We start from the raw sequence: 56691 nt of genomic DNA on the forward strand, positions 1-56691 counted from the left end.
CCGGCGCAGAATCCTGTCCCACCAGCCGGCGCTCGAGATTTTCCATGTCCGCAGCCAGTCGGTCGGCTTCACGGTAGGCCGTTTCCCCCACCGGGGTCAGATGCAGACCCTCCCGGTCACGTTCAAAAAACTGAACCCCCAGTTGCTCTTCCATCTGGTCCAGGCGGCGGAGAACCGTGGTCTGGTGAACGCCCAGAATTTCACCGGCTTTGGCAAGTGTTCCCCCGATGGCCAGGGCATGGATATATCGAAGATAGTCCCAATCCATAAATAACTGCATATTTGCAAGGTTTGTACGGATTTTAACGTATTCACGCTGCGAAAATGAATCCCTACACTGCGTCCCATAGTCAGCTAACCAAATTGACGCATAATCAATTCACTTAACAGAAAGGAGGAGGCGCTATGACCCAAATCCATAACGTATCTCATCAACCGCTGCCGTCCAGCATCCTCCACAATGGAAATGATGTCAGGCGCCAGTACACCCGTGCAGCGGCACAGCAGGCCATTCAGGCAATCAGCCGGAAAATCGGTTCATGGAAGAAGCGTGCCACCAGCGTTACCCCGGATTATCAACCGGGCATGCAAAGCTAAGGTTGGCACCACCGGTCTGAAAAAAGAAGACGCCGGCGCCCCGATAATCCGGGCCCGGCGTTTTTTTGTGGCCGGCCTCCCGAGCGGCAAGCAGTAGGTCAACGAATTAAACAGACGGGACACTAGGCCGCTTAAGCGAATCCGTAACCCCGTCGATGAACTCATTCATCAGCGACTCAGAGGCAGGCAGCAGGCTGTCATTCCGCTCGCTCTGCCACTGGCGGATGTCCTGGAGTAGCGAGTTCATCAGACCTTTGAAGGCCGGTGCGGATACGCCGCCTTCAGATGCGGACCGGGCAACACTCTGGAGGTCACGGGCCAGGCCACCCAGAGGCCTGAGCTGAGCATTATCCGACGGTTGCCGGGCAACGGATTCATAGGCGGACGCCGATACAATCCGGGTCGCGGTCAGGCTCAGACTGAAACTGGCAAGCGCCTGTCCGTCGAGATTCAGATCTCCGGCTTTGCGGAATGCGCCCTGAATGTCGCCGTCAAAGAAGCGGTCGGAGACTTTCTCTACCCGCTCGAAGAGCCCGGCCAGAGCCCGCTGCTCCTGACCGTTCAGGTCGCCCTCGACATTGAAAGAGTAGCGCCCTGAAAAACCGCTGACAGCGCCAAACTGCAAATCCTGGCTATTGCCGCCACCCCTGTTCTCTACAACGGTTTCTGCATATGCACCGCTGTAGCGTTGCTCAGCCATCCGGACCGTCACCCTGTCGCCTTCGGCGGTGGTCACCTGAAACGCAAACAGCGACTCGGACGCGCGCTCCACCCGATAGCCTGCCTGCATTTCCTGCCCGGCCGCAAGAGTACCGGACGGACGCTCGACAAACCGGTCCTGCAGGCCATCAAGACCACTGGTGATCCGGCTGAAGCTGTCTTCAATTGCCCGGCCAAGTCGGTCATCCATCAGACCCATCGTCTCGATCTGGTCACGGGCCTCGGCGAAGCCCTGCGCTATCCCTGCCCGGGCATCTGTGAGCAATCCCGCCAGGCGTTCTGTTTCCGCGCCGGCGCGGGCCTCGGCCTGCAAACGCTGCTGCACAAAGCCCAGTACACGCTGGGCCACCAGCTCCGCAGAAGGTGCCTCAAATACAGCGGGAGAAAACCGTTCAGCCCCGTTTGCAATACCCTTGCCCAGTTGCTGTTCAAGGCGCTGCGACAGCCTCGCCTTCAACACGTTCATGGCATCGTCAGCGCTGCGGATTTTTGCGGACTCGTTGCTCCCGACCTTGTGATCGCTGGCGACACCCGGGCCAGTGCCTTCATTGCCGCCTCGCCGCGACGGAATGCCAGAAAACAGGTCCGGATCTGACCTGGACAGACCGGGTAAATTGATAGGGGATACCATGAGATGCTCATCCTCGGTTCATGAATTATCCGGTTATCGACCGGCATCATCAGCCCTTTAAGAACATTCAGGTATTAGGGAGCCTCTGAACAACTCCTTACTAACGACGAAAACGCGTTTCCAGAACGACCGCAGAGTTGGTGCGCTCAACGCCCTCAAGATTGCCTATCCCGTCCAGAATCATGCTCAGCTGTTCCAGCGACCGGGCCTGGACGATGGCGATCAGATCGTATTCACCACTGACGGAATAAAGCTGGGAAACCTGGGGGATGGCTTCGAGTGCCCGATTGGTCTGGGCGGTCAGCTTCTGAACTACCTTGATCGAGACATGGGCCTCAACCTGACTGGCGGCATAGGCCGCCCCCAGCTCTACCGAGTAACCACGGATCACCCCGGTAGCTTCCAGCCGTGCCAGACGATTCTGCACCGTCGAGCGCGACACGCTCATCTTCCGGGCCAGGTCCGAGACACTGATGCGGGCATTCTGCCGCAGGTTCAGCAACAGCTTTTCATCCAGTGAACTGATCATATTGTCTGAAGCCTTGGTTGATTTGGCATAATTGTCAGTCAATATATCATTTTTGCAACTGCAATGTGACATCAGGCGCGGTGATAATGGGTTAAACTAAAAGAGGACAAAGCCATGATCATTCGTCCCGTTGTCATGAGCGACCTTTCTGCGCTCAGAGCTATTGCCGTCGAATCCGGCCCCGGCTTTACCTCCCTGGTGGACAATCACGATTTTCTGGTTGAGAAAATTGCACGCTCCGAAGCAAGCTTTGCCAGTGCCGGCAGGGGGAGCGGTTGGCAACCCGGCGATCAGAGCTATCTGTTCGTTCTGGTGGCTCCGGACAGCGGTGACATCATGGGTATCACCGGTATTGAGGCGTCGGTGGGTCAACGTCGGCCGATCTACCACTTCCGCGTGGAAAAAACTGTTCGTCAGTCTGCGCGCCTGGGCCTGAACCGTCACCAGCAGACCCTGACCCTGGGTAACCACTGCACCGGCTGCAGTGAGATCTGCACACTCTTTCTGCGCCCGCGATATCGCCGGGCCTGGGCAGGCAAGCTGCTGTCCCGGATACGATTCCTGTTCATGGCCCAGCATCCTCACCGCTTTGCCAGCACCGTAATTGCGCAAATGCGCGGGGTGTCGGACAACACCGGCAACTCTCCCTTCTGGCACTGGTTTCAGGCCAACTTTGTGGACCTGGATTTTGCCACCGTCAACCAGTTGATGGGGACCGGCGATAATGGCTTTGTTGCGGAACTGATGCCGGAACACCCCATTTATACCCATCTGCTGGACCAGTCGGCACGCGCCGTCATTGGCAAAGTGCATTCCGATACCCGGCCTGCGCTGCACCTGCTTGAATCCGAGGGCTTCCGGTACACCGGCCTTATCGACCCGATTGACGGCGGACCGACCCTGGAGGCGCAGACTGACAGGCTGAGGTCTGTGCAACAGACCCGCTGCTGTCGGGTCCACATAAGCGCGGAGCCGTCGCCCGCAGTGGCAGCATGGACACACGGCGGTCAGGGCAAGACCCTGATGGTGGCAAATACCAGCACCTCAGACTTCCGGGCGACAGTAACCAGCGCAGCGCGCCACCGTCCGGCCAACCAGATACTGGAAATACCCCGGTCGCTGGCACACACTCTGGGTCTGGACAGCGGTGCTGATGCCTGGTTTGCCGATCTTGATATTGCTCGCAACCAGAGCCAGCACCCGGCCCTGTCCGCCAACAGTGAGTCCACCCCGGTCAAGGAGGCGTCAAGTGCATACTGAGATCGATACCCTGTTTCACAACCTCTGGGAAAATTACTGCGCGGTGACGCCATCAGCCCGGCAAATCCACCGCCTTCTGGATAACAGCCAGGGCAGTACCATCGTCAATGATCACATTGCGCTGCGCACCTTCAACCTGGAAAAACTCAACCTTGAGAAACTCGCGGCGCATTTCAGGGCACTGGGCTATCATCAGGGCGGTGAATACCACTTTGAAGCCAAAAAGCTCTACGCCCGGCATTTCGAGCACCCCGACGCAACAGTGCCCAAGGTGTTCATCTCCGAGTTACTGGTAGAAAAATGCTCGGACGCGCTGCAGGAAACGGTTCAGAAACTGGTCGCTGACGTGCCCCCCTCGGTAGTGGCTGACCGGAGCTTTCTCTATTCCGGTCGCCACTGGGACATCGATTACGCCACTTACCAGGCTTTGCTGGAAGAAAGTGAGTACGCCGCCTGGCTGGCTGCCTGGGGCTACCGGGCCAACCACTTTACCGTCAGCGTGAATCACCTGAGTCAGTTCACGACCCTTGCCGAAGTGAACCGGCGACTCAAGCAGGAAGGTTATCGGTTGAACAGTTCGGGGGGCGAAATCAAGGGCTCATCGGAGGAACTGCTCGAGCAGTCCTCCACCATGGCCGATCGGGCCGAGGTGGATTTTTCCGACCAGACGGTCAGCATTCCAAGCTGCTTTTATGAGTTTGCGCTGCGCTATCCCGATGCAGACGGGCAACTTTACCGGGGTTTCGTCGCCGCATCGGCTGACAGGATCTTTGAAAGTACCAACAGTAAAACTACGGACAGCAACGACTGACGCAGAGACAATCCGGACATCCCCACGTAGACCGGGTCTACCATAATTCACCTGGGACGGATAAGGGGTTCGGATGTTCGGTGATTTGAGCGTTGTCTGGATGGGCTCTATCGCCAGCCTGCTGGCCGGGCTGGGAACCGGCGTCGGCGCGCTGGGTGTGTTTGCAGTCCGTCGCCTGACGCCGGCCCTGCAGGATGGCATGCTCAGTACGGCAGCGGGCGTGATGCTTGCCGCCGCATTTTTCTCACTGCTACTGCCGGGCATCGAATACGGTGAAGAGCTCACCGGCGCGACCTGGACCGCATCACTTATCGTCATTGGCGGCCTGCTGATGGGCGCCATCGTGCTGTACCTGATTCATCAGCGCCTGCCCCACGAGCATTTCCTGCTTGGCCGCGAGGGACCGGACAGTGCACGCATACGCAGGATCTGGCTGTTCATCATTGCCATTGCGCTGCACAACTTTCCCGAGGGCATGGCGGTCGGCGTCGGCTTTGGCGGCGGCAATATCGGCAACGGTACGGCCCTGGCTATTGGCATCGGTCTGCAGAACATCCCCGAAGGCCTGGCCGTGGCCATATCCCTGCTGGCCATCGAACATTCGCAACTCAAGGCCTTTACCATCGCGCTGCTTACCGGTCTGTTAGAGCCCGTTGGCGGATTATTCGGCAGCACCATGGTATGGCTGGCCGAACCCCTGATGCCCTGGACCCTGGGCTTTGCGGCAGGTGCCATGATTTTCATCATCAGCGATGAAATTATTCCGGAAACCCACCGCGGCGAGTACAAGACTCTGGCCACCTTCTCGTTGCTGGGCGGATTTGTGGTGATGATGTTTCTCGACGCTTCTCTGGGATAAAAAGGCCGGGATCCCGTCTGGTTAACTCCCCCGCCTGCAGCTTGCCACACGGGATATTAGGAAAATATGACCTGCAACATTCCGATACTGCTGACAATCAGCAGAACCGAGCCCAGAACCCGGAAGAAAACCGGGGTTTCGGCCCGCAATATGCGGTCGTGGGCGCGGAGCCCCAGAACGTGACCAATGGCGGCGCAGGGCAACAGCCAGAGGTGGTGAATGAGCTGCAGATCAATATCCAGCCACAGGAAAGCTGCCATCTTGATCATCACCAGGATAAACCAGAGTGCGAAAAGCGTGTCCCGCAGTTTTTCCCGGGGCAGATGCTGGGCCACCACGGCAATGATCAGGGGTGCACCGATCAGCGAGGTCCCGCTGATATAACCGCCAAGCATCAGAAATACCACGTCGATGGCCCGACTGTTACTGCGGAAAGGCCGGTTCATGATATAGGACACCGAATAAACGGCAACAATCACGAAAATGATCAGGCTCATGATGTCCGACGGCAGCGTTATCAGGCCGAACACCCCGATCAGTTTCGGCACGATCATAATCGCCAGAATGCGCCACAGGTAGTTCCACTCAACTGTGCCCGCAAGCGCCCTGCCCTGATCATCAGTTCTTGACGAGCTGCGATTGTTCATCCAGATGGTGAGTGACGAGAACACCAGCAAATGCACGGCGATAACAGGCAGGAAAACCAGTGGCTCATCCAGCACAAGCAGCAGGAAAGGAAGCGATAACACAGCCCCGCCAAATCCGAGCCCGGAACGAACGAAGCCGCTCCACACAAAAATGAGGCCAATAAGGCAATACTGATACAGTGCCAGGTCAGACATGGTGAGGCTCGGGTTGGGGCAGCATACGAAGGTGTCAGAGGATACCCGCCACCCCCGATTACTTCCAGTAACAAAGGGGCTACTTTTTTACAACGGTGGAGATCATGGATACAGGCTAGGTTGCAGACAGGACGCTTTCACAAGACCAGACCTGTAACACCAACAAAAACCAGTAACACCGACGATTCGAAGAAGACGCCTTCTCCGGTCCATGGTATGGGGGAAATGACCATGTCAGCAGCGGTTGAACACCTGACGGAGCGACTTCTGGACAAGAGCGAGTCGCTCGAGGCGATAATGCCTTCGGCAATAACCCTGGCCATGATGCTTCGCCAGCGGACAATGGCGTCACGGTTGCGCAAAGAATTTGACGGCTACAGTGACCCGACTGACCTGCCCACCTTCCGCCGTGGCCTGGCCGGACATATTGTCGCCCGTTCACCCCAGTACGGCTGGATACCGGCGCCCATCAACGACAAACAGAAGAAGGAATTCGGTCACAGAGATATGCTCGACGGCGTTAAGTCCCTTGAGAAAACCTGCCAGGGATGCAAAAAAGGCACCGGCAGCCGTATCGGGTTTGACCCGGAAGAAATGGCTGTTTTGCAGTCAAAAATCAACCTGACAGCGGAACTGGCCATCACCATCAGCAGAGACAGTTACAACACTCTCCTGCGGGTCATCCGCAGTGCCTTGTACCTCTGGTGCCAGGAGTTGCTGGCAGCGGGCATTGGCGGTGACCACAATTCGTTCAGCGAGCAGGAACGCAAAAGCGTGGCTCACCTGGATGACCCCGAGCTTTTCTGGCGCCAGGCCGTGGAAAGCAATGGCGATCTTCCCATTCCGGATGTGCGTGAGGTCGGCTTTCTCGACCGTTTTTTCGGGCGGGCCAGTTGAGGCCGGTCCGTTACCGGTCGGTCAGCTTCACCTCGATACGCCGATTCCGCTGCAAGGCCTGCGGCGTATTGCCGGTCGCTACCGGGAAAAATTCTCCGAATCCGGCAGCGGCCATACGCCGCTCAGGTACGCCGCGGGAAGCGAGGTAACGTACCACCGACACCGCCCTGGCGGTGGACAGCTCCCAGTTGGAGGGAAACTCCGGGGTGTTGATGGGAATCCGGTCAGTGTGGCCATCTATTCGCAAAATCCAGTCAATATCATCCGGAATCTTTGTCACTACGTCCAGCAACACCCTGGCCAGTTTGTCCAGCTCCCGCCTGCCACTCTCCCCAAGACTGGCAGAGCCGGAAGCAAACAGAAGCTCCGACGGCAGCAGAAAACGGTCACCCACTATGCGGATATTTTCATTACCCTCCAGGATTTGCCGTAACCGCCCAAAAAACTCCGACTGATAGCGTTCAAGTTCGTTTACCCGCTCCGCCAGCAGGGTATTAAGGCGCCTGCCCACTTCCTTGAGCTCGGCGTCTTTTTCCGCCGTGATTTCCTGCTGCAGGCGCAACGCAGCAGTAATGCGACTGAGTTGATTCTGCAGCGCACTTATCTGGTTGGATAGTTGCAGAATGATAGCTCTCTGGGAATCCGTCAGCAGTTGTTCCTGCTCCAGCTCGGTCTCGGTCTGCGCAACCGACTCCTGTAGCGTTTCTACCCGCATCTCCTGGGCTTCCGCGTTGTACTGGAATTCCAGTCGGGTCTCACGCTCGTCGGCAAGTGTCTCGGACAACTGCCTGTTCTGTGCCAGGGTTTCACCATAATCCTGCTGGAGGGTCGACATGGCCTGCTCAAGCGCCTGAGTCTGATCCTGTTCAAGCCCCAGCATCCGGGAGATTTCCTGCAGCCGGCTGTTCAACCGCTGAAGCTCGGAATCCCGGTCGGACAGGGTTTGTGAAAGGTACAACTGGCTGACCACATAGATCAGCAGCATAAAGATAATAAGCATCAACAATGCTGACAGGGCGTCTACGTAGCCTGGCCACACATTGATCGTGCTCCGGCTGCGGCGTTTTGATCCGATCATGACGGGTCCGTGAGTTCGTTCTCGTCATAGACTTCACCGGCGCGGCCCACCAGGTTGGTTACCCCGGTCAGCCACTCTTCCAACCCGTCGTAGAAGCGGTTCTGGGCATGGCCGGCCTGAATATCGAGAAAACCGAGAATCAGGGATCCGCCAAGACCGAGCAAAGACGAACTGAAGGCCGTACCCATGCCCTGAAGTGGCTCCAGCAGACCGGCCTGAAGGCGTCCGAAAACCTTGCCGAAATCCTCCTGCCCCATATCCAGGTCAACAATCACGGCGCCGACGGCATTGATGGTACCCAGCAGACCCCAGAAGGTACCCAGCAGACCCAGAAAGATCAGCAGGCTGATAAAATAACGGGTGATTTCCCGCTGCTCGTCCATGCGGCTGTGAATGCCATCAAGCACGGTGCGCAGGGAAAGGGTGGAGAGCGAAAAGCGGTCGCGCTTGGCATCGTCGTTCAACTGACGGGCAAGAGGCTTCAATAGCCGGGGCTCCTGCAATACCGAGAGCCCCGCGTTGCCGGTCCGGAACTGGGCAATCCAGCGCAATTCCGGGAACAGCACGATTACCTGGCGATAGGTAATGACAATGCCAACCAGTAACACGCACAGGATAACAAGATTGAACACCCAGTTTGCAAGAAACGCCGACTGTAACGGCTTGAATAACAGGGCACAGACCACCGTCACAACCGCCAGGAAAGTGGTCATCCAGAACAGGGTATGCTTTGGGTTGCTCATCTAAAGGCACCGCTCGAAATGAAAATTTGCCTGCAACGCTAGCATACACCCGGTGCCAATGCTGAAAAAAACCTTTGCATCCCGATAATAGCCGCCTGGTTATTAACGATATTCCGCCAGGATAGCGGCAAGCTCCCCCGCCTCACGCGCCTGGTCAACCGCCCGCTGGAGGTCGTCTACCACGGACTGGTCGGTTTCATTGCTTACCGCCAGGTACATGGGCGTCTCGCGGAACACAAGAACCGGCTGCAAATCGTCAATACCGTGCACTTCCTCAGCGACCAGTGGCCCAACCACACCGTCCGTCACCCACAGATCCGCCTGCCCGAGACTCAGGCGCAGCGGGTTCTGCTCACCGCTGACATTGGTAATTACCTCAAAGCCCTGATCAATCAGGTAATCCGACATAACATCGCCCTTGTAACCGGCAATCGTATACTGGCGGGCCTGCTCCAGCGAATCGAGCTCGATATCCGAATCCGGAGCGGCAAACAGCGTCCAGGTAATCGAGGCCAACGGCCCTACCCAGTGGAACTCGTCCTCCCGCTCCTCCGTGCGTGCGGTACAGAACAGACCGTGATTCTCCCGGCCCTGGACCCAGTTGTAAGCCCAGCTCCAGTCCCGCATTTTCATGACAAAATCATAGTCCAGCCTCGACATCATGGCTTTGACCATCTTGGTACAGATGCCGGTGATGCCCTCAGCGTTGTGAGCAAATCCCTGGCCACTGACTGCGGCGTTGTAGGGTGGGTAACTCTCGGTAAATATATAGAAACGTTCGCCTTCCGCAGCCCCCACCGGAATTGCGGGCAAGACCATCAATGCCACGCCAACTGACAGGCCGCGGCCAGATCCGGCCAAGCGCTTCTGTAAATCTCTTATCATTTCAATATCTCCGTGAATGGTCGCCCGAGATGATGCCGGTTTAACGGATGCAACATCATTTGTACCATTTTTACGATTATCGTGGCGGGGCCGGTCCAAAATCCAGTGAAAATTCGTATCCTGACCAACTGAACTTAGACATTGGTTTAGTGAGCCTTGTGACAATGACATTTTAAGGCCACTATTCACCGCTGCGACGCTGCCATAATCAAAGGACATCATGTTTCTCGAACGCTACCACTCGATCCAGGATAATAAGGTTCTGATCAGCGCCCGTCAGGGCAGCCTTTTTGCAAAGGAAGTCGCCGGCGACTTTAACCCGATTCACAATCCGGATGAACGGCGATTCTGTGTGCCAGGTGACCTTCTTTTCGCGCTGCTGGTAGCTCATTTCGGGTTGTCGCGAAAGATGACGTTCCATTTCCGCAGCCTTCTCGGCGATTCGGTGCCACTGACCTTCCGCGAAGACGATGACGGCATGATCCGGGTATATGACGACCGGGATAAAGTCTACATCGAGGTGGAACGTGAGGGCGAATCAACCCGTGACCAGAGCATCATTGAACACCTGATCCGCAGCTACGTGGCGGAGTCCGGCAAGAATTTCCCGCACACGCTCAAACCATTGATGGAAAGTCAGGGAGTGATGTTCAATCCGGACCGGCCAATGATCATGTACCAGAGCATGAACCTGTCCCTGACCACCCTCGATGCTCCTGAACCGGAGCTTGAACTCGGGCAGGCAACACTGGTGCCTGATGGCAAAAGAGGCAATGTGACCCTGGATTACCGGCTGATGTCCCGGGGCAAGGAGGCCGGCCTGGTATCAAAGAAGCTGGTGGTCAGTGGCCTGCGTGACTACGACCCAAATACCATGGATGCGGTCGTGGAGCAGTTCTATCGCCTGAAGGAAAAAGCCTGGGACTGATCCCGGCCTTTTCAGGCCAGCTCAAACTTCCTGCGGATATTTTCCACCCGTTTGCGATTCAGGCCCAGGTCAGAATACCCGAGCCGGGAAGCAGACCGGACATGGATGACCTGATCATCCGTATCGCAGAGAAATTCAAGGTCGTCGACGAACCCCAGCAGTTTTGACGCGCACTCGAAGTGCAGGTAATGGTCATTTTCGTCAGCCAGCGCCGTCCCCGACATATTGTTAATGACCCGCTTCAGCCGGTTCATGGCTGCCCGCGGCTCACCCCACAGTTGCAGCGGCCTCACCCGCTGCCAGGCCGCGCTGGCCTGGCTGGAGACGCAGTTGGGCCTGGCCGGACAGGCAGCGAGCCTGCCGTGCTTCTCACCCAGATTCTCGGGTCGTTTTCCTGCAAACATTGAGATTCCTTTTTGAACAAGAATTGAATCAGGCTTTGCCGTCACTGGCTCCCAGCATCTCGGCACGATGCCGGGGCAGATGTTGCGGATACCTGGTCTGGACAAAACCGATCATGCCCTCGCGAATATTACACCGCAGATCCCACAGCTTGCTGGAATCTCCGGCACTCATCAGAAACCGTATCTGAATAGCCTTGTCACCCGCATCAACCACCTGCACCGTTTGTGTTACCCCGTCCCACTCCGACGACTCCCTTAGAAGCCGGGTGAACTCTTCCCGCAGGGGCTCTATGGGAATGCCGTAATCCGCCCAGATAAAGGCACTGCCCGTGAGATCCGCACTATGGCGTGTCCAGTTCTGAAACGGATTCTCGATAAACCATTGCAGCGGTATCACCAGACGCCGAAGGTCCCAGACCCGCAGCACCACGTAAGTGGCCGTTACTTCCTCAACCCAGCACCATTCATCCTGGACGCGAAGCACGTCGTCAATGCGGAAAGGCTGGGTAAGAGCAATCTGCATTCCCGCCAGCAGATTACTCAAAACCGGACGGGCCGCGAAACCAAGGATCAGGCCACCGACACCGGCCGATGCCAGCAGGCTGGCGCCCAATTGACGTACCGGTTCAAAAGTCATCAGCGCGACGCCTGTGCCCAGCAGGACAATCACAATATTCAGCGCCCGGACCAGAAAACGGGTCTGGGTTTCTACCTTTCGCGCCCGCTTCCATTGCCCTTCAAGGACCGGGTTGAGTTTTACGATTACCTCACCAAGTGACGCTGTACACCTTACCGCGGCCCAGGTAAGAGTGATTATCAGAAACATCGTGGCCATCTGCTGCAGCTGCGCCAGCCAGGGCAGGGTCGCGGGCGCAGCCTCCAGAACGCCATTGAGTACCAGCAGACAAAGTGACATGACGAGCGCCCTGGCGGAGGCATCGAAAAACACCCGGGCAACGGAGGTGTCCTCCGAGAAACGATTCACCAGGAAAACAACCAGTTTGCTGATTGCGTAGGCTGAGAGAACAGCAACGAGAGCAAGCCCGGCAGTATCCAGCCAGGCTCTCAAGCCTTCTTCTATTGTTAACTGCATCAACCTTTTCCGCCCTGGTCTGCTGTTTCCGGCTTCTAAACTACCAGAGTATCGGCGAGCGGGAAAACGCCCCCTGCGGCGCATCCTGAAAGGGGCAGCGACAGTTCTCTTGTTGGCCGCTGTCCGCGAGGCTATGATTTCGACGGAAGCAGTCTGTTATCGGTCTGTTTCCAACAGCAAAACCGGCGCTGAGGCAACAATGAGAGACGCAGCAACACAGAATACACCCTGGGATTATCTGATCCGTGGCGCCAAGGTTTTCGATGGCAGCGGCGAACTGCCAGTGCGGGAGGACATCGCGGTAGCCGATGGCAAAATTGCTGCCCGGGCGCCGGAGCTGCCATCCGCCATGGCGCGCAAGGTGATCGACGGTTGCAGGCGTTGGGCCATGCCCGGTCTGTTTGATATCCACACCCATTATGATCTGGAGCTGGAAGTGGCTCCCGGGCTCCCGGAGTCGGTACGCCATGGCACCACCACCGTAGTCATTGCCAACTGCAGCCTGGGGCTCGCCTTTGGTGCCCAACGCAAAGATGGTGCCGATCCGGTTGTGGACTGTTTCGCCCGGGTCGAAAATATCCCCAAAAGTGTTCTCCGTGCGACGGCCGACAAGGTTGACTGGCATAATCCGAAAGAATATCTCCAGCACCTGAACAGGCTGAACCTGGGCCCGAACCTGGTCACCATGGTGCCGCACTCGATGCTGCGGATTGAAGCGATGGGTTTTGCTGCCAGCATTGCCCGGGATCCCACCGAACAGGAACTGGTTGCCATGGAAGGGCTGCTGGAAAAGGCCATGGATGATGGCTACGCGGGTTTCTCTACCGATGCTCTGCCCTTCCATTATCTGGCGAACCAGCCCAACACCCGCAAAACCATCCCGACCCAGTTCGCCCGATATAAAGAGATCAAACGGCTGACTGAGGTGGTCCGACGCAAAGGCGGCGTCTGGCAGGCCACCCCACCCAAGAACAGCACTATCGGTACTATCAGGACCTTCCTGCTGAGTTGCGGACGCCTTCACGGCAAGCCTTTGAAAACCACGGTGGTAGCGGCACTGGACGTACACAGTAATCGTAAGATTGTGTGGCTGGCGCGATTGCTCGCGCGGGTCCTCAACTCCCGCCTGCTGAAGGGTGATTTTCATCTCCAGGCCCTGGCCGCACCGTTCAAGACCTGGTCAGACGGCGCCGTGACACCCTTGTCAGAGGAGATTGAAGCGCTCCGGATTCTGACTGAAACCGAGGTGGAAGACCGTGAAATCCGGCAGAAAATTCTCAATGATCCAGAGTATATCGACCAGTTCAAAGCCATGTGGATGCACGGTAAAAAAGGCTTTGGCCTGGCCCGGCTGAAACGACTGTTGCGCCTGGAAGATTATGCCTTTAACCGCAGCATGGCCGACATGACCATCGACGTCTGCCCGCTGAAAGCCTGGGAGGGTATGACCTTTGCCCAGGTTTATAGCCGTATCCGTGCGCTTAAAACCGGCAAGACAGAGCCGTTGGCCGACAACGAAGCGATGCTGATACGGGATTATTTTGCGGATGTGAAAGACGAGGGCGACTTTGTGCTCGCCATGCTTCGCGCCTTCGACCGCGAAATCAGCTGGCATACGGTGTCCGCCAACCGCGACGAACGCCTGGTGCGCAAGCTGCTGATGGACCCCCAACTGCTGCCCGGTTTTAACGACAGCGGCGCCCACCTCACCAATCTGGCATTTTACGATGGCAACCTCCGGGCCTTGAAGCTGGCCTCCGACGGCGGTGATACCGACGTCGCCTACATGGTGCGCAGGCTGACCAGCGACCCGGCCCGGGTGTTCGGTGTAAAAGGTGGCACCATCAATGTTGGCGACCGGGCGGACCTTGTTCTCATTGACCCCTCTGCCCTGCGCCGGCTTGACCACAACAACACCGTCAGGCGCCAGTACCGTCAAGCTTTCCAGCATGAGCAGCTGGTCAACCGTACCGACGGCGTCGTGCCACTGGTGATGATTGCCGGGCATCCGGCGTGGAACGGCGACGGCTTCGATCAGTGCCTGGGCCAGACCAGAATGGGCACTGTTCTGAAAACCACGTTCTGAAAGGACGCAGGACTCCCCTCGCAAAAACGCGTTAATGCTGTGCGTCGGCACCAGAGCATGCATCAAAATAAGTCAGGGCAGCTTGCAGTTTTCCTCTACCCTGGCCTCGCCACCCCTTTATTCACTCCTGGCACGACGTCTGCATAATTCAGAGCTCACGGCACTATTCAGTGTGTCGAGGTGCATGCACCAACATTCGCAACGATACAATGAGAGCTTGTTATGAATCATGAAATGATGACCGCCGCCATTCTCACCGCCAAAAACGAGAAAGGTCTGACCTGGGAACAGCTTGCCGAGGCCATCGGCATGTCCCCGGTCTGGACGACATCCTGCTGCTTTGGCATGAACACCATGCTTGAAGACCAGGCCAGGGCACTGTGCAAAGCGCTGGACCTTGATATGGATGTTGCGAGCGCATTACAGACTTGTCCCTCCAAGCACTGGGGTGACGCCGTTCCCCAGGACCCTCTCATTTACCGCCTCTACGAAGCAACCATGATCTATGGCCCCAGCGTCAAGGCGCTCGTCCACGAAAAATTCGGTGACGGCATCATGAGCGCGATTGACTATGAGATGTACGTGGAAAAGGTCGAAAACCCCAAGGGCGATCGGGTGGTGATCACCATGGATGGCAAATTCCTTCCTTACAAGCGCTGGTAACGACAGCACCCTGGTAACAAATTTCACTTTTCTATTTCTAGTTCTATTTTTCACGAAAGGATCCAATCATGTCTTATCTTCAGCCCAACGAGTTTGTCACCAAGCTGGTGGACGCCGGTGAAGCCAAAATCTATATGGGCACACGGGACACCCTGATTCGCGCATTCATGGCGGGGGCCACGCTGGCGCTGGCGGTGATATTCGCCGTCACTATCGCCGTTCAGACCGGCTCTTTCCTTCTGGGCTCTCTGCTGTTTCCGGTCGGTTTCTGCATGCTTTACCTTATGGGGTACGACCTGCTCACCGGGGTTTTCACTCTTGTGCCGCTTGCCCTGTTCGACAAACGACCGGGAGTGACTGTGCCAAGGATGCTCAAATGCTGGGGTCTTGTCGCGCTCGGCAACCTCGGCGGGGCCCTGTTCATTGCCTTTTTCGGTTACCTGAATTTTTCCATGGGTGGCACAGAAGTTATCAGTGCCGTGGGCCAGAAAATGATGGAAGTCGGGGAGAGCCGCACCGTGGGTTACCAGGACGCCGGGGCCGCTGGCTGGCTCGTGCTTTTCCTGCGCGGAGTGTTCTGTAACTGGATGGTATCCATGGGCGTGGTGGGCGCCACCATATCCACCCATGTTTCAGGCAAGATCATGGCCATGTGGATGCCGATCATTGTGTTCTTCTACCTCGGCTTCGAGCACTCCGTGGTCAACATGTTTCTGTTCCCGATCGGGCTGATGATGGGCGCCGAATTTACCCTCTACCAGTACGTCATGTGGAATGAGATTCCCACCGTTCTGGGTAATCTGGTCGGCGGCCTGACCCTGGTTGGCCTGGTGCTGTACACAACCCACGTTCGGACCCAGGCCAGAAAAACCTTTTCCTGAGTTTTTCCTGAACCGAGTCAAAGCAGTGTGTTCCGGTCGCCCGCAGGCGACCGGACCCTTCGCAACAGCCGCTTCTTCCCTGGCCCCCAACGTTACCAGCTATCGAAGTTACCACCGTTACAGATGGGACAGGGCCAAATGGCCTGCCAGCAAAATCGCAAGCACCAGGGCGACGCCCTTCCAGAAGGTTTCCGGATTGCGCTCGATCAGGGGTGGCCGGACCGCGTTCACGAACTCGCGCCTGGGGTGGTGAAGATCGTGGATAAATTCCGAAATCTCGGCGTAGCGCCGTTCGGGGTTTGGATGCAGGGCTTTGCGCAAGACCCCGTCGATCCAGGCGGGACAGCTTCGGTTGTAATGGTAAACCGGCTCATATTTCAGCCGATTGAGGCCGGCGCGGTTTCGAACCCGGGACGCTTCGGGGCCGAACGGCAGCCGCCCGGCAAGCATCTCGTAGGTGATCACACCAAGTGAAAATATATCCGAACGAACCGAGCCGCCTTCACCCAGGAAGTATTCCGGGGCCGAGTACTGCCGGGTGCCCAGAACAGGATCAAGGTCGGCCCCCGTACCCTCACTGATGCCCGCCACCCGGACAGCTCCGAAATCGATCAGCTTTGCAGTACCAACACTGTCAATCATCACGTTTGCCGGCCGCACATCCTGGTGGATCATATCCTGTCGATGAAAGGCTCTCAGGGCTTTACCGATCTGCGCCACCAGGGCCCTCACCCTGGTGAAATCGGCTCCCGGATTGTCGCGTATCCACTGGGTCAGGGTCTGGCCCTCAATATATTCAGTAACCACATACAGATAATTCTGACCGCGTGAGCGCTCACAGGACCGCAGCACGTAGGGACTGTCGACGCGGCGCGCAACCCATTCCTCGGCCAGAAACTGCTCCAGCGCAACCGGGTCTTCGCGAACATCGATCGCCGGCACCTTGAGCACCACCGGGGTGGCTGTCGCGGTATCAATGGCCAGGTACACGTAACTGCGGCTGCTCATATGCAGCTCACGGACAATCTCAAAACCGTCTATCAGGCTACGGCAACCCAGCTCCGGCGGGAACGGCAATTCCGTTGCGTGCTGCTGGAGCTCGTGGAGCCGGGGCTGGGGGATCTGTTCGACACGCAGGATCTGCGCCGTGAGATTGTCATCACTGCCCTGCTCATGGGCCGATCTTACCAGGGCCTCTGCGGCCGCGTTCAGATCATTGGTGTGGTCAGCAATGATCGCCGCAATATCATCCGGACGCAGCGTTTCATGAATGCCGTCGGTCACCAGCAGGAAGGTGTCTCCGGCTCCCACAGCCACAGAATGATAGTCAATCTCGACCTGGTCATTCACCCCGAGGGCCCGCCCCAGATAGCTCCTGTCAGTTGAGATCCATTGGCGGTGGTCGCGGGTCAGCTGCTCAAGACTGCGGCCCTGAAGCTGATATGCCCGGGCATCTCCGACATGAAAAATATGTGCCCGGGTGGATTTGATCACCAGGGCCGTAAACGTGCAGACGTAGCCACGATCTTTATCATAGCGCGCCCAGGAACTGTTGGTCCGGGAGGCCAGCCAGGCATTCGTGGCAGCGATTACCCGGTTGCCTGATTTCTTCACCGACCAGGCCGCGGAGGTACAGAAATAATCCTCAAGGAAGCTTTTGACAGCGGTCTCGCTGGCGATATGCGCGACAGCGCTTGAGCTGATTCCGTCAGCCAGCGCCATGGCCACCCCCTTGGACTCCAGTTCCGCGCCACCCGGAATGTACACGCCATGGAAATCCTGGTTGCGGGCTTTACGTCCGGACTCTGAATGCTGGCCGACCGATACTCGCAGATATCCTTCCATAGGCTTTCCTCAAGGCATTGCGCCCCCTGATGAGTGCAGGCAGAAATTCATGCACAACCTGCGCCAGGACATTCGCTGGCCGGGCAATCTGGCGGCCGCTCAGGGCGACGGCCGCATAACCACAAGCGCCACGCCGAGAATGGAAAGGCATCCTCCGACCATTGCAACCAGCCCGAGCCGTTCATCAAACAACACAAAGGCTTCAAACGCTGTCACCGGGGGCACCAGATAGAACAGACTGGCGACCTGCGAGGCCGCACCACGGCGAATCAGCCACATCAGCAACAGAATCGCACCGATGGACACGCCAAACACCAGCCACGCCATGGACAGAATCAGTGGCATTGCCCATTCCACTTCCCGGGTCTCAAAGGCAAAAGCGCCGATGGCAAAAAGCGTGGCTGCGGCCGCGTATTGAATCAGAGTACCGGATACCAGGTCCGCGCCGGTGCCGCGACGCTTCTGATAGACCGTGCCCAGGGAAATACCCGCCAGCGACAGCGCCGCCCAGATCAGGGTCCAGGCCGGAAAGCTCCCCCGGGCCTCATTAACACCGAATTTTTCCAGCAGCACCAGGCACACGCCGACAAGACCCAGCGCCAGGCCCAGCCATTGCCGGACGGACACTTTCTCATTCAGCACCGCGATGGCCACCGCAGACGTCACCAGTGGCTGCAAACCCACGATCAGTGAAATAATACCCGACGGCATACCGCCAGCAATGGCGTAATAAACCCCGCCCAGATAACAGCCATGCACCAGCAGGCCGGTAATTGCCAGATGACCCGCGCCCCGCCAGCCGGGCCAGCTTGCTTTCAGTATCCGGGCAAGCACGCCAAGCAGCCCGAGGGTCAGCAGCATCCTGATCAGGAGCAGTGTGAAGGGCTCGGCGAACGGCAGACCATATTTGGCACCGATAAAACCGGTGCTCCAGAGCCAGACAAACAGTGCCGGCACGCCAAACGAGAACAGGGCAGACGATTTGGGGCCTGCGGCCATATCAATGCATCCCCGGGGCAAGGTTCTGGCGAGTCAACTCCCTGACCACGGCCTCGCAGACCTGAGCCGGCGTCTGCTGGTCCGCGCGGACAGTGATCTGCCCATAATGGTTATAGAGCGCAAAACGCTCTTCAAAGAGCTCTTCAAGGCTCTGTTGCGGGTGGCGTGAGATACCGCGCATGCTGTGATCACCTATTCGGCGCTTTACTGCTGCCAGGGAAATATCGAGAAACACCACAACGCCATGACGGCCAAGATGGGCCATGGCGTCATCGCTGTAAACCGCACTGCCACCCGTGGAAATCACATGGCGCTGAACGTCGAGAGCCAGCAATACCCGCCCTTCCACACTTCGCAATGACTGATAGCCGTCACCATCAACAATGGCTTGCAGCGTGCGACCGGTTTCCTGCTGAATAATCAGGTCGGTATCAATGAAACCCAACCCCAGTTCCTTTGCCAGCAGAACGCCGACGGTGCTCTTGCCGCTGCCGGGCATGCCGATCAGAACAATATTTTTTGAACTCATTCCTCTACTCCCCGACGGCAAAGATCGTATACTTGATCAATAACAGACATTCCTGATGTGAGACGTTATGGGTTTTACCCGCCAACTGGCTATTCAACTGATCCTCCTTACGCTGTTATTGCCGCTGACAGCCACAGGCAGTGAGGTTAAAAAAATAGTGCATCCGGACGGCACGGTGGAGTTCACCAATGTCGACAGTTCGGGCAACAGGCTCGCCTCCACCCGGGACGAAGTGGTCTATCGCTACACCGACAGCAATGGCGCGGTCACTTTCAGCGAAGTGCAACCGCTGAATGCCAGTTTTCAGGTCATCCGCTTTTACTGCTTCGCCTGCGACCCGGATTCCAGTGTCGATTGGCGCAAAACGCCGCTGTTTGTCGAACCCTACAAGCGTGAAATTGCGGTCGCGGCCCGTGAATTCGATGTTGATCCCGCCCTGGTGCGGGCGGTTATTCATGCCGAATCGGCTTTCAACAAAGCCGCCATATCCCCCGCTGGTGCCCAGGGCCTGATGCAGCTTATGCCCGCTACCGCCCGGGAACTCGGCGTTGACAACGCCATGTCCGCCACCGAGAACATTCGCGGTGGCGTCCACTATCTCGCCAAAATGCTCCAGCGCTTCCAGGGCGATATCCGCCTGGCGACAGCCGCCTATAATGCGGGCCCCGGCGCGGTTGGCCGCCATGGCGGCATTCCGCCCTATGCGGAAACCAGAGCCTATGTCCACAGGGTGGGCATCCTGCACCAGCGATACGCCAGCAATTAGTTGCCAGCTGTCGCTGTCAGGCAAAAGCCAGCCAGAAACCCACCAGCATCATCAGGCTGCCGGCAACCCGGTTGACTGTTTTCACGCCGCCCCTGCGGCTCAACGCCCGGCTCAGATTTTTCCCACCATGGGCGTATAGCTGCAGACAGACAAATTCCAGTACCAAAATGATCACGATCAGCGCCGTCAGCTGAGGCGCCATGGGCAGACTGCTATCAATGAATGGTGGCAGCAGGACCACGAAAAAGGCCCAGCCCTTGGGGTTGGCAATGGCCGTAACAAAGCCCTGGGTCGCCAGTTGCCATCGCGAGGCTTCGCCGCCGGATATATTTTCTCCCTCAGGCATCGCCATGCGGCCTTTTGACCGCCACATCTGAACGCCCAACCACGCCAGATAGGCGCCACCGGCGTATTTGAACAGCGCAAAAGCCGCCGGATACTGCAACATTAACGCCGCTACACCAACAGCCGCCGAGGTGGCCACCACAGTGACGCCAACCAACTCACCTGCCATCATCCACATGGCCCGGCGAACGCCGACAGTAATGCCCATGGACAGCGCCAGGGTCATACACATGCCGGGGGTAATCGACACCACAAAAAATGTGGGTATAAAGGCGGATAGCAACGGCCAGTTCAGCATCAGCACGGGATAACTCTCGAACAATAAGAGGACTTAGGAGAATCAGCATTCGTTCCCTGGTTCAGGGGATAAACCATTCTTCACGGCGACCCGCTATCATACCACCATGAAACTTTCCCGCATTATCAGTAACCAGAACGGTACCAGCCGCAAACAGGCCAGTGCGTTGATCGCCAGCGGCGCCATTGCCATTGACGGTCTGCGCTGCCACGAACCTGGCCGGGAAGTCACGGCCTTTGCAACGGTCACCCGCAACGGCCGCATCATCCAGCAGGGTATCACCGCCCACTATCTGATGATGAACAAACCCGCCGGTATTCTCAGCGCTACCTCCGATCCCGTCCACACCACGGTTATCGATCTGATCAATTCCCCCACCATCAACAACCTGCACATCGCCGGCCGACTTGATCGCGCAAGCACCGGCCTGTTGATTCTGACCAACGACGGCCAGTGGTCCCGCCGCCTGACCGACCCTCACCTGAAAAAACCCAAGATATACCGGGTCAGCACTGCCGGCCCGATTACACCGGAAACCAAAAAACACTTCGCTGACGGCATCTGGTTCGACTATGAGCAACTCAGAACTTCACCGGCCAGGTTGGAGGTCCTGGGCGCCAACTTTGCCCGAGTGACGATTTACGAGGGTCGATACCACCAGATAAAGCGCATGTTCCACGCCGTTGGCAACCGGGTGACAGCGCTACACCGGGAACAGATGGGCACGATCACACTTGATCACACCCTGCCTCCGGGCGGCTACCGCCCTTTGACCAGCGGCGAGGTCTGTTCGGTGACCGATAAGATAACCGCAGTGAAGACGAAATGCGGGAAAGCCAGTCGCAGATGAAAGCCATGGCAAAGGACCCGGGACTGAATTTCGAGAAACTCCAGGAGCGCTATACCAGGAACATGTTCGACGTTCACCTACTCGTGAAGTGGGCCGGTGAGCAGGGCAGGCAGACTGACATGAGAATGGCCTGCTTCGAAGCCTACTTTGGCCGTGCGGAGAATATTTCAGATGCTGACGTACTGGCGGGCTGTGCTGAGAACGCCGGACTGGACGCGAAAGCCGCAAGAGATGTTCTTGCTTCTGGCCAATACGCGAATGCCGTTCGCGAGGATGAGGCAAAATATCAGCAGGCAGGCGTTTCCGCCGTACCTGCCTATGTTATCAATCAGACCTGTCTTGTCTCCGGCGCCCAGCAGCCAGACACACTGGTTCAGGACTCTACTCGGAAGCAGCAATCAGGCTGGCGTTACCACCGGCTGCAGTGGTATCCACGCACAGATGGCGCTCAATCACGTACCGTTGATCCAGATTATGCTCGGTAATCAGCGGCAGCAGCGCGCCATCACGCTTCATCAGAGCCTGACGGTAAGTCTTCAGTACCGTGGGTTTGGCGCAGGTAACCACGGCATCGAAGCCATGGACCTTTTCAACGGCATCTGCTTCCAGCTGACCCTCGATACCAACGACCGGCAAACCGGCCCTGGCGGCATGATCAACGATCTGGTTAATACCTGGCGCAATCACCACTACCTTGTTGCCCTGAGCCAGCGCCATGGCCATTTGCTCAATCGCTGTGTCCTTGGTCGGGCCAAGACACAGCACTGTGCCACGGGGATGGTTGGTCAGAATGTTGGATTCACCGGTGGGGCCTGGCATTTCCTCGGCGTGAGCATCCAGTGGCTCCGGAACCGAATTGAAGACCGGCTTCATGGCCTCAGCCCGCGCCTTTGGCTCCAGGGCGCTCATCTTTTTCAGTTTGCCGATCAGGCCCTTGAGCTTGCTGGCATCCACTTTCTCGCCACCGGGCTCCGCCGACACCTGAGTCGTTTCGCCCTTCATGAAACGGCGCACATACTGGGGACCACCAGCCTTGGGGCCTGTGCCTGACAGACCTTCGCCACCGAACGGCTGGGACCCTACAATGGCACCGATCTGGTTGCGGTTGACGTAGGTGTTACCCACCTTGATGCGGCTGGCGATACGATCAACCCGATGGTCTACCCGGCTGTGAACACCAAAGGTCAGACCATAGCCCTTGGCATTGATATCATCCACTACCTGGTCGATTTCTTTCGCGTCAAAGGTAGCCACGTGCAGTACCGGGCCGAAGATCTCTTCTTTCAGATCCTGAATACCCGTTACCCTGAGCACCGCGGGCGATACAAAGTTGCCCTTCTCCGGTATTGACAGTTTCTTCAGAAGCTCGCCTCTTTTCTCATATTTTTCGCAATGATCGGTAATTTTCTTGGCAGATGCTTCATCAATCACCGGGCCTACATCGGTCGACAGCAGCCATGGGTCGCCAATACCCAGTTCTTCCATGGCACCGTAAAGCATCTTCAGCAGACTTTCGGCAATGTCTTTCTGCAAATACAGCATACGCAGTGCGGAACAACGCTGACCGGCACTCTGGAATGACGAAGCCACTACATCCCGGACCACCTGCTCAGGCAACGCAGTAGAATCCACAATCATCGCATTCAGGCCACCGGTTTCTGCGACCATCACCGCATCCGGTTCCATATTTTTCGTCATGGCCTTATCGATGACTTTTGCGGTAGCGGTAGAACCCGTAAAGCATACGCCAGCGACTCGTGAATCTGAGGTCAGGCCCGCACCGACGGTGGCACCAGTGCCCGGCAACAGCTGAATCGCATCCTTGGGAATGCCGGCCTTGTGCATCAACTCCACCGCCCGGACTGCAAGCAGCGAAGTCTGCTCCGCCGGCTTGGCCAGAACCACGTTGCCCGCGACAAGGTTCGCCATAATCTGGCCGGTAAAGATCGCCAGCGGGAAGTTCCAGGGCGAAATACACACCACCGGTCCCCGGGCCTCACCGCTGTCTTTGTAGCGAACACCTTCGTTGGCATAAAAGAGGGCAAAGTCCACAGCTTCACGAATCTCGGCGACGGCGTCCGACAGGGATTTACCGGCTTCCCGGGCGGTCAGGGCAAATAACTCGTAGGTATTCTCTTCATAAAGATCCGCCACTTTACGCAGGCATTCGGCCCGCTCTTCTGCCGACCTGGACGACCAGGCCTTGAATCCTTTCTCGGCAGCAGCAATGGCCGTGTCGATATCCTCTTCATTGGCCTGGGTAACATGGCCCACCACATCTTCCGGGTCTGCCGGGTTGCGGACCACCTGTACCTCGGTGCCCGCCACTTTGCCATCGATCACCGGGCCGCCTTTCCACTGGTGTTCTTTAAAGGCACCACGACCCTTTTCGATCTCCCCGATCGTCACCGGGTCGGTAATATCCCAGCCCTTGGAGTTGCGACGGTTTTCCCCAAAGATATCCTTTGGCTGCACGATCGCCTTGCTGGAGATGTCCTTGCCCATTTCCGTAACCGTGTCGATCGGATCTTTCGCGATCATTTCCGGCGTGATGTCTTCGTCCACAATCTGATTTACAAATGAGCTGTTGGCACCGTTTTCCAGCAGACGACGGACCAGATAGGCCAGCAGTTCGCGATGGGCGCCAACCGGTGCGTAAATCCGGCAGGGTACGCCACTGTCTTTCATCACCTGGCTGTGCAGGGATTCACCCATACCATGCAGCCGCTGGAACTCGTAGTTGGCCTCGCCACGAACCTTGGCCAGTTCGAGAATGGCCGACACGGAATGCGCGTTGTGGGTCGCGAACTGCGGGTAAATGCGATCGGTCATGTTCAGTAGCTTGGTGGAACAGGAGAGGAAGGACACGTCACTGCAAGCCTTGCGGGTAAACACCGGGAACCCGCTCAGACCCATCACCTGGGCGCGCTTGATTTCAGCGTCCCAGTAGGCACCTTTAACCAGCCGCACCATGATACGACGGTCGTACTTTTCAGCCAGCCCATAAAGCCAGTCAATCATGAAAGGTGCGCGTTTGCCATAAGCCTGAACAACGACACCGAAGCCATTCCAGCCCGCCAGCTCAGGGTCACTCAGGAGCTCCTCAATGACATCCATTGAAAGGTCCAGCCGGTCCTGCTCCTCGGCATCGATATTGAAGCCCATATTGGCGGCCGCAGCTTTTTTGACCAGGCGTCTGGCCCTGGGCAAAAGCTCTTTCATCACGCGCTCTTTATTACCGTACTCGTAACGTGCCAGCAGCGCGGAAAGCTTGACCGAAATTCCGGGATTCTTGCGAACATCACCCTGACAATGCTTGGCAATGCTGTCGATGGCGTTGGAGTAGGAATTGTAATAACCCTGCGCATCATGATCGGTGCGGGCGGCCTCTCCAAGCATGTCATAGGAGTAGGTGTAACCCTTTTTCATGTAGTCTTCACCGGCTTTCTGGGCTTCCTTTATGTCGCGCCCGAGCACGAACTGGCGGCCCATCTCCTTCATGGCCAGGCCGGCTACCATGCGAATTACCGGTTCACCCATCCGCTTCAGCAGCCGGCGAAGGGTTTCACCCACGCTCTGGCGCTCGGATTCCGTCAGCAGGCTGCTGGTCATCAACAGGGCGATGGTCGCCGTGTTTATCATAGAGGAGGCTGCCTTGCCCCGATGATCACCCCAGCTTCCGGCGGTAATCTTGTCTTCAATCAGATCGTTTATGGTTGTGGCATCAGGCACCCGTAGCAAGGCCTCAGCCAGACACATCAATGCCACACCTTCTTTGGTGGACAAACCGTACTCTTCCAGAAACTTCTCCATGATGGAGGGCTTGGTATTTTTACGGACATTGCGAACCAGCTCAGCTGCCCGTGCAGAAATTGCTTTCCGCTCTTCCTCAGTCAACTGAGCGCCCGCAATCATTTCACTGATAACCGTGTACTCATCTGCAAGAAAGTAATCGCGAAGGGTCTGTCGGCTATCGACTAACTCCGGCGTCACAGATTGCTGCGGTCTCATACATGCTTCCTCTTTTTGCGTCTTTTTTGACTGAATTCTTTCACCAATCGGGAACAGCAACTGATCTGCCAGAAGACTCGCGGACCGGTGCCGGGATCCCGGATTCCGGACAGTGTGGTGTTCTGCCACTCCCACAAACAAACAGGTTCCATTAAGTCTAGCCGAAGTTTTGAACTACGCAGGGCAGTTTGAAAAAGATCAGCGTGGGCGCCGCTGTCAGCAAGCTCCGGCCGGTCGGCTTCGAGCGAAAACGCGAAGACCTGCGACACTCGAATTCAGTCATTTCCGGATATTACCCCGGCCAAGTTATTACCCTTGCGGGCCGATGACTATTTCTTGGCGGAAAAGTCCATTTTCTGATCGGACAGCTTGTCAGGTTCGCCGACCCAGGCGTAAGCCAGCAGGGTGGGTTCGAAATCTCCGGTGGTCATCCGGTGAGCCCGTTTGGGCGGATTGAATAATAGCGAACCCGGATTAAAGACGCTGTAGTTACTATCTGAAATCGAGCCACTCAGACAAATATAAGACTCACTGATGCCATCATGGCTATGCTCCGGATAGGTGCAACGAGGTGCAAACAGCACCATGCCGAGAATCAGGTTCTCACTCATGACCGGACCGTTCGGCCCCATCAGCTCTGCATAGGCATACTTGCGCGCCAGCCCCGGACGCATGCGTTCGTAGCCATATTTCCAGGTCAGCTGATTCGACACCCGGATCAGTGAACGCACCATTGGCGCTGTTCGCTCTCCCAACCCCCGATCAATCGCCCGATTGAGCCAGGCGCACACGGGTAACCGGATCGGTTGCTCGAATTCGACCCGCGGATTGCGCTCGAGCTCTGCATTCAGACGAGTTCGCACTTCTTTCAGATGGGAGCGGATCACGGCATTTCCGCCAGCGGATCCGAAGCGGTACAGGTGCCAGAATTCACGAAACAGAAATTGCCAGTCCACATGATCGCTGAGTTTGTTCACCTTGACCCTCCGGACTCAACGTCTGTCGATTGCTTGCAATACTGCGTCGAACGCCTTCGAAAACTGCTTCTGGGCCAGTCTGTCCAGGACATGGCCGGCAAGGGGCAGTTTGATGTGGCCGCTAGAAATCCAGACCACGCGGGTCTTGCCTTTGCCAGAGCGCTGAAGCGTGATTTCACCACGCCGGTGGTCAAGCGGGAACGGGCTGGACTTTTCAATCCGGTAATGCATTCTGACCGGGCGTTCGAAGTCTGTAATGCGCTCATGCAATTGCAGCGGGCCCGCGCCAATAATTCGAAGTGCGCCCTCCCCGTTTCTCTCGGCATCCCCCTCCTCAACCAGAACCGACCTGTCGACGCCGGCAAACTGGTCGTAGGAAGCATGATCACTCAGCGCCTCAAAAACTGTCTCAATGTCTTTTCCGATCATTCGCTCGACGTAAATGTGAAACATACGCAGGCGCTCCCTTGAATCCGGGTCTTGAAATCTGGAACAAACCATTCGGTCAGAGCAAAGATCCGATATCGAAAAGAAACAGGCGAATAGCTCAACCGCCGGATTTACATCAGGGCCAGATTCTCCGCATCCTTCAGGATGCACTGATCGAGCAGTTCCAGATACTCTGCTTTGGCTTTAATCTTGGTCTGGGCGTGAGCCTTCAAATTGAGCTGTTTGAATTGCCGGGCAAGCTCATTTGCCCGAGCCATCAGTTGATCTGGCGCAACGACTTCGTCCAGATAGCCGGCTTCTACAGCGCCCGCCGGGCCATAAATTTCAGCATTCACAACCGAGCGATAAAAGTGGGCGGGGGCCAGACGATGACGGGCAATTTCGATACCGGCATGATGCATCGTCATGCCAATCGCCACTTCATTCAAACCCAGCTTGAAGCTGCCCTCGATACCCACACGGTAATCCACAGACAGCAGGACAAACGCGCCCTTGGCAATGGCGTGGCCACTGCAGGCGCCAATGATGGGCATGGGGAACGCTGCCAGACGCCGGGTGAACCTGGACCCGGTGGTGACCATTGCGGTCGCTTCATCAGGGCCTTTCTGCATTTCCTTCAGATCATATCCGCCAGAAAAAATACCGGGCTGGCCCGTCAGGATGACAACGGCCCTGTCTTTCTCGGCACGATCCAGCGCAAGGTTGAGCGCATCAAAAACCGCGGGACTGAGCGCATTGGCCTTACCATTGCTGATAGTGATCGTCGCAACACCATCGTCCAGTTGGTAATTTACAAGATCCGTCACCAGACATTCCTCGCTCTGCGTTGTAGGTTGGGTTCCAGGAGTTGTTCAAAGGTTTCTCAAGTCCATGAACTGTGCCAGCTTGTCAGGGCTGCCTCAACGCTTTCGTGCGCGGAGATCACCTGAAAAATTAGAAATCCGTGGCAATTGTGTCCAGTATAGTTCCTATTCCGACCGCTACATTTCACATCCTGCTCCAGAGACTGCCTTATGCAAAATCCCGACCTGCCGACGCTGCCAACATTAGCGCTGGAACAAACCTCCCATATTCCGGAAACCTGGGAATTCGCAGCCGACGCCGGGCTGGTATTGCTGATTCCCCGGTCAGAACGCAAAAATCTGTTGGCCGGCCCATTGGCTGGCAGCCCCTGGGGTGCTTTCCTGGCAGCCAGGCTTGCTGGCCATGACGAGACCGCCAACCCCGTCGTGACTTCCGGTCCTCAGGGGCACCGGATCGTGGTGGGTTTTCTAGCCGACGATACCAGCAGCTTCAAGACTCTCGCTCTGCCCGCAAGCTGGTCACTCCGCTGCTCACCGAACGAGTAACAGGGATCAACGTGATCTCCCTGCTGAGCACCCCGGATTCAGCAAGCGCTATGGCTCAGGCGCTGGTCGGTAAAGGTATCTGTTTCGATACCGGTGGCAGTAATCTCAAGACCGGTGGTGGCATGCTGGGCATGCACGTTAACATGGCATCGTCCGGCACCCACAAGGGCGGGCTGGCGCAGATACCGACAGACCTTCAGGGCTATGGCGTGCGGTTCGGGGTGGAGTGGCTCAGCCGGATCGCAGACGGAAGGCATTGAGCCGTCGGCAAACCGGGCCCAAACCCTGGGTCCTGGGGTACCCTACCAGCCCTGGGCACCGCGCCTGAGCCAGCTGTGCACAAACACGAGTTTTTCCCGGGCGACCGGGGAAAGTATAAACGGATACAGGTCAGACAACCCCATTGAGCGGTTTATGTGGTTGATCCGCACCGTCAGTTGGGAGGCAATCTGGATCAGCCGGTCTGAATCCGTTTCGGTATAGGGGTCCCATTTGTAATCCGGCAGTTCCGGCGATCCGATTCCGGATGCCACGGCGCTGTCGGCGATATCGGTGAGGTGAAGCAGATGCGCGGCCGTTTCGGCCCAGTCCTCATGGGGATGTGCTGACGCGTAGCTGGTCAGATAGCGCTGACGCCATTCGGCTGGCGGGCCGCTGCTATAATGCCGTTGCAGCGATGCAGAATAATCAGTCCGCTCGTCCCCGAACCTGACCCGGAACTCACTGAGAAAATCCTCGCGCAGGCTCAGGCGCCACCACAGCATATGGGAAATTTCATGCCGCATATGGCCAATCATGGTGCGGTATGGCTCGTCCAGGGCCCGGCGACGGGAAGTACTGATCAGCGGATCGGCTTCGGCCACACTGATGGTCACCACGCCATTACCATGACCCATCTGAACCGGCATCAGGCCCTCGGCGAGCATGTAGAAAACCGGACGGGTACCGGGGTCTTCCGGACGGAACCAGTGCCAGCGGCCCAGGTTATCCAGCACCCAGCGTTTGGCAGCTTCGGTTTTCGCCCAGTTGGGAATGGCATTTTCGATACCCGGGTCCGGGGCCATCGCGGTCATGACACAGGAACGGCATAACTGTCCTTCTGCGGGCGCTATCCAGTTGCAACCGATCCGTTCCCGGTTGGCGCAGAAAGGCGGCATCGGAACAAAGGCCCGGGCCTGGGGATCGTATGCCACCGGCATACCGTCGGACGTGGTCAGGTTGTCAAACCAGAGCCGACCGGAACCCATGGGATTGGAAAAGACAAACATAACACTTACTCATTGTCGCTGAATGCAGGTTGATGAACCTCTGCCGCTGCGGCAGCCTCTCCAGACCCCGTTACACCGTTAACTGGCCTCAGTTGCCCAGCAGCCGGGACTGCAGCACCAGACAATCCATCATGGTGACGGAAAGATTTCGAAAGCCTTGTTCGGACCCGATCATGTCGGGAAACTGGTCTGCCATCGCACGACGACAGATGGAGCTTCTGGATTTGCTGGCTTTAAGGCAGTCCTCGTATTCATCGTTTCCTGCTGCCCCTCCTGTCGCCTCTTCACAGAGCCTGGGCACCTGTGCCACTGCCCAGTCCACGATCCTGCCGCGCTCAACAGGTTTCGCAGCGATGTTGGCAATGCGGTCGACATCCAGTGGTGCGGGCTGCTCACGCATCTGGCTCCAGAGAACAAATAGCAAAGCAGCTGAAACCAGAATAACGGTCGCCGTAGGAAACTTCATAGTTGCATCCGCCCTCCACCATCCCAGCCTTCAGCCGAAGTATCCCTCAATCCACTGAAACAGCTTCTGAGCATCCACTTGCGACAGCGCCATACTCTGGAATTCGTTGCCCACTTCCTGTTCCATCGTAATAAACTGATAGAGTAACACTCCCGGCTGCTCATCGTGGAGAATCAGCGTGATACGGCGGCGGGTGCGCAGGCAGTCGATGGTCATTACATCCGCGGGTATACCTGTATCCCGCATACCGCGGCGCACTTCTAATACCGGGTTAATGTGTTGGTGGCTCGCCTGAATGCGGGCATGGGCCTCGCTGGCCATGTCGGAGAGGGCTTTCAGGGGATCTTCAGACATAAACGTCCAACCTTTTTGACAATGAGGGAACCATGGGAAATAGTAGACTTATTGGCGTTGTTCTGCTGGTCATTGGCGCAGTTTTGCTCTACTTCGGCTACCAGTCTTCACAATCTCTGGGCGGCCAGATTACCGAGTCTCTGACCGGCCGGTTTACCGATGAGACCATGTGGTACCTGATCGCTGGCGCGGCGGCCGCATGCGCTGGCGCATTCATGGTCTTCTTCAGGAAGTAGCCGCTCTGGCGCAGCCCGCCTATACAGCCGTGTGTTTTGAAGCTGCCTTTCATGCGCATCCTTACTGCCCACCAGAGAATCACCATTGCCGTGGTTTATGGCCTGCATTTTGCTTTCTTGTTTCTCAACGCTGACCGTACAGGTCACCATCACTGACCTCCCTGGGGAGTTGGAAAACACATGAGCGGCAAATACAGTTTCACCCTGGGCACCCGGATCTGGCATTTCCGAAGCCTGGCCGACCTGATGGCCAGGGCCACCCCGGCGCGCTCCGGTGACCGCCTGGCAGGTGTGATCGCCGAATCTGCCGAACAACGGGTAGTGGCGCAGATGTGCCTGGCGGAACTGCCCTTGCGCACTTTCCTGAACGAAGCGCTGATCCCCTATGAAGACGACGAGATCACCCGCCTGATCCTGGACACCCACAATGCCGCCGCCTTTGAACCGGTATCACACCTGACCGTGGGTGATTTCCGCAACTGGCTGCTGAGTGATATCGCCACCCCCGGAGTTCTGGCCCGGATCCGGCCGGGGCTGACACCGGAAATGGTGGCAGCCGTCAGCAAGCTGATGCGCAATCAGGATCTGATTCTGGTCGCCAGCAAATGCCGGATCACCACCGCGTTCCGCAACACCATCGGCCTGCCCGGACGCCTGTCGACCAGGCTTCAGCCCAACCACCCCACCGACGACATGGCCGGTATAGCCGCGAGTATCCTCGATGGTCTGCTGTATGGCAGCGGAGACGCCGTGATCGGTATCAACCCCGCGTCCGATAACGTGACCCAGGCTAAAAAGCTCATGGTGATGATGGATTCGGTCATCCAGCGCTATAACATTCCCACCCAGTCCTGTGTGCTCACCCATGTCACCAATACCCTGGAAGCCATCGAACAGGGCGCGCCGGTTGATCTGGTATTCCAGTCGATTGGCGGCACCGAGGCCACCAACCGGGGGTTCGGGTTCAACCTGGCCAACCTGCGGGAAGCCCGGGACGCCGCCCGCTCGCTCAAACGCGGCAGCCTGGGCCAGAATGTAATGTACTTTGAAACCGGCCAGGGCAGCTCGCTCTCGGCGAACGCCCACCAGGGCCTGGACCAGCAGACCTGCGAAGCACGCGCCTATGCCGTGGCCAGGCATTTCGAGCCATTACTGGTCAACACGGTGGTGGGTTTTATCGGGCCGGAGTACCTGTTCGACGGCAAGGAGATTATCCGCGCCGGGCTGGAAGACCACTTCTGTGGCAAATTACTGGGCGTGCCCATGGGCTGTGACATCTGTTACACCAACCATGCCGAAGCCGACCAGAACGACATGGACAATCTGCTTACCCTGCTGGGGGTGGCCGGCTGCACCTTCATTATGGGCGTACCGGGGTCTGACGACATTATGCTGAACTACCAGTCCACCTCCTTCCATGATGCTCTTTACGCCCGCCGTGTGCTGGGACTGAAACCCGCGCCGGAATTTGAACAGTGGCTGGAAACCATGAACATCTTCCGGAATTCAGACCGGGTCGAGCTGAACCCGGACATACCGGCCGCCTTCCGCCACAGCCTTGGCGGCCCAACAGGAGGCCAGGGCCATGACTGAAGCAGAGTTGCCGGTGGTCACCCACAATCCCTGGCGCCGCCTGCGGCAGTATACGGACGCTCGCATCGGCCTGGGGCGTGCCGGTGTCAGCCTGTCCACCGCCGAATTGCTGGCTTTCCAGCTGGCCCACGCCCAGGCCCAGGATGCGGTTCACTTCCCGCTGGACATCGCAGCCCTGCTGCGCCTGCTGGCAGAAGTTCCCGCTATTGCCGCACTTGGTAATGCCCTGCGCCTGCATAGCCAGGCCCCGGATCGAGTGACCTATCTGCAACGCCCGGATCTGGGGCGCAGTCTTTCGCAAGCGTCAGTAGCCGGCCTCCAGAGCCTGCAGCAGGCAGTGAAGGAACCGCCTGACCTCGCCCTGGTCATCGCGGATGGTCTGTCATCCCGGGCCGTGCAGCAAAATGCAGTGCCAGTTATCGAACACTTCCTCAGCGATCTGGCAGCGCAGTGCCCGGAACTGCGTATGGCGCCACCGATCCTGGTCGAGCAGGGCCGCGTGGCCATCGGCGATGAGGTGGGTCACCTGCTGGGGGCCCGCCAGGTGGTGGTGTTTATCGGTGAACGCCCCGGCCTCAGCTCCCCCGACAGCCTGGGCATCTACCTGACTTACGGCCCCGAGCCCGGTCTTCCTGACGCCCGCCGCAACTGCATCTCCAACATTCGCCCGGCCGGCCTTTCATCTGGCCAGGCCAGCCAGCGGCTGTTATACCTGATACAGGAGGCGGCCCGGCTGAAGCTGTCCGGGGTTGCCCTTAAGGACCGCAGCGCGGAAGTAACGATCGGGACCGGTAACCAGAACAACTTTCTGCTTTAGTGACACAGGACAGTGCCTCAGGGTCGGGTTAGCTGGGAAAACCGGATCAGCTCAAAGTCCTTCGCCAGACCGTCGGCAAGATGCCGGATGTGCGCTGGCGTGATTTCACAACATCCGCCGACAATGCGGGCGCCAGCTGTCAGCCACTGCCGCACCACCCCGGTATAGATCTGCGGCGAGACATCCTCCCGCGCTTCCAGCGCGTCCGCCAGACCACCCCGTGCCATTTCCTCGACCGACTCGAACGCATTGGCGTAGCCGCCGACCAATGGATACATGCTAACCAGCTGCGGCATGGCAGCGGTCAGAATTTCCGGGTCACAGCAGTTCAGCATGACCGCTGTTGGCGCATACTCCGCGACTGCGGCCACAGCTTCGGTCAGGGTTTCGCCCGATTTCAGATCGCCATTCACCTCCACGCGGAACGACACGCCAAAGGGTTTACCCAGCTCACGGGCAGCCGCACAGGCGGCCCTTGCCTCCAGAGTATTGGTCATGGTTTCAATCAGAATAACGTCGCCACGTTCCTGCAACCGGACCAGCGTGTTGTACTCATCCTGCAGGTCTGCAAACGTGCGGGCCGGCTGGCCCTGATAGCTGGCAAACAGGGGTGGCAGACAACCGGCAATGTCCAACTCAGCGCCGGTTTCATCAATCGCATCCTGCAGCGCCTGGAATGCTTGCTGATGGATGGTCGCCATCTGCTCATGAACCCCGAGTCGTTTCAGGCGGGTGGGCGTTGCCGGGTAGGTATTCAGAGTCAGGGTTTTCGCGCCCGCCAGAATGAAATCCCTGTGCACTGCGGTCACAATATCCGGCCGCTCAAGCATCACCGCCACGGACCAGAGCGCCGAACTGACATCCGGCGCCCGGCGGTAAATTTCCTGGCCCAGGCCACCATCAAGCAATGCAACAGACGTCATTTTCATCAAGCCCCTTCTCAGCTCAGTATATTCGGCAATTCCTCGAGCCGACAGCTTAACACCCTGCCTGTCGGCTGGCATCGGTTGCCAGCCTGGCCGTGCGGGTTATAGTCTGCAGGTTTTAGATTTAGCGACTATCATCCCTGAGAGTACAGGGTTCAGAGAGTCTTCGATCATGACAGATCATCGTTCCGTCCACCTCTGGTGGCTTGCGCTTGCCGCCGGCCTTATCCCGTTGCTTACCATTCACCTTACCTTCGCGGTGTCGGTGCTGGAAGGTTACGTGCAGCTCTGTGTGCCCTACTGGGACAGCTGCACAAGTATCAGCCGCACCGGCCGCCACGGCACCTCCTATTTCATTTTCAAGGGCACCATGCTCCCCGCGGCGCTGTTGGGCATGCTGTTCTGGTGGCTGAATGGGCGCTGGCTGCGACAACTTGGCATTCATACCAGAGGTGTTGCCTGGATTCCGTGGCTCGGGCTGGTGGCCAGTTTCTCGCTGGCGGCTTACACGCTCGCGCTGGGGCATGCCGGCGATGGCTTCAATCTGATCCGCAGGATTGGCGTGGTGCTGTATTTCTCGCTCAGCTATATCTGCCAGTTACTGATCAGTGCTGGCCTGCAGGGCCACCCCCAATGGACGCACACCGGCAGAAAACTGATGAACCTGTGCCTGGCCACTCTGGGTGTGGGGATCCTGTCAGTGATACTCAATGGTGTCGCGCCAGAGTTCTACAGCCGTAAAGACGATGCTTTGGAATGGATACTGGCAGCCATGATCAACGCCCACGCCCTGTGGCTGGCTTTGCTCTGGCGCAAGAACAGATTCCGGATGAGACTCTGGGTCGCCTGACGACTCCCGCGGCCTGCTGGCCGCCCTGCCGCTTTTGGACACCTGCGTGTCGTATTGAATTGGCCGCCCCCGACTGATCAGAGCCACATTTAACCAAGGCGCCCGAAGTGTCGTGGCACCACTGTGGGTTGTTGGGGATAAAGGGGAAAGCAGCATGGCACAGCTACCGAAACGTGCAAAAGTCGTCATCATCGGTCAGGGCGGTATCGTTGGCTCGTCGGTGGCCCACCACCTGATTGAGCAGGGCTGGGATAATATCGTGGGGCTGGAAAAATCCGCGATCCCCTCTGATATCAGTTCTACCTCTCATGCCTCGGATTTCTGCTTCACCACCTCCCACGACAAACTGAACATCTACACCACCAGTTACAGCCAGGCGTTTTACCAGAAGCGTGGCAACTATGTGAAGTGCGGTGGCATGGAGGTGGCCCGCGTCGATGACGACGAACGCATGAACGAACTCCGCCGCAAGGTAGGCTCAGGCAAGGCCTTCGGCACCAATGTCAGCATGATCTCGCCAAAGCAGGCGAAAGAGCTGTTTCCGCTGCTGGACGAAAACCGGATCCAGGGCGCCATGTGGGATCCGGACGCCGGACTGGTAGTGCCCCGTTCCCAGAGTGTGGCGGGCGACCTGGTGGAAGAAGCAGTAGCCACCGGCAAGCTCCAGGCCTTTGCCTACACGCCGGCCATCCGTATTGACGTTCAGGACGGCCAGGTTCGAGGGGTTGAAACCCACAAAGGTTATATTGAAACCGAGTATGTGGTGCTGTCCATGGGCATCTGGGGGCCGTTGATAGCCAATACTGCCAACTCACCCCTGCCGCTGATGCCACTGGAACACCCGCTGCTGTTCTTTGGTCCCTATGACGAGCTGGCGGGCACCGGTAAGCAGATCGTCTACCCGCTGTTCCGGGATCAGGGCAACTCGGCCTATGTCCGGGACACCGGCGACCCCACCACCACCGAGGGCGGTCGTATTGAGTGGGGTTACTACGAGCCGGACAACCCCCGCCTGGTGTCTCCCGAAGCAATTGCCGAGCCGGGCGAGGCAAGAATGTCGCCGTCGATGCGGGATCTGTCCCTGGACCAGGTCATGGACGCTTACGAGAAAGCCATCGAAATGACCCCGATTCTGGGCGAACTGGGGTGGGAGGAAAGACACTCGTTCAATGGCCTGCTGTCGGTCACGCCCGATGGCGGTTCCCTGCTGGGGGAATCTCCGGAAGTGCGCAATCTGTGGTTCTGCGAGGCGGTCTGGGTCAAGGATGGCCCGGGCGCGGGCAAGGTACTGGCGGACTGGATGACTCACGGTTCGCCGGAGATGGATCCCCACAGCATTGATATTGCCCGTCACTACCCGCTGCAGAAAACCGCGGATTATGTGTACAGCCGCTGCTACGAAACTGCCAAAAAAATCTATACCCCTGCCGTTCATCCCCGCGAGCCCTATATGACCGGGCGCAGAATGAGAGCCAGCCCGTTCTATCTGCGGGAGGTACAACTGGGCGCCTACTTCATGGAAGCCGCCGGTTGGGAACGGGCCCACGGCTACGCCGCGAACGAGCCGACATTGCTGGCAAAATACCGCGACCGTATCCCGGTGCGGGAACACGAGTGGGACGCGCGACACTTCTGGGAAGTTTCCAACGCCGAACAACTGGAGATGAGCGAATCCGTGGGCATGATCAACCTGTCCCACTTCGCCATTTTTGATATATCGGGTGGCGACGCCGAAGCACTCCTGGAGTACCTGTCCGTCGCCAAGGTGGGCGGAACCATTGCCGAGGGCAAAGGCGTATACACCCACTTCCTTGATGCCCGTGGCGGTATCCGCTCAGACCTTACCATCATCCGCCGGGGCAATAACGACTACCGGGTAGTCTGCGGCGGCGACACCGGTCACCGGGACTATTGCTGGATCACCCGGATGGCCCGGGAGCAAGAGCTCGACAATATCCAGGTGCGGGACCGCACTGACGAACTGGCTACCCTGGGACTCTGGGGACCAAAGGCGCGGGAAACCCTGGCACAGTTTGTCACTGACCCCGATGAGTTGTCAGCGGAAAATTTCCCCTTTGCCACGTCACGGGAGCTGAACGTTCGGGGTGTTCCGGTCTGGGCCTTCCGGATTTCCTACGTCGGCGAACAGGGCTGGGAGCTTTACTTCCCGTTCAGCTACGGCCTGAAAATCTGGGACCTGTTATACCACGCCGGTGTTACCCCGGTCGGCATCGAAACCTACGCCAACACCCGGCGCCTGGAGAAGAGCCTGCGGCTGCAGAACGTCGATCTGGAAACCGAGTACAACCTCTACGAAGCCGGCCTGCAACGTCCCAAAGTAAAAGATGCCGATTTCCACGGCAAGGCGGCTTACCTGGAACAGCGGGAATGGCAGCAGCAGTCGGCCTACCTGTGCACCATGACCATGACCGCAAACACCGACGCCAACGGCCTGCTGCGGTATCCGGTAGGCCAGTGGCCCATTCTTGATCCGCAAACCGGCGCCGTGCTGGTAGACAGCCATGGCCGCCGCTCCTACAACACCAGTGCGGCCTGGGGACCTTCAGTGGGCCGGATGATCCTGCTGGGTTACATTCCCGCGGAGTATGCACGGGAAGGTCGCGAGCTGGTCCTGGAATACTTTCAGGAGCATTACCCCATCCGTATCGAGTCGGTGGGATACCGGGCGCTTTATGATCCGGACAACGAGCGGGTCAGGTCCTGAGACGCTCTCGACGGTGTACCAGCCAACAGTGCTTGCGGTTTTCCACGGCCTGGAACAACTCGAACCGATTGAAAGCCGGTATCGTCGCATGGGGACCAGATCGGGGCGCCGGATGTCGCATCTGGACCATGCGCATTTCCGCAGTCGCCTTAGACTGAAACCGGACCGGAACTGATGGTTTATTGCAGGGTCCAAGTCTTGCACTATCAAAGTGCACCAACTAGTGTTGACTATGAGGCAGCCAGAACGGTTTTCCGGTTATTGACTGCAGCTACAGCCCCTGGCGGGGCGAGGGGGTTGCATGACTATCCACACAGGCTCAAGCCTCAACAGGCTCGCCGGTGAACCCTACCGGGTCGGCTTCCTGCTGATCGAAAACTTTACCCTGATTGCTCTGGCAACGGCGGTCGAGCCGCTGCGAATGGCGAATCAACTGGCAGGTACCGAGCTTTATTCCTGGCAAATGCTGACCGCCGAGGGGCAGCCAGCCCGCGCCAGCGACGGCATCACCATGCTGCCGGACGCATCCTGTCTCGAAAATCATTATTTTGACATGGTCATCGTGGTTGCCGGTATCGATTTCACCCGCAGTTTCTCCCGTCGGGAAGTCAACTGGCTGAAGCAGATGGGGCGGCGCCATACCCTGCTCGCGGCAGTATGCACCGGACCCTACGTGCTCGCCAGTGCCGGCTTGCTTGATGGCCACCCCTGCAGTGCACACTGGGAGTGCCTTGAAGCCATTCAGGAAGGGTTTCCCCGAGTCCAGACCAATAATCGGCTGTTCACCGTTGAACAGGAGCGTATGACCTGTACCGGCGGTACCGTGCCAATGCACATGATGCTCAGCTTTCTGGCACGGCGCCACGGCCGGGAACTCAGCAATGCGGTATCACACATGTTTGTCTGTGACCGGGTCCGGGAAGAAAGTGAGCAGCAACCCATGCCCATGCATCCCGGGCTGGTATTTGCGCAACCGAAGCTGGCCGAGGCAGCCCAACTGATGGAAGCAAACATCGAAGAACCGATAGAACTCGGGGAACTGGCGATGCTGGCCAGCATATCGCGGCGGCAACTGGAGCGCCTGTTCCTGAAACACATGGGCTGCACACCCTCACGTTATTACCTGCGGGTGCGCCTTAACCGGGCGCGCCGGTTGCTGAAGCAGACCTCCGGCTCAATCGTGGAAATTGCATCCGTATGCGGGTTTGTCTCGGCCACCCACTTCAGCCGTTGCTACCGTAAAATCATGGGGCGCGCGCCCAAATACGAGCGCATGGAGGTTTACCCACAGAGCCACGGGCCAGCCGACAGTGCTCTTGGCGCTGCCATGGCGAGCCTGCCCTCTACTTCCCTGCAGGCGCTCAGGCGTGCGCAAGCCGAGCCGACCTACGGCACTTTTGAAAGCCGGCATGAAGGTAGGCGTGAACGCGAGGACATCATCTCAGGTTAAGCCCACCACCAGGCCATTTTCATCCAGCGCGATATCCAGCGCAGCGGGTCGCCGCGGCAGGCCCGGCATGGTCATGATATCGCCACACACCGCCACCACGAAGCCCGCCCCGGCGGCCAGGCGCACTTCCCGCACCGGCAGCATATGTCCGGAGGGCGCGCCCTTTATCGACGAGTCCGCGGAAAAACTGTATTGCGTTTTAGCGATACAGACCGGCAGGTGGCCGAATCCCAGGCTCTGGTATTCCTCTAATTGTCGCCTCGCCGCGGTGGTAAACTCGACACCGCCGGCATGATATATCCGGGTAGCGATCGTGCGGATCTTGTCCGCCAGTGGCAGACTGTCTTCATAAAGAAACTTGACCTCCGGCGTGCCTTCGGCCATCTGGTCGAGCACCGCCTGGGCCAGTTCGGTCGCGCCCTCACCGCCGGTTGCCCAATGGTCGGCGGCCACGGCCCTTACGCCCAGAGCGTCACTGATGGACTCGACCAGCGCCATTTCCTCCCCGGTGTCATCCGGGAAACGGTTGATGCAGACCACCGGCGTCAGGCCGAACTGCTGCAGATTGCGAATGTGTCGCTCCAGATTGGCAGCGCCCTCCCTCAGGGCGATGAGGTCGGGCATGCCCAGCCGGCTGCGCGGAACCCCACCCTGCATTTTCAATGCCCGGATGGTGCAGACCACCACAGCGGCATCGGGCCGCAGGCCGGTGTGCCGGCACTTGATATTAATGAACTTTTCCGCGCCCAGGTCAGCGCCGAACCCGGCCTCGGTCACTACCACATCATTCAGGGCCAGGGCGGCGCGGGTGGCGGTGACAGAATTGCAGCCATGGGCAATGTTGGCAAAGGGCCCGCCGTGAATAAACACCGGATTGTGCTCCAGACTCTGCACCAGATTTGGCTGCAGCGCTTCTTTTAACAGGACCGTCAGTGAGCCCTCCATGCCCAGATCCCGAACGGTAACCGGAGTCATGTCCGAACGCCGGCCAACGATGATATTGCCCAGACGCTGTTTCAGATCTTCACGGCCATCCGCAAGACACAGGATCGCCATGATCTCGGACGACACGGTGATATCAAACCCGGTTTCCCGGGGCACACCGTGAGCCGCACCGCCCAGACCGCACACGATGTTGCGCAGTGAGCGATCGGTGATGTCCAGAACCCTTCGCCAGCTTACATGGCGCGGATCGAGCCCGGATTCATTGCCCCAGTGAATGTGGTTGTCGATCAGCGATGCCAGCAGATTGTGGGCGGTGGTAATGGCGTGAAAGTCACCGTTGAAATGCAGGTTGATGTCTTCCATCGGAATGACCTGGGACCGGCCACCGCCGGCTGCCCCGCCCTTCATGCCAAAACAGGGGCCCAGCGAGGGCTCACGCAGACACACCGAAGAACGCACGCCCAGGCGGTTGAAACCATCGTTCAGGCCAACGCTGGTGGTGGTTTTGCCCTCCCCCGCCGGTGTCGGCGTAATAGCCGTTACCAGTACCAGCCTGCCCCGGGGCGCGGTAGCGGAGGTATCAACGTAAGCCATATCCAGCTTGGCCTTGTAGTGGCCAAAAGGCACCAGACTCTCCGCTGGCAAGCCAAATCGCTGCTGGGCCAGCAGCAGGATGGACTGGGGCTGGACCGAGCGGGCGATCTCGATGTCCGGGGTGCCCGGCGGCGGAAACTCTACCGCGGGTGGCGTTACCGGTGTCAGCTTGCTGTACTGAAGACTCATGGAACTGACCTCTCTGGTCCCCGGGGGACCCACTGTGCTCCTGAATCCATTGTGCGGTCTGCCGCAGCCCACCGAATGGAAACAGGTGGATACCCCGGTGAGGGGTATCCGGGTCGTCTGGGCGCACGGCTGTGGGGTGTTGCCCGGGCGCCCACCAGGCTGCTAGTCGGCGAAGTCGATTCCCTTCGCCTTGGCCCGCTCGCGGGCATTGGGGTTTACCGACGGCCGGAAGGGTACTTCCACCACCTCGCCTGCCACAGCTGTGGCGCCGCCCGCTGCGGCATACTCTACCGGCAGGTGGACCGTCAGGTGCGTGCCGACAGCGCGCCAGTCATGGGGTACATAAGCCAGGGCGATGTTGGTTTCCAGTTCCGGCGAGTACCAGGGCGAAGTCACATAGCCTACGGGATCACCGCCGTCAGGCCCGCTGATCAACCAGAAATCATTAGCATAGTCAGTGACCTGGCCGCCACCGAAACGGATGCCCACCATGATGTGACTGAAGGGCGGCTGACCGGCATCAATCTGCTCGCGAACCTTCTCAAGCTTCTGCTTGCCGATGTAGTCCGCCTCCTTGTTACGCGGGACCTGATATGCCAGGGCGCACTGGAAAGGCAGGGTTTCCTGGTCCACATCCTGGCCCCAGGAAAGAATGCCGGCGGCAATGCGACGGTGGTGCGCCGGGGCAATCACCCTCAGATTATGGGGTTCACCGGCAGCAAGCACGGTGTACCAGAGATCCTCAGCGTACCTGGTGGCGTCCTTGAGGTAGATCTCGTAGCCCTTTTCACCGGTAAAACCGGTCTGGGAAATGATCACGTCGTGACCGGCCACCTGGCCTTCCATCAGCCCGTAGTAGGGAATGTCTCTCACTCCCTCACCGAACAGATCCGCCATCATCGCTTCCGACTTCGGCCCCTGGATCTGCACCGGCGCCACATCGATTTCCGCGATCGTAACGTCAAAGCCCATGCCGAGGTTCACCCCCCGCATCCACAGTTCCAGATCACTGTCGGAGAGGGAAAACCAGAATTCGTCCTCGGCAATTCGCAGCAGCACCGGGTCATTTATGATGCCGCCCTCCTCATTACACAGAATGACGTACTTGCCATGCATTGGCTTGATTCTGGTAGCATCCCGGGTGATCACGTAGTTCACAAATCGTTCCGCGTCCGGACCCTTGACCTGGATCTGGCGTTCCACGGCCACGTTCCACATGGTGACGTCGTGAATCAGTGACTCGTACTCCAGCATGGCGCCACCTTCTTCCGGACGGATGTAGCCCCTTGGGTGGTACATGCGGTTGTAAACCGTTGCCCGCCAGCAGCCGGCCTCGTAGGCGAGGTGCCAATAAGGCGACTTGCGCACGCGGGTGGAAATCAGCATTTCCACCGGCGTAGGGCCGGACTGGCGCAGGTTAACGGGAACGCGTCGGTCAGACTGGTCGACGCTGACCGGCTGACGCGCGGCACCCGCCCGTTGCCGCGGGTAATCCATCAGTGCATGTTCAAATTTAACGGCCATTGCTATCTCCCCCTTATCGGGCTGTTGATAGCTCTAATGTGGCCCTGTTTGGGGTTACCTGAATGAACCAATACGACACCGGCAGAACCAGAAACGTCAGAGCAGATACCGCAAGCCTGTTATATTGGAGATCGCATGCCCGAAAGCCTGATTCTCCAGCGTCCACAACTTAACCGCCCGCGCAAACCAAGGAGCAAACCTTGACACTCACCACCCCTGCCCTGTTATTTCCGGCCATTTCATTGCTGCTGCTGGCCTACACCAATCGCTTTCTCGTGCTGGCCCAGCTTATCCGCCAGCTCAGACAGATGGACTCAGAGGAGGATCATGCCCTGATTGCCAGGCAGATCAGCATGCTGCGCAAACGCATTCTGCTGACCAAACGCATGCAGACCTACGGTGTACTGAGTTTTTTCGTCTGTACCGTGTCCATGTTCGTACTGTTTCTGGGCATTGAGCTCGCAGGTGCCATCGCGTTCGGAATCAGCCTTATTCTGCTGTCGATTTCGCTGCTGTATTCACTCTACGAGATTGTTATTTCGACAAACGCCATCAACGTTGAGCTCGAGAATTTTGAGGTCAGGAAGCAGGGGGAAGCAGCAAAGCAGGGAACAGATAGCAAATCGTCAGGTTGCTGACAATTCCACAGCTATTGGCCATCCCGGATCCCCGTGGCTGCTGCGCGGCAGCCGATCCGTTTGGGGGGAACCAGAAACCAGCTCGCCAGAACCAGAAGCCCGAACACCGTATAGCCGAGGATAAACACCCACTCCGGAGCACTGTAGTAGAGGATGGACTGAAGCCAGTGCTGGATGAAGGATCCGTCGTAGCCGGAATCGCCGGCCTTCTCACGCAGTGCCATTTCCCATTCCGTCAGCGGACAAATCCGGCCAAACCATGACTGCAGGACCACGATGGCAATAACCGTCAGGTGGCTGAGCCTGAACCAGAAATTGCGCACCCAGCTCCACCTGCGGAAATGCCCGGCATAAACCGCCATCAGCCCCAGAATCACAAAGGCGACGAGCAGCGTATGAACAATCAGCAGGGAGTCGGCCAGTATCAAAAGCCAGTCGTTACTCATCGCGAACTCCAGAACCTACAGGATCAGCATCAAGCCACCGGTAACGACCGCAACGGCAAGGGTCAGCCCAATCAGGGCTCGCCAGGGAAACTGTGGCGCTGGTGGCGCTACCGCGAGCTGTTCTTCCAGATATTCTCTCAGCAACCGGGTATTGCGGGTGTTGGCCTTGAAAACCGCATCGAAGGCATCGCCGAACACCGGCATCAGGCCACCAACAAAATCGATGCCCATATTTCTCAGCATACGCAGTTTTACCTCCCTGGTCGCACCGGCCCGCTGGGCCTCAACAAGCACATAGCCGGACATTATCAGGCCCGCCATGTCGCCAATTACCGGGATCAGGCCAATGATGGCCTCGACGCCAATACTGAATTTCGTGAAGGGTAATCCAATGCTGCTGTCGGTAAAACGGCTGAATTTTTCCAGCCGCCGGAGTATCTCTCTTTGTCGGGCTTCGGTGGGCTTTGCCATAGTATTTCCAGAATCACTCCGCCAAGTTCAGTGGTGACGCCCGTCAGAACACGGCAAAAACCACCACCACAGCTAACGAAACGGTCAGGGACAGTGGAATGGTCAGCGCTATCTCCTGCGACGGGCCCTGGTACCGTACCGCCAGCACGTAACTCATGACCGCCACCGGCATGGCACACTGAATCAGAAATACCTGCGCCTCCAGCGCATTCAGGGGCCAGAACAGCAACAGCAGCCAGGCCAGCGCAAGACCTGCCAGTGGCCGGTACAGGCTGAAGCCCACAGACCTCAGTATATCCTTCATACCCGACAGTTTCAGACTGGCAATGGAGTTACCCAGTAACATCAGCATCACCGGGACGGTGATGGAGCCAAGCATGTCCAGAGTCGTCATCGCCGGTTCCGGCAATTGAATGCCGGTTGCCAGCAGCGTCGCCCCGGCAATCAGCGCCAGCACAGGGCCGTTTTCGAGCATTGAGCGCACGGAAAAACGACCAGAAAGGCAACCGATGCCAAGCGTGAAGTGGCTGACCTGAATCACTGATGAAATCACCACTGCCAGGCCAAGCGACTGGGGGCCAAATAATGCAAAGCACACCGGAATTCCCATATTTCCGGTATTGGGGTGGACCAACGCGGGCAGATAAGGCCTGACAGGGATACCGGTCATCAGCAGCAGCAAGGCCGTAGCGGCTGACATCACCACTAACCAGACCAGGGTAATACCTATAAGGGCACCCATTCCCGCGATGTCCATATCCATATTCAGCACGGAATGGAGCAAAAGCGCAGGAATGCCAACCGCAGTCACCAGGCCCGACAGCGCCCTGCCATCGAAAAAATCGGTGTTACGGCCAAGAAGCGCCCCGAGTACGATCAGCGAAAGTAGCGGAAACAGGACTTCGGAGAGATGTTGAAGCACAGCAACCATACCTGAATAGTCACGGACACTGCTCCCCGTGACCGTAACCATTAGGCCTGGCCTCGGAAAGAGCTCTGTTACCCGCCTTGAGCCGTCATCGGCCCGGGAGCATTACCAGGACGACTGCGAAAATCCCCGGATGTTCAGCTTCGTGCCCAATGGCTGCAATTTCGTCACTCTTTGTCCCCGGAAATTTCAGGGACCGACTGACAAAAGCTGCAGTCATCCGTATCCACAGCCGCACCGCCAGTCTCCACATAACGGAGCTTATGGCTGGCCCTGCCCCGGTTTGAGGACACAGAAAATTTCCGGTCACGACGCATTTGCCCCTGCACTGTTTTGTCAGCTTTTTCTGACCCTGTCATAATTGCCCCTCCTGATTCACTTGATCACTATCTGGGGACTGAATGGCATTTATCCAACACCCTTGGGAAATGATGCAGAACCTTTGCCAGTTCGGCGGATAATGGCGAGCAAGCAGGCCCGGATAGCCGCCTCCAGGCACGCAGCAGACTCAGCTTTGCGCCCGATTCAGTTGAGCCTGGTGCCAAACTGTTACCCTTTGTCACTCAAAATCTCTGGAACCGACTGACAAAACCGGCAAACTCCGGTATCAACAACAAAGCTGAAGCCGCTTAATAAAGGGCCTTATGGATTGCCCGGCGCTATTTTCGAGACACCGAAAAGTTCCGTTCGCGCCGCAGATGCCGCGGATATCAGCGTAGACAGCACCGACACAACCGTACAGACTATAAACCATAATCAAATTTCATTTCAGCCCGGGAGTCAGGGTCAGCCATGGTAAAAATGCATGGAGAGTATCGCCGGCATTTGCGATCCGGGATCAGGGTCCCGGTAGTACTTACGTTTGCCAGTCACACCATTGAAACAAATACGCTGGACGTGTCAGCCAGCGGCCTGCTCCTGAAGAGGCCGAGACAGGTGTACATTCGCCCCGGCGAAGTCATTGACGTCGATTTTCGCGACAGGCCGGATATCCGGGTGTCGGCGCGGGTGACGCACACCGACAAGTCGCACATTGGCCTGCAGCTCGACCGCACTCACTTTTCTGATAGCAATCTGAACCAACTCTTTGAAGACAGCCCGTCCTGGCAACGACTGATCGCCAAAAACAAGCGTGTACTCTGGAAAAAAAGCCGCCGTGTTGGGGTTTTTATGGCCAATACCTTCCTGCGCTCAGCGATTATTGCCCTGGTAAAGCCCCGCTTTCTGTTTGCCGTGTACGGTAACAGGGAACAGGCCGGGTCCTACTTCACGCCCTGGATGGCCGAGCGTATGCCACACAATATGGTGCTTGGTTTCATTCGTCAGGGGGACATGCGCGGCCTGATGGTAGCGTCGCAGTACATGGAGGATGAGCTCGAGCAAGATTCCGAAAAAGTTCGCTTCTACCTGAATCAGTTGCAACGGGACTTCCCGGATGTCCAGCGCATCGCCCTGGTGGGGCGACTCCCCAACTTCGTTATGAAAGCGGGTATCGAAATTACCGATCCGCTGGTGGAAGGAAGCCTGGGAACACGATACATGATCTGGGATGTGGCGCGGAAAATGCTGGAACGTCCCCAGTATTGCCAGCAGACCAGCATTGTCGTGCTGGGAGGCGCCGGGCGCATCGGCAACGCAGTCTGTCAGGATCTTACCGGCCTGTATGACAGGGTGATTGCGTTTGATTCCCGCTACGGGGAAGACAGGGAGTTAGCCACTGACCAGGGTACGGTATTGCAGACCTCCTCTTTATCGCATCTGGAGGGCGAAATGCTCTATATCTGCCTGACCACTCATGGCGACGCCGTACTGGAATTCCAGCAACACATGGCCCCGGGTGCCCTGATTGCAGATGATACCCACCCCTGCATCAGCCTCACTACTCTGGAAAGCCTGAAGCAACAGCAGATCGCGGTGGAAAAGGTGGTGCTTTCCCATGACGAATTCCTGATGTGGCCACGCATGCCGGCCTGGAGCAACCGGGCCATTCCCGGGTGTCTGGTCGAGGCCCTGGTGCAGCTTCGCAGGCCAGAGGTCGGGGAACGCGACTTTCCCGCCTTTCGCCAGGAAGCGGAGTTTCTCGGCTTTAGCGGTCGCCTGATCAGGCCCCTGAATGAATGAAATGTGCGGGAATGCAGCGCGATGAAATGCAACCTGCAGACGGCCGTCCTATTGACGATGTCCTTGCTAGTGTCCCTTACCGTCAGTGGCAAGGAGCTGACGGCTCAGGGAGACGTGGGCAATTACAGCCTGAACAGTCACATCGAGTACTTGCTGGGCGATGAGCCAACCCTGGCTCAGGCAATCCAGCAGGAAAACTGGCAAAAGAAACAGGATGACCGCGTACTCAACCTGGGCTTCACCGGCCAGTCTGTCTGGGTAAGGGCATCCCTGACAATCCCCGAACCCCTGTCCCGCCAGTGGTACCTGGTACTTCCTTATCCGCTTCTGGAGGAAGTTGATCTCTATATTGTGCGCAACGGGCAACTGCCAGCGATCTACCACACCAGTCGCCTGAAGAGCGAAAACCAGCGTGAACAGCCCCACAGTTACCAGGTAGCGCTGCCGTTACCGCCTGAGCTGAACGGGCAGGTGGAACTGTTTCTGCGGGCGCGGTCAGCAACCTCACTGCAGGTACCGGTGGAGCTTTGGCGCGAGGACCACCTGCTGCTTCAGTTTTTGCATGAGAGCCTCTACTGGGGAGCCTATTTCGGCGCCTTGTGCGCGCTGGTGATCTATAACCTGTTCCTGTTTGTTTCCCTCAGGGATTCGGCCTACGGCTATTACGTGCTGTACATGGGCTCGATCAGCCTGATGATGCTCTGTATCTCCGGTCTCGGGAGCGCCTGGATTTGGGGCGGGCAGCCATTCCTGACCCGTTATGCCCTGCCTGTCAGCACCGGACTTGTGTCCCTGTTTGCCTTGATGTTTGCACGCAGCTTTCTGAAGTGGGAGAGCATTTCTTCCAGCTGGGACCGCAGCATGAAGATTGCCGCGGTACTGGCCGGCCTGCTGATTGTCTACACCTGGGCCGATCCCATCAATGCAGTATTGCTTGCCAGCCTGCTGGGCACTCTTGTAGCTGCCCTGCTCATCGCCATTGGCCTGGCCTGCCTGAAAGCCGGCGTCGTTATAGCCCGATATTTCGTACTGGCATGGACAGCCTTTGCTCTCGGCGCCTTTGTGTATTTACTGAACGTCTTCAACTTCATGCCGATGAACTTCTTCAGCAACCATGCCCTGCAGGTCGGCTCGCTGGCAGAGGTACTGCTGCTGTCCTTTGCCCTGGCCCACCGCATCAAGGACGAACGGTCACGCAAACTGGCGGCATTGCGGAAGCAGCAGATGGCCGAACGACAGGTCCGGGATCTGGAAATGCAGTCCCTTGAACAGGCGATGCACGATTCGACAACCCGAATGCCCAATGCCTCCCTGCTCAATCAGCAGTTAAAGGCCATCATGGGGCAGCACAGGCAGGTCGCGCTAGCACTGACCCACTATCCCCAGATCAAGGACATTGCATCCAGTATGGGCCACAAGCTGGCAGAGGAAATGTTCTGTCAGCTGATGAACAAGCTTAACCACACGCTGGCCGGGCTGAGCGGCGTCATCTGCCTGGAGAAACAGCAGCGCGCCTACATTGCGATTCCCGAGTTCGGTTCAGCGGCATTCCTGATCGACCTCACGCAACTGGATGGTCCACCGGAGACCGCTATCGCACAGGTGGTGGGTAATCATGAAATCTCTGTCCATGCCGTCAGACTGCCTGTATTCATGAATTTACACTGTGGCGTCGCTATAGCCCCCGAGCATGGCGAAAGCGCGGAAATCCTCTATCAACACGCCTCGGCGGCACGCGACCGCAGCGAATCAAGCCGGATTCCGGTGCTGGTCTATGACAATGAGATCTCCGATTTCGCGCGACGCCGCCTGGACCTGGTGACCGCCCTGCCGCTGGCAATCGAGGCCGGCGAACTGGAGCTTTACCTGCAGCCACAGATGAACAGTACCGGTCAGGAACTGGTGGGGGCAGAGATGCTGTTGCGCTGGCATAGTCCGCGTTTCGGGCCGGTGCCCGCCAGTGAAATAATCGAGATCGCAGAAAATGCCGGCTTGATAGATCTGCTATCGCGCTTCGTCGTAGACCAGGCCTGGAAAGCCATGCAAACGCTGCAGGAACGGGACCTGAACATTACCTGCAGTATAAACCTGTCGGTTCAGAACCTCGCCAACAGTCAGTTTGTGTCGTTTGCCCTGGCGGGTATCAGGGAACACGCGATTCCGGTGAATCGGGTAATCTTCGAAGTAACGGAAACCTCGATGATGCTCAACATGGAAGCAGTGATCGGAGCCTTGCTGCGGATTTCCAACAGTGGCTGCAAGGTTGCCCTGGATGATTTTGGTACGGGTTACTCGTCTCTGGCCTACCTGAGCCGTCTGCCTATCCACGAGTTGAAAGTCGATAAATGCTTCATAGGTCAGATGAATTCCAGCCAGAATGACCTGGGAATCGTCCAGAGCACCTTGAAACTGGCACGCTCCCTCGACCTGGAAACTGTGGCCGAAGGTGTGGAGGACAGCAAAACCAGTAAGCTTCTCGGCCAGTTGGGCTGCCATCGGCTGCAGGGTTTCCTGTTTGCCAAACCGATGCCGTTGGAGAAGTTCTGTAGTTGGGCAATGGCTAATTCGCAAAGTGTACCAGACCCGCAGCGGTAAAAGCAGGCTCCCGAGACAACCCTTCCGGCCAGTCCCGACGACAGCAACAGGCGACGGTTTTACTGTCCGGGCACCGGTATTATCTGACGTGCTGAACTTCTTTTTATAACCCTGGATTAACAGGAGCATACCGGATTACCCCGATGAGTATTTGCCGCATAGGCTTAGACAGGCTCCGGCGTTTGTCCTAGGATTGCTAGGGCACTTCATGACAACGAGTCCAAAATGAGACTGGCTCTCCAGACTCCCAGGCGAAAGACGCCCATAACTGATTTACCGTTTCACAGAGGAATGTAATGAGCTACTTTACGATTGCAGGCGTCCAGATGCATGCCCTGCATCACGGTGATAACACCGAAACCATGCGCCACCGGATTGATCTGCTGATGTCCCGTTTTCCGCAGGTGCAAATGGTGATGTTCAGCGAGCTGGTGGTGACCGGTTCTTCCACCCATCACGCTGAACCCCTGCCCAACGAAAAAGAAAACAAGTTCTGCGAAATCGCCAGGGAACATGGCATCTGGCTGATACCTGGCTCCATGTTCGAGCGTGTGGAAGACAAGATCTACAACACCGCAAGTGTCATCAATCCCGAAGGGCATGTGGTCTGCCGTTATCGCAAGATGTTTCCGTTCCGCCCTTATGAGAAAGGCGTTGCCGCCGGCACCGAGTTCTGCGTGTTTGATATTCCGAATGTAGGTCGGTTCGGACTTTCCATCTGCTATGACATGTGGTTTCCCGAAACTACCCGGGCCCTGGCTGCCATGGGCGCAGAGGTCATCCTGCACCCGACCATGACAGACACAATTGACCGGGACATCGAACTCTCGATCGCCCGCACCAACGCTGCCATCAACCAGTGCTTTCTGTTCGATTTCAACGGCGCCGGAGCCATGGGCAACGGTCGTTCCATTGTGGCAGGACCCTCGGGCGACGTTATTCATCAATCCGGAATCGGAGACGAGGTAGTTCCCATTGAGGTCGACCTGACACGGGTTCGTCGTGAAAGGGAACGCGGTCTTCGCGGCCTCGGGCAGCCGCTTAAAAGCTTCCGGGACCGGGAAGTCGACTTCCCGCTGTATCGGCACCCCGAGAGTTCGACTCCGTACCTCGACAGCCTGGGGCCACTGGAAAAACCTGTCAGATCCGATCCAGCCGGATCCTGATCGCGGCACGCTGGTCTGAAACAGGCATGGCGAAGAAGGAGTTGAGAAAAGCATGATCCGTGAACTTCTCAATATGGTCCGTCAGCGAATCGCCAACTGGCTCTCACCGGGAGCGGAAGGCAACCCGGTGCCCAACAAAACAACAATTGATGCCAGCCGCGAAAATTCTTCGCAGGGCCGGCAAGACAGGTCAGGAAAAGGAGAGAAAGGAATGAGCACGTTAAAGAGCATTTCCGATATTCGCCGTTATTTTCACAACAACAAAGAGCCTGTGTATTTTATCTCCGCAACCAACTTCAACCTGTTGGGCATCGGTGACTGGGTGGGCAATTTCCGCCATATCAACTACATCAACTGCTTCGACGACAAGCAGAAGAATGTTTTCGTGCCCAAGGAGAAATTCCCGCGCGACTTCGAAAGCATTGAGGACATCAATAACTACCTGCTAGAGCACAAGGAGGTTATTGATTATCTGCAGTCCCGCGGCGGCAAGGGCACGGTGGCGTTTCTCATGTTCGATGAGCGCACCGAAGAAATCTGTGAGCAGCTCGGCCTGAAAATCGCTTTCCCACCGGCAAAGCTGCGGTCACGGATGGACAACAAGATTGAAACCGTTCGTATTGGCAACAAGGTGGGAGTGCCCAGCGTGCCCAATGTGCTGGCCAAAGTGGACAGCTATGCGCACCTCCAGGAAGTCTGCGCCCCATTGGGCACCAACGATCTGGTGATACAGTCCGCTTTCGGCGATTCCGGTCACACCACCTATTTCGTCTCCAACGAGGACGAATACTACAAGTACGCAGAAGAAATCGAAGCAGAGCCCGAAGTCAAAATCATGAAGCGGATCAACTGCCGTGGCTCTGCTATCGAGGCCTGCACCACCCGTTGCGGAACCGTGGTAGGGCCGTTGATGACGGAACTGGTCGGGTTCAAGGCGCTGACACCCTACAAGGGCGGCTGGTGTGGCAATGAGATGTTTGCGGGTGCCTTCTCCCAGGAAGTTCGCGACAAGGCCCGCGAATATACGTTCAAGTACGGCGAAGCTCTGCGCGAAGAGGGATATCGCGGTTATTTTGAACTGGATTTCCTGATCGATCAGGATTCAAACGAAGTGTATCTTGGCGAACTCAACCCGCGGGTTACCGGCGCCAGCTCGCTCACCAACGTCGCAGCATTCGCTCATTCCGACGTTCCCCTGTTTCTGTTCCATCTCCTGGAATTTTCGGGAGAGGATTTCGACATTGACGTCGAGGAACTCAATGCGCGCTGGGCCTACCCCGAGAGCATTGACAGCTGGAGCCAGCTTGTCATCAAACACACGGATGAATCCATCGACCTGTTGACCGACGCCCCGCAGTCAGGCGTCTGGAAAATGGCCGAGGATGGCAGCATCCGCTACGATCATTACAGCTATCACCCACACGCTGCGGAGAGCGAGCAGGAAGCGTTCTTCATGCGTATCAGCGGCAAGGGCGACTTCAGATATGAGGGCGCAGATCTTGGAATTCTGATCACCCGGGGTCGTCTGATGGATGATGATTTCAAACTGACCCCCAGGGCCAAGGCATGGATCGACGGTATCCGCGGGCAGTTCAAAGGCCAGGCCCTGCAGGATCCGACCGTTGAGACCGTCGCTGTCAATCACGCCATTGGTGGCGGCAATTTCAAGATCCTGTGATCAATGATGCTGGCCGCTCTGTTGGTGCCACCTCTCTCCTCTCTGCGGGAATGGGGGAGGTAGCACCATGACAGAACACAAGCAACTGACTTTCACTGCCGTCGAAGAGGCTCTGCCGGGGGAGAAATGGCGCAGCCTCTTTGAGTTTCACTGGCCCGCGTTCGAGAGCTGGTACCTGTCCGAAACCGAACGCGAACGTCCCAGTTATCTGGCCTGTCTCAATGCTTTCAGTAAGCACATGCCAGAACTTTTGCCAACCTACAGACGGCTTTGCGAGCTGTCGGGAGGCAGAGACCTGCCAGCGCGCATGCTCAGCCTGTACCGCCCTCCTCCCTATATCACCGGTTGCTCCCAGGCAGTCATGGCGAATTGTCAGAGCAATGTTCTGGTGAGAAATTACGATTATCCGCCGGAACTCTGCGAGGGCACCATTCTGTCAACATGCTGGAATGGTCGGCGGGTGATTGCCATGTCCGACTGTCTCTGGGGGGTACTGGATGGCATGAATGACCGCGGGCTTGCCATTTCGCTGGCATTTGGTGGTCGCAAGGCAGTCGGGGACGGTTTCGGCGCTCCGATCATTCTGCGCTACATACTCGAGTTCTGCGACAATACAGAGGAGGCAGCCCGGGTTCTCGCCAGGGTACCGACTCACATGGCCTACAATATTACCGTAAGTGATGCCCAGGGACACTATGTCACCGCGATGATAGGCCCTGACCGGGAGGCCTCCATAAAACGTACTCCGATGGCAACCAACCATCAGAAAAAAATCGAATGGTACGCCCACGCCCTGGCATCAGAAACCCTGATAAGAGAACGCCAGTTGGCCATTCTTCTGGACAACGATGAAACAACGGAAGATCGTCTGATCTCGTCCTTCTTTTCGCCGCCGCTGTTTCGCAGCGACTATCGGCGCGGCCTCGGCACGATCTATACCGCTGTCTACTATCCAGCAGAGGGGCGGGCACAATATTGCTGGGCCAACCACTCACTTGAGTTCTCGTTTGATCATTTCGAAGAGGGCAGAGTGGAAATTCTTTACACAATTCATCCAGACATTCTGGAAAAGGGGAAAATAAAAAATGGGTGAAGCAACCGAAAAGGAGGCGTCTTTCAGCGCGCTCGGTTTTTATCACAAGATTTCCCAGTTGCGATCCGATACCTGGAACGCCCTCAAGAGAGATCTCGGAACCCTGGTTAATGCCAGTCGTGATACTGATGTCCGGAATCTGGTCAAGTCGGTTGAGATAAAACTGACCCGGCTGGAAATCATCGAGGATTATCATGCATTCCCGTCAAGAGAGGATTTCCATCACGTCTGGTCGCTGTTCCGCTCCGGCGAATACGCTGCCCTTGAGAAAGTCATACGGCGCCTGGTGCGGACCCTGATCAGCGAGTCCTACCGTCGTCGTCACGTGGATCTCAGCGGCGGTGATTCGGAGTCCGAGGACCTTGAAGCCCTTGATGCCCTGGACCAGCTCCGAAGGGGGCATCCTGCCTCGAACACCTCGGCACAGCCATATTTCGAACTTCTGATTGTTGACGCCATGTCGCACCAGGAAGAGGACGTAGTGCGGGAGGCTTTCCACCGTCTGCGCCGTCCTGAGGACAAATTCATTTATGACGTGATCACCGTCAGAAGTTTTGAAGACGCCCTCATCGCCATTCTGGTCAACCCCAACATTCAGGCCTGCCTGATCCGGTATGAATTTCCCCACAAATCGAAATACAACCTCAGCGTCCTCCGGAACTATCTCGAGGGTCTGTCAGAAGTAGAGCTGGGCGCCAAAACCGAAGCGGAGAGAAGTCTTCTCCTGGGCTCAATGATCAGCGATATTCGCCCGGAGATCGACCAGTTCCTGGTGACAAGTGGCGATGTAGAGAATACAGCCAGTCGCGATATCCGTAATTTTAACCGGATTTTCTACCGCGAGACTGACTACATCGAGCAGCATCACACAATTCTCCGCGCTGTCGATACCCGGTACCGGACCCCATTTTTTGATGCGCTGAGGGAATACAGCAAAAAGCCCACCGGCGTTTTTCATGCCATGCCCATTTCCAGAGGCAAGTCGGTGACCCGCTCCCACTGGGCCGGTCAGATGATCGACTTCTACGGTATCAACATATTTCTGGCCGAGACCTCGGCCACCTCCGGCGGTCTGGACTCACTGCTGCAGCCCTACGGGCCAATAAAGAAAGCCCAGGAGTATGCGGCACGGGCCTTCGGTTCACGCCAGAGTTTTTTCGTGACAAATGGCACCTCGACGGCGAACAAAATCGTGGTGCAGTCGCTGATCAAACCCGGAGATATCGTGCTGGTTGACCGGGACTGCCACAAGTCCCACCACTATGGCATGGTCCTGGCCGGAGCCCAGGTCGTTTACCTCGACTCCTACCCCCTGAATGACTATTCCATGTACGGGGCTGTTCCCCTCAAAGAGATTAAAAAGGCGCTGATCGAACTCAAGCGCAATGGTCAGCTTCACAAGGTAAAACTGCTGTTGCTCACCAACTGTACTTTCGATGGTATCGTCTACAACGTCCGTCGGGTAATGGAAGAGTGCCTTGCCATCAAACCGGACCTGGTATTCCTGTGGGATGAAGCCTGGTTTGCCTTTGCCACTTTCAACCCGACCTATCGTCCGCGGACGGCGATGCATGCCGCCAGGACACTGCGGGACCGCTATTACAGCGAAGCCTATCGCGAGGAATACGCCAAGTGGAAAGAGAATTTCGATCTGCTTGACCCGGAAGACGACGCCACCTGGTTCGATCATCCTCTGTTACCGGACCCTGACCTGGTTCGGGTGCGCACCTATGCCACGCATTCCACTCACAAGACTCTGACTTCGCTGCGCCAGGGATCCATGATCCATGTCTATGACCAGGAATTCCGGCAGAAGAATGAAGCGGCGTTTCATGAAGCCTACATGACCCATACCTCCACCTCACCCAACTACCAGATTCTGGCGTCCCTGGACGTGGGGCGGATGCAGGCCGAAATGGAAGGGTTTGAACTCGTCCATGCCCAGGTCGAAGCGGCACTGTCACTGCGTGAACACCTCTATACCAATCCACTCCTGCTGAAATACTTCCGGGTCCTGGTTAACAAGGACATGATTCCGCTGGAGTATCGCCAGTCCGGGATAGAAACTTTTTACGACCCTGTCACTGGCTGGAACAAAATGGAGGAAGCCTGGGCCCACGATGAATTCGTGGTCGACCCGAGCCGGATCACCATGGCCATTGGCCAGACCGGGGTTGACGGGGACACCTTCAAGAACGAATACCTGATGAACCAGTACGGCATCCAGATCAACAAGACCTCCCGTAATACGGTGCTGTTCATGACCAATATCGGGACCAGCCGGGGCTCGATTGCCTATCTGCTCGATGTGTTGATCAAGCTGGCCAAGGGCTTTGACCGGCGCTGGCTGGACAGCAGTCGCGCTGAACGCAAGATTATCGAGCACAATGTCCGCTCCCTGACCCAGGAGCTGCCGCCGCTGCCTGATTTCAGCCGTTTTCATGACGCATTCAGACTCAGGCCCGATTCCAGGGAAGGCGATATCCGGCGGGCCTTCTTCCTGAGCTACGACGAAGAGAACACGGAATACCTGAGGTTCGACAACCGTGACCTGCAGAAGGTTATGGATAAAGGCAGGGACGTCGTATCTTCAAGTTTCGTGATTCCCTATCCTCCTGGCTTCCCGGTACTGGTACCCGGACAGGTCATCAGTGAGGAGATTCTGGACTTCCTGCTGGCGCTGGATGTTACCGAGATTCATGGCTACCGTCCCGAGCTTGGTCTGGTGGTGTTCACGGAAGCGGCCCTGGAGGCAACGAACGAGGCCAAGTAGCTTAAATTGTTCAGCATTCCATGAGGAAACCAGTTCTGTATTTCCTGGCGACAGTCTCAACCTGTCTCGCCATCGGTGCCGGTTACCTCTGGCTGAGCTTCCGGAAAAGACTCGGGACTAGTGTCCCCTCTGGTTAATTCGTTGGCCTGCTGCTCTGGTCGGGCTGACCAGCAGCGCACGCTTGACGATCAGTCCGACCAGAGCGACACTGGAACCATGCCAGCAAAAGTCAAAACCCGGATCCTGTTCCACTCAAAACGGCTGAGCATTTACCTGGTCCATTACCCGGAAGGCCACAAGATAGGCCCTCACCTGGATATGATCTCTGAAGGACGACTGTACAAGCTCAATTATGTGCTGCTCAAGCCCAGAGCCGGCGGCGAGTTTTTCTGTGAGAAAAACATGTTCAACCTGTTCGGACGGCTATATCTGTTCCGTCCTGATCTATACCAGCATGGTGTTTCGAAAATTGAGCGCGGCAGTCGCTGGCTACTCAGTTTTGCCCTGACCCGGAGCTAG

Annotated in this window: 54 protein-coding genes; 28 read left to right on the forward strand and 26 right to left on the reverse strand. The window is 57.4% G+C overall.

What is annotated here, in order from left to right; all coding sequences use genetic code 11:
• The coding region (locus VJ956_RS00220) for a LysR family transcriptional regulator (RefSeq protein ID WP_324080415.1) at positions 1–268 on the reverse strand (268 nt) is incomplete at its 3' end.
• Positions 269–405: 137 nt separating this feature from the next.
• Between VJ956_RS00220 and VJ956_RS00225 the strand changes: the two genes are divergently transcribed.
• The gene (locus VJ956_RS00225) at positions 406–597 is read left to right on the forward strand and encodes a hypothetical protein (protein ID WP_324080417.1); all 192 of its coding nucleotides are present in this window, start codon (positions 406–408) and stop codon (positions 595–597) included.
• A gap of 106 nt (positions 598–703) precedes the next feature.
• Here the strand turns inward: VJ956_RS00225 and VJ956_RS00230 are convergent, their stop codons facing one another.
• Together VJ956_RS00230 and VJ956_RS00235 are read right to left on the reverse strand one after the other, a co-directional pair.
• Entirely contained in the window at positions 704–1948 is a 1245-nt protein-coding gene (locus VJ956_RS00230; RefSeq protein WP_324080418.1) for a DUF5610 domain-containing protein, read from the reverse strand.
• Between the two features lie 100 nt (positions 1949–2048).
• Positions 2049–2477, reverse strand: a complete 429-nt coding sequence (locus VJ956_RS00235) for an Lrp/AsnC family transcriptional regulator (protein ID WP_324080420.1) — start codon at positions 2475–2477, stop codon at positions 2049–2051.
• Positions 2478–2591: 114 nt separating this feature from the next.
• Here VJ956_RS00235 and VJ956_RS00240 point away from each other — a divergent pair, with 114 nt between their 5' ends.
• The 3 genes from VJ956_RS00240 (at position 2592) to VJ956_RS00250 (ending at position 5407) form a co-directional block, all read left to right on the forward strand.
• Positions 2592–3737, forward strand: coding sequence for an arginine N-succinyltransferase (locus tag VJ956_RS00240; RefSeq protein ID WP_324080422.1), 1146 nt, complete (start codon positions 2592–2594; stop codon positions 3735–3737).
• Positions 3727–4548 (forward strand): DUF1338 domain-containing protein, encoded by an 822-nt coding sequence (locus tag VJ956_RS00245; protein ID WP_324080424.1) that lies wholly within the window; start codon positions 3727–3729, stop codon positions 4546–4548. Before VJ956_RS00240 ends, VJ956_RS00245 begins: the two co-directional genes overlap by 11 nt.
• 73 nt (positions 4549–4621) lie before the next feature.
• Positions 4622–5407, forward strand: coding sequence for a ZIP family metal transporter (locus tag VJ956_RS00250; protein ID WP_324080426.1), 786 nt, complete (start codon positions 4622–4624; stop codon positions 5405–5407).
• A gap of 56 nt (positions 5408–5463) precedes the next feature.
• Here the strand turns inward: VJ956_RS00250 and VJ956_RS00255 are convergent, their stop codons facing one another.
• A complete protein-coding gene (locus VJ956_RS00255) occupies positions 5464–6249 on the reverse strand; it encodes a TSUP family transporter (protein WP_324080428.1) in 786 nt (261 codons plus the stop codon).
• Between the two features lie 231 nt (positions 6250–6480).
• Here VJ956_RS00255 and VJ956_RS00260 point away from each other — a divergent pair, with 231 nt between their 5' ends.
• Positions 6481–7146: a hypothetical protein gene (locus tag VJ956_RS00260; RefSeq protein WP_324080429.1), complete on the forward strand. Its 666-nt coding sequence runs from the start codon at positions 6481–6483 to the stop codon at positions 7144–7146.
• Between the two features lie 10 nt (positions 7147–7156).
• Here the strand turns inward: VJ956_RS00260 and VJ956_RS00265 are convergent, their stop codons facing one another.
• The 3 genes from VJ956_RS00265 to VJ956_RS00275 all read right to left on the reverse strand — a co-directional run bounded on the left by VJ956_RS00265 (position 7157) and on the right by VJ956_RS00275 (position 9852).
• Entirely contained in the window at positions 7157–8224 is a 1068-nt protein-coding gene (locus VJ956_RS00265; RefSeq protein ID WP_324080431.1) for a peptidoglycan -binding protein, read from the reverse strand.
• On the reverse strand, positions 8221–8967 hold the full coding sequence (locus VJ956_RS00270) for a MotA/TolQ/ExbB proton channel family protein (RefSeq protein ID WP_324080432.1): 747 nt from the start codon (positions 8965–8967) through the stop codon (positions 8221–8223). Before VJ956_RS00270 ends, VJ956_RS00265 begins: the two co-directional genes overlap by 4 nt.
• 102 nt (positions 8968–9069) lie before the next feature.
• The gene (locus VJ956_RS00275) at positions 9070–9852 is read right to left on the reverse strand and encodes an ABC transporter substrate-binding protein (protein ID WP_324080433.1); all 783 of its coding nucleotides are present in this window, start codon (positions 9850–9852) and stop codon (positions 9070–9072) included.
• Between the two features lie 220 nt (positions 9853–10072).
• Between VJ956_RS00275 and VJ956_RS00280 the strand changes: the two genes are divergently transcribed.
• Positions 10073–10780, forward strand: a complete 708-nt coding sequence (locus tag VJ956_RS00280) for a DUF3581 family protein (RefSeq protein ID WP_324080435.1) — start codon at positions 10073–10075, stop codon at positions 10778–10780.
• An 11-nt stretch (positions 10781–10791) separates the two neighbouring features.
• On the opposite strand, the gene VJ956_RS00285 is transcribed toward VJ956_RS00280, so the two are convergent.
• Complete coding sequence (locus tag VJ956_RS00285) at positions 10792–11184, reverse strand: DUF1499 domain-containing protein (RefSeq protein ID WP_324080437.1); 393 nt, start codon at positions 11182–11184, stop codon at positions 10792–10794.
• Between the two features lie 28 nt (positions 11185–11212).
• Positions 11213–12277, reverse strand: coding sequence for a mechanosensitive ion channel family protein (locus VJ956_RS00290; RefSeq protein WP_324080439.1), 1065 nt, complete (start codon positions 12275–12277; stop codon positions 11213–11215).
• 199 nt (positions 12278–12476) lie between these two features.
• Between VJ956_RS00290 and VJ956_RS00295 the strand changes: the two genes are divergently transcribed.
• From VJ956_RS00295 to VJ956_RS00305, 3 genes are all read left to right on the forward strand, one after another.
• Complete coding sequence (locus tag VJ956_RS00295; RefSeq protein WP_324080440.1) at positions 12477–14363, forward strand: hypothetical protein; 1887 nt, start codon at positions 12477–12479, stop codon at positions 14361–14363.
• Between the two features lie 222 nt (positions 14364–14585).
• A complete protein-coding gene (cynS, locus tag VJ956_RS00300) occupies positions 14586–15026 on the forward strand; it encodes a cyanase (RefSeq protein ID WP_324080442.1) in 441 nt (146 codons plus the stop codon).
• 68 nt (positions 15027–15094) lie between these two features.
• Positions 15095–15907, forward strand: a complete 813-nt coding sequence (locus VJ956_RS00305; protein WP_324080443.1) for a formate/nitrite transporter family protein — start codon at positions 15095–15097, stop codon at positions 15905–15907.
• A gap of 117 nt (positions 15908–16024) precedes the next feature.
• Here the strand turns inward: VJ956_RS00305 and VJ956_RS00310 are convergent, their stop codons facing one another.
• The 3 genes from VJ956_RS00310 to VJ956_RS00320 all read right to left on the reverse strand — a co-directional run bounded on the left by VJ956_RS00310 (position 16025) and on the right by VJ956_RS00320 (position 19280).
• On the reverse strand, positions 16025–17752 hold the full coding sequence (locus VJ956_RS00310) for a protein kinase domain-containing protein (protein ID WP_324080444.1): 1728 nt from the start codon (positions 17750–17752) through the stop codon (positions 16025–16027).
• Between the two features lie 99 nt (positions 17753–17851).
• The gene (locus VJ956_RS00315) at positions 17852–18751 is read right to left on the reverse strand and encodes a DMT family transporter (RefSeq protein WP_324080446.1); all 900 of its coding nucleotides are present in this window, start codon (positions 18749–18751) and stop codon (positions 17852–17854) included.
• A gap of 1 nt (position 18752) precedes the next feature.
• Positions 18753–19280, reverse strand: coding sequence for a shikimate kinase (locus tag VJ956_RS00320; RefSeq protein WP_324080447.1), 528 nt, complete (start codon positions 19278–19280; stop codon positions 18753–18755).
• A 67-nt stretch (positions 19281–19347) separates the two neighbouring features.
• On the opposite strand from VJ956_RS00320, the gene VJ956_RS00325 reads away from it, so the two are divergent.
• Positions 19348–20046 (forward strand): lytic transglycosylase domain-containing protein, encoded by a 699-nt coding sequence (locus tag VJ956_RS00325; protein ID WP_324080449.1) that lies wholly within the window; start codon positions 19348–19350, stop codon positions 20044–20046.
• 16 nt (positions 20047–20062) lie between these two features.
• Here VJ956_RS00325 and VJ956_RS00330 read toward each other — a convergent pair whose 3' ends face one another.
• Positions 20063–20689 carry a LysE family translocator gene (locus VJ956_RS00330; RefSeq protein WP_324080489.1) on the reverse strand — a complete coding sequence of 209 codons (627 nt, stop codon included), beginning with the start codon at positions 20687–20689 and terminating at the stop codon, positions 20063–20065.
• 106 nt (positions 20690–20795) lie between these two features.
• Between VJ956_RS00330 and VJ956_RS00335 the strand changes: the two genes are divergently transcribed.
• Together VJ956_RS00335 and VJ956_RS00340 are read left to right on the forward strand one after the other, a co-directional pair.
• Positions 20796–21539, forward strand: a complete 744-nt coding sequence (locus VJ956_RS00335) for a 16S rRNA pseudouridine(516) synthase (RefSeq protein ID WP_324080450.1) — start codon at positions 20796–20798, stop codon at positions 21537–21539.
• Positions 21536–22024, forward strand: coding sequence for a DsbA family oxidoreductase (locus VJ956_RS00340; RefSeq protein ID WP_324080451.1), 489 nt, complete (start codon positions 21536–21538; stop codon positions 22022–22024). Before VJ956_RS00335 ends, VJ956_RS00340 begins: the two co-directional genes overlap by 4 nt.
• Here VJ956_RS00340 and putA read toward each other — a convergent pair.
• From putA to VJ956_RS00360, 4 genes are all read right to left on the reverse strand, one after another.
• Positions 21921–25550, reverse strand: coding sequence for a bifunctional proline dehydrogenase/L-glutamate gamma-semialdehyde dehydrogenase PutA (gene putA / locus VJ956_RS00345; protein ID WP_324080452.1), 3630 nt, complete (start codon positions 25548–25550; stop codon positions 21921–21923). The genes VJ956_RS00340 and putA overlap by 104 nt on opposite strands.
• A 329-nt stretch (positions 25551–25879) precedes the next feature.
• Complete coding sequence (locus tag VJ956_RS00350) at positions 25880–26527, reverse strand: dimethylsulfonioproprionate lyase family protein (RefSeq protein ID WP_324080454.1); 648 nt, start codon at positions 26525–26527, stop codon at positions 25880–25882.
• 15 nt (positions 26528–26542) lie between these two features.
• A complete protein-coding gene (locus VJ956_RS00355) occupies positions 26543–26980 on the reverse strand; it encodes an SRPBCC family protein (protein ID WP_324080455.1) in 438 nt (145 codons plus the stop codon).
• A 107-nt stretch (positions 26981–27087) separates the two neighbouring features.
• Positions 27088–27783 (reverse strand): crotonase/enoyl-CoA hydratase family protein, encoded by a 696-nt coding sequence (locus VJ956_RS00360; RefSeq protein ID WP_324080457.1) that lies wholly within the window; start codon positions 27781–27783, stop codon positions 27088–27090.
• Between the two features lie 207 nt (positions 27784–27990).
• On the opposite strand from VJ956_RS00360, the gene VJ956_RS00365 reads away from it, so the two are divergent.
• Positions 27991–28326, forward strand: coding sequence for a hypothetical protein (locus VJ956_RS00365; RefSeq protein ID WP_324080458.1), 336 nt, complete (start codon positions 27991–27993; stop codon positions 28324–28326).
• Positions 28327–28337: 11 nt separating this feature from the next.
• Positions 28338–28586, forward strand: coding sequence for a hypothetical protein (locus tag VJ956_RS00370; protein ID WP_324080460.1), 249 nt, complete (start codon positions 28338–28340; stop codon positions 28584–28586).
• A gap of 42 nt (positions 28587–28628) precedes the next feature.
• Here the strand turns inward: VJ956_RS00370 and VJ956_RS00375 are convergent, their stop codons facing one another.
• From VJ956_RS00375 to VJ956_RS00385, 3 genes are all read right to left on the reverse strand, one after another.
• On the reverse strand, positions 28629–29594 hold the full coding sequence (locus tag VJ956_RS00375) for a zinc-binding metallopeptidase family protein (RefSeq protein ID WP_324080461.1): 966 nt from the start codon (positions 29592–29594) through the stop codon (positions 28629–28631).
• 88 nt (positions 29595–29682) lie between these two features.
• On the reverse strand, positions 29683–30060 hold the full coding sequence (locus VJ956_RS00380; protein WP_324080463.1) for a hypothetical protein: 378 nt from the start codon (positions 30058–30060) through the stop codon (positions 29683–29685).
• Positions 30061–30090: 30 nt separating this feature from the next.
• On the reverse strand, positions 30091–30414 hold the full coding sequence (locus tag VJ956_RS00385; RefSeq protein WP_324080464.1) for a hypothetical protein: 324 nt from the start codon (positions 30412–30414) through the stop codon (positions 30091–30093).
• A gap of 32 nt (positions 30415–30446) precedes the next feature.
• Here VJ956_RS00385 and VJ956_RS00390 point away from each other — a divergent pair, with 32 nt between their 5' ends.
• From VJ956_RS00390 to eutC, 3 genes are all read left to right on the forward strand, one after another.
• Positions 30447–30650, forward strand: a complete 204-nt coding sequence (locus VJ956_RS00390; RefSeq protein ID WP_324080465.1) for a DUF3185 family protein — start codon at positions 30447–30449, stop codon at positions 30648–30650.
• Positions 30651–30830: 180 nt separating this feature from the next.
• The gene (locus VJ956_RS00395) at positions 30831–32243 is read left to right on the forward strand and encodes an ethanolamine ammonia-lyase subunit EutB (protein ID WP_324080466.1); all 1413 of its coding nucleotides are present in this window, start codon (positions 30831–30833) and stop codon (positions 32241–32243) included.
• Positions 32236–33060 (forward strand): ethanolamine ammonia-lyase subunit EutC, encoded by an 825-nt coding sequence (gene eutC / locus VJ956_RS00400; RefSeq protein WP_324080467.1) that lies wholly within the window; start codon positions 32236–32238, stop codon positions 33058–33060. Before VJ956_RS00395 ends, eutC begins: the two co-directional genes overlap by 8 nt.
• Before the next feature lie 17 nt (positions 33061–33077).
• On the opposite strand, the gene VJ956_RS00405 is transcribed toward eutC, so the two are convergent.
• Positions 33078–33989 (reverse strand): homocysteine S-methyltransferase family protein, encoded by a 912-nt coding sequence (locus tag VJ956_RS00405; protein ID WP_324080469.1) that lies wholly within the window; start codon positions 33987–33989, stop codon positions 33078–33080.
• Positions 33990–34158: 169 nt separating this feature from the next.
• On the opposite strand from VJ956_RS00405, the gene VJ956_RS00410 reads away from it, so the two are divergent.
• From VJ956_RS00410 to VJ956_RS00420, 3 genes are all read left to right on the forward strand, one after another.
• Positions 34159–34836, forward strand: a complete 678-nt coding sequence (locus tag VJ956_RS00410; RefSeq protein WP_324080470.1) for a hypothetical protein — start codon at positions 34159–34161, stop codon at positions 34834–34836.
• A 154-nt stretch (positions 34837–34990) separates the two neighbouring features.
• The gene (locus VJ956_RS00415) at positions 34991–37561 is read left to right on the forward strand and encodes an FAD-dependent oxidoreductase (protein WP_324080471.1); all 2571 of its coding nucleotides are present in this window, start codon (positions 34991–34993) and stop codon (positions 37559–37561) included.
• A gap of 301 nt (positions 37562–37862) precedes the next feature.
• Positions 37863–39011 carry a GlxA family transcriptional regulator gene (locus tag VJ956_RS00420; RefSeq protein ID WP_324080472.1) on the forward strand — a complete coding sequence of 383 codons (1149 nt, stop codon included), beginning with the start codon at positions 37863–37865 and terminating at the stop codon, positions 39009–39011.
• Here the strand turns inward: VJ956_RS00420 and VJ956_RS00425 are convergent.
• Complete coding sequence (locus VJ956_RS00425; RefSeq protein ID WP_324080474.1) at positions 39003–40739, reverse strand: formate--tetrahydrofolate ligase; 1737 nt, start codon at positions 40737–40739, stop codon at positions 39003–39005. The genes VJ956_RS00420 and VJ956_RS00425 overlap by 9 nt on opposite strands.
• A 162-nt stretch (positions 40740–40901) precedes the next feature.
• Positions 40902–42263, reverse strand: a complete 1362-nt coding sequence (locus VJ956_RS00430; RefSeq protein ID WP_324080475.1) for a glycine cleavage T C-terminal barrel domain-containing protein — start codon at positions 42261–42263, stop codon at positions 40902–40904.
• A 200-nt stretch (positions 42264–42463) separates the two neighbouring features.
• On the opposite strand from VJ956_RS00430, the gene VJ956_RS00435 reads away from it, so the two are divergent.
• The gene (locus VJ956_RS00435) at positions 42464–42901 is read left to right on the forward strand and encodes a DUF2721 domain-containing protein (protein ID WP_324080476.1); all 438 of its coding nucleotides are present in this window, start codon (positions 42464–42466) and stop codon (positions 42899–42901) included.
• An 11-nt stretch (positions 42902–42912) separates the two neighbouring features.
• On the opposite strand, the gene VJ956_RS00440 is transcribed toward VJ956_RS00435, so the two are convergent.
• From VJ956_RS00440 to VJ956_RS00450, 3 genes are read right to left on the reverse strand one after another with little or no spacing between them, the layout of a single operon-like run.
• A complete protein-coding gene (locus VJ956_RS00440) occupies positions 42913–43347 on the reverse strand; it encodes a DUF2784 domain-containing protein (RefSeq protein WP_324080477.1) in 435 nt (144 codons plus the stop codon).
• Positions 43348–43362: 15 nt separating this feature from the next.
• Positions 43363–43818, reverse strand: a complete 456-nt coding sequence (locus VJ956_RS00445) for a DUF4112 domain-containing protein (protein ID WP_324080479.1) — start codon at positions 43816–43818, stop codon at positions 43363–43365.
• 43 nt (positions 43819–43861) lie between these two features.
• Positions 43862–44749, reverse strand: a complete 888-nt coding sequence (locus tag VJ956_RS00450) for an AEC family transporter (RefSeq protein ID WP_324080491.1) — start codon at positions 44747–44749, stop codon at positions 43862–43864.
• Between the two features lie 798 nt (positions 44750–45547).
• Here VJ956_RS00450 and VJ956_RS00455 point away from each other — a divergent pair.
• The 7 genes from VJ956_RS00455 (at position 45548) to VJ956_RS00485 (ending at position 56691) form a co-directional block, all read left to right on the forward strand.
• Positions 45548–46867, forward strand: coding sequence for a PilZ domain-containing protein (locus VJ956_RS00455; RefSeq protein WP_324080492.1), 1320 nt, complete (start codon positions 45548–45550; stop codon positions 46865–46867).
• Between the two features lie 57 nt (positions 46868–46924).
• A complete protein-coding gene (locus tag VJ956_RS00460) occupies positions 46925–49462 on the forward strand; it encodes an EAL domain-containing protein (RefSeq protein ID WP_324080481.1) in 2538 nt (845 codons plus the stop codon).
• Between the two features lie 296 nt (positions 49463–49758).
• Positions 49759–50628, forward strand: a complete 870-nt coding sequence (locus VJ956_RS00465) for a carbon-nitrogen hydrolase family protein (RefSeq protein WP_324080482.1) — start codon at positions 49759–49761, stop codon at positions 50626–50628.
• Between the two features lie 211 nt (positions 50629–50839).
• Complete coding sequence (locus VJ956_RS00470) at positions 50840–52306, forward strand: biotin carboxylase (RefSeq protein ID WP_324080483.1); 1467 nt, start codon at positions 50840–50842, stop codon at positions 52304–52306.
• A gap of 67 nt (positions 52307–52373) precedes the next feature.
• A complete protein-coding gene (locus VJ956_RS00475; protein ID WP_324080484.1) occupies positions 52374–53399 on the forward strand; it encodes a C45 family peptidase in 1026 nt (341 codons plus the stop codon).
• A complete protein-coding gene (locus VJ956_RS00480) occupies positions 53392–56172 on the forward strand; it encodes an aminotransferase class I/II-fold pyridoxal phosphate-dependent enzyme (RefSeq protein ID WP_324080486.1) in 2781 nt (926 codons plus the stop codon). Before VJ956_RS00475 ends, VJ956_RS00480 begins: the two co-directional genes overlap by 8 nt.
• 216 nt (positions 56173–56388) lie before the next feature.
• Entirely contained in the window at positions 56389–56691 is a 303-nt protein-coding gene (locus VJ956_RS00485; protein WP_324080488.1) for a 2OG-Fe(II) oxygenase, read from the forward strand.

Origin of the sequence: Marinobacter sp. (assembly GCF_035268745.1) — a bacterium.
Classification (GTDB): domain Bacteria; phylum Pseudomonadota; class Gammaproteobacteria; order Pseudomonadales; family Oleiphilaceae; genus Marinobacter.

Excerpts from the sequence above, each read along its gene's own strand:
- VJ956_RS00455 (WP_324080492.1), top strand. The coding sequence starts at position 45,548 with ATGCATGGAGAGTATCGCCGGCATTTGCGATCCGGGATCAGGGTCCCG.
- VJ956_RS00460 (WP_324080481.1), top strand. The coding sequence starts at position 46,925 with ATGTCCTTGCTAGTGTCCCTTACCGTCAGTGGCAAGGAGCTGACGGCT.
- VJ956_RS00485 (WP_324080488.1), top strand. The coding sequence starts at position 56,389 with ATGCCAGCAAAAGTCAAAACCCGGATCCTGTTCCACTCAAAACGGCTG.
- VJ956_RS00275 (WP_324080433.1), bottom strand. The coding sequence starts at position 9,852 with ATGATAAGAGATTTACAGAAGCGCTTGGCCGGATCTGGCCGCGGCCTG.
- VJ956_RS00390 (WP_324080465.1), top strand. The coding sequence starts at position 30,447 with ATGGGAAATAGTAGACTTATTGGCGTTGTTCTGCTGGTCATTGGCGCA.
- cynS (WP_324080442.1), top strand. The coding sequence starts at position 14,586 with ATGAATCATGAAATGATGACCGCCGCCATTCTCACCGCCAAAAACGAG.
- VJ956_RS00320 (WP_324080447.1), bottom strand. The coding sequence starts at position 19,280 with ATGAGTTCAAAAAATATTGTTCTGATCGGCATGCCCGGCAGCGGCAAG.
- VJ956_RS00470 (WP_324080483.1), top strand. The coding sequence starts at position 50,840 with ATGAGCACGTTAAAGAGCATTTCCGATATTCGCCGTTATTTTCACAAC.
- VJ956_RS00395 (WP_324080466.1), top strand. The coding sequence starts at position 30,831 with ATGAGCGGCAAATACAGTTTCACCCTGGGCACCCGGATCTGGCATTTC.
- VJ956_RS00235 (WP_324080420.1), bottom strand. The coding sequence starts at position 2,477 with ATGATCAGTTCACTGGATGAAAAGCTGTTGCTGAACCTGCGGCAGAAT.
- VJ956_RS00430 (WP_324080475.1), bottom strand. The coding sequence starts at position 42,263 with ATGGCCGTTAAATTTGAACATGCACTGATGGATTACCCGCGGCAACGG.
- VJ956_RS00230 (WP_324080418.1), bottom strand. The coding sequence starts at position 1,948 with ATGGTATCCCCTATCAATTTACCCGGTCTGTCCAGGTCAGATCCGGAC.
- VJ956_RS00250 (WP_324080426.1), top strand. The coding sequence starts at position 4,622 with ATGTTCGGTGATTTGAGCGTTGTCTGGATGGGCTCTATCGCCAGCCTG.
- VJ956_RS00405 (WP_324080469.1), bottom strand. The coding sequence starts at position 33,989 with ATGAAAATGACGTCTGTTGCATTGCTTGATGGTGGCCTGGGCCAGGAA.
- VJ956_RS00380 (WP_324080463.1), bottom strand. The coding sequence starts at position 30,060 with ATGAAGTTTCCTACGGCGACCGTTATTCTGGTTTCAGCTGCTTTGCTA.
- VJ956_RS00375 (WP_324080461.1), bottom strand. The coding sequence starts at position 29,594 with ATGTTTGTCTTTTCCAATCCCATGGGTTCCGGTCGGCTCTGGTTTGAC.
- VJ956_RS00280 (WP_324080435.1), top strand. The coding sequence starts at position 10,073 with ATGTTTCTCGAACGCTACCACTCGATCCAGGATAATAAGGTTCTGATC.
- VJ956_RS00475 (WP_324080484.1), top strand. The coding sequence starts at position 52,374 with ATGACAGAACACAAGCAACTGACTTTCACTGCCGTCGAAGAGGCTCTG.
- VJ956_RS00225 (WP_324080417.1), top strand. The coding sequence starts at position 406 with ATGACCCAAATCCATAACGTATCTCATCAACCGCTGCCGTCCAGCATC.
- VJ956_RS00260 (WP_324080429.1), top strand. The coding sequence starts at position 6,481 with ATGTCAGCAGCGGTTGAACACCTGACGGAGCGACTTCTGGACAAGAGC.
- VJ956_RS00335 (WP_324080450.1), top strand. The coding sequence starts at position 20,796 with ATGAAACTTTCCCGCATTATCAGTAACCAGAACGGTACCAGCCGCAAA.
- VJ956_RS00255 (WP_324080428.1), bottom strand. The coding sequence starts at position 6,249 with ATGTCTGACCTGGCACTGTATCAGTATTGCCTTATTGGCCTCATTTTT.
- VJ956_RS00290 (WP_324080439.1), bottom strand. The coding sequence starts at position 12,277 with ATGCAGTTAACAATAGAAGAAGGCTTGAGAGCCTGGCTGGATACTGCC.
- VJ956_RS00440 (WP_324080477.1), bottom strand. The coding sequence starts at position 43,347 with ATGAGTAACGACTGGCTTTTGATACTGGCCGACTCCCTGCTGATTGTT.
- VJ956_RS00265 (WP_324080431.1), bottom strand. The coding sequence starts at position 8,224 with ATGATCGGATCAAAACGCCGCAGCCGGAGCACGATCAATGTGTGGCCA.
- VJ956_RS00325 (WP_324080449.1), top strand. The coding sequence starts at position 19,348 with ATGGGTTTTACCCGCCAACTGGCTATTCAACTGATCCTCCTTACGCTG.
- VJ956_RS00425 (WP_324080474.1), bottom strand. The coding sequence starts at position 40,739 with ATGAGTCTTCAGTACAGCAAGCTGACACCGGTAACGCCACCCGCGGTA.
- eutC (WP_324080467.1), top strand. The coding sequence starts at position 32,236 with ATGACTGAAGCAGAGTTGCCGGTGGTCACCCACAATCCCTGGCGCCGC.
- VJ956_RS00315 (WP_324080446.1), bottom strand. The coding sequence starts at position 18,751 with ATGGCCGCAGGCCCCAAATCGTCTGCCCTGTTCTCGTTTGGCGTGCCG.
- VJ956_RS00480 (WP_324080486.1), top strand. The coding sequence starts at position 53,392 with ATGGGTGAAGCAACCGAAAAGGAGGCGTCTTTCAGCGCGCTCGGTTTT.
- VJ956_RS00285 (WP_324080437.1), bottom strand. The coding sequence starts at position 11,184 with ATGTTTGCAGGAAAACGACCCGAGAATCTGGGTGAGAAGCACGGCAGG.
- VJ956_RS00410 (WP_324080470.1), top strand. The coding sequence starts at position 34,159 with ATGACAGATCATCGTTCCGTCCACCTCTGGTGGCTTGCGCTTGCCGCC.
- VJ956_RS00295 (WP_324080440.1), top strand. The coding sequence starts at position 12,477 with ATGAGAGACGCAGCAACACAGAATACACCCTGGGATTATCTGATCCGT.
- VJ956_RS00445 (WP_324080479.1), bottom strand. The coding sequence starts at position 43,818 with ATGGCAAAGCCCACCGAAGCCCGACAAAGAGAGATACTCCGGCGGCTG.
- VJ956_RS00305 (WP_324080443.1), top strand. The coding sequence starts at position 15,095 with ATGTCTTATCTTCAGCCCAACGAGTTTGTCACCAAGCTGGTGGACGCC.
- VJ956_RS00450 (WP_324080491.1), bottom strand. The coding sequence starts at position 44,749 with ATGGTTGCTGTGCTTCAACATCTCTCCGAAGTCCTGTTTCCGCTACTT.
- VJ956_RS00340 (WP_324080451.1), top strand. The coding sequence starts at position 21,536 with ATGAAAGCCATGGCAAAGGACCCGGGACTGAATTTCGAGAAACTCCAG.
- VJ956_RS00330 (WP_324080489.1), bottom strand. The coding sequence starts at position 20,689 with ATGCTGAACTGGCCGTTGCTATCCGCCTTTATACCCACATTTTTTGTG.
- VJ956_RS00365 (WP_324080458.1), top strand. The coding sequence starts at position 27,991 with ATGCAAAATCCCGACCTGCCGACGCTGCCAACATTAGCGCTGGAACAA.
- VJ956_RS00355 (WP_324080455.1), bottom strand. The coding sequence starts at position 26,980 with ATGTTTCACATTTACGTCGAGCGAATGATCGGAAAAGACATTGAGACA.
- putA (WP_324080452.1), bottom strand. The coding sequence starts at position 25,550 with ATGAGACCGCAGCAATCTGTGACGCCGGAGTTAGTCGATAGCCGACAG.
- VJ956_RS00415 (WP_324080471.1), top strand. The coding sequence starts at position 34,991 with ATGGCACAGCTACCGAAACGTGCAAAAGTCGTCATCATCGGTCAGGGC.
- VJ956_RS00385 (WP_324080464.1), bottom strand. The coding sequence starts at position 30,414 with ATGTCTGAAGATCCCCTGAAAGCCCTCTCCGACATGGCCAGCGAGGCC.
- VJ956_RS00310 (WP_324080444.1), bottom strand. The coding sequence starts at position 17,752 with ATGGAAGGATATCTGCGAGTATCGGTCGGCCAGCATTCAGAGTCCGGA.
- VJ956_RS00420 (WP_324080472.1), top strand. The coding sequence starts at position 37,863 with ATGACTATCCACACAGGCTCAAGCCTCAACAGGCTCGCCGGTGAACCC.
- VJ956_RS00465 (WP_324080482.1), top strand. The coding sequence starts at position 49,759 with ATGAGCTACTTTACGATTGCAGGCGTCCAGATGCATGCCCTGCATCAC.
- VJ956_RS00240 (WP_324080422.1), top strand. The coding sequence starts at position 2,592 with ATGATCATTCGTCCCGTTGTCATGAGCGACCTTTCTGCGCTCAGAGCT.
- VJ956_RS00270 (WP_324080432.1), bottom strand. The coding sequence starts at position 8,967 with ATGAGCAACCCAAAGCATACCCTGTTCTGGATGACCACTTTCCTGGCG.